Source organism: Flavobacterium sp. 316 (assembly GCF_000967805.1).
Taxonomy (GTDB): Bacteria; Bacteroidota; Bacteroidia; order Flavobacteriales; family Flavobacteriaceae; genus Flavobacterium; species Flavobacterium sediminilitoris.
In genome coordinates this window covers 423,982-481,652 of record NZ_JYGZ01000002.1, presented here as the reverse complement: position 1 = coordinate 481,652, position 57,671 = coordinate 423,982, and the positions used below count along the sequence as shown (strand labels likewise).

Below are 57,671 nucleotides of genomic sequence, written 5' to 3'. Positions count from 1 at the left end.
TTATGACAAAAAAGAGATTTATATTACTATGCGAGATGGTGTAAAACTGTTTACTTCTATTTATATACCTAAAGATATTTCAAAGGATAAAAAATATCCTTTTTTAATGCAACGTACATGTTATAGTGTAGCACCTTATGGAGAAGAAAATTTCAAAAAATCGATTGGTCCGAATACTTTTCTATCTGAAGATAAATATATTTTTGTATATCAGGATGTTAGAGGAAGATATATGAGTGAAGGAACTTTTACTAACATGACACCACAAGTGGAACACAAAAACAAGAAAAACGTTGATGAAAGCACCGATACTTATGACACAATAGAATGGCTTATAAAAAATATTAAAAACAACAATGGAAAAGTAGGTCAATATGGTACTTCTTATCCAGGTTTTTACACTGCTGTTGGAACATTAGCAAATCACCCTGCTTTAGTTGCTTCATCTCCACAGGCTCCTATTTCTGATTTCTTTTTTGACGATTTTCACCATAATGGTGCTTTCTTAATGGGATATTTTAAAACTTTTCCTGTTTTTGGAGTACAAAAAACAAAAGCAGAAGACAAAGCTTGGTACATGGATCAATATATTAGACCTACTTCAAAAGACGGTTCGGTTTTCTATAATGAATTAGGCACAGTAAAAGAAGCAACCGATAAATATTACAAAGACAACTTTTTTATGCAAGAAATTATTGAGCATCCTAATTATGATGATTTTTGGCAAAAAAGAAATTTATTACCTCATTTAAAAGGAATAAATCATGCCGTGATGACTGTTGGAGGTTGGTATGATGCAGAAGACTTAGCAGGTCCTTTAAATATTTACAAAACAATTGAAAAAACAAGTCCAAAAGCTAAAAACACTATTGTTATGGGACCTTTTTCACATGGTGGATGGAGTAGAGAAAAAGGAAAACATTTTCATAATGACATTTATTTTGGCGATAGTATTGCTACTTTTTATCAAAAAAATATTGAATACAAATTCTTTGATCACTATTTAAAAGGAGATTCAAAAACTACTGTTGCTCTACCAGAAGCTTATATGTTTGATACTGGTAAAAAAGAATGGAATGAATTTACAAATTGGCCTCCAAATAAAGCAAGTAAACTTAATTTTTATTTAAGTTCAAATGGTAAATTAGAAACTAACAAATCAAGTAAAATTGGATTTACAGAATACTATAGCGACCCGAATAATCCTGTTCCAAGTAGCATAAATTATGCTGATTTTAATGGTTTTACACCAAGAAACTACATGAGCGAAGATCAACGTTTTGTTCTTAGTCGTCCTGATGTAATAACTTTTACTACCGATTATTTAACTGAAGACACTACGCTTGCGGGAGAAATTATGGCAAAATTAAAAATTGCTTCTTCTTCAACTGATGCTGATTTTGTGATAAAACTAATTGACATTTATCCGCTTGATGAGCCAGAAAATAAAGACAAACCTAATGTGATTTATGCAAATTATCATCAAATGGTGAGAAGTGAAATTATGCCTGCGCGTTTCAGAAACAGTTTTGAAAAACCAGAAGCGCTAACTCCAAATACGACTACTGAAGTTAATTTTAGGCTACAAGATGTTTTACATACGTTTAAGAAAGGACACAAAATCCAAATCCAGATTCAAAGCACTTGGTATCCTTTAATTGCTGTAAATCCTCAAAAATTCTTAGAAAATCCATATTTAGCAAACAAAGAAGATTATACTAAAGCTTTTATTAAAGTATTTAATGATAGCTATATTGAAGTTGATGTTTTGAAATAGAAATCTACAGAAACAGCCCAATAATTTTTATATTCATGAAATAGATTATGAATACTAAACTGTTTTTGAATTAAAACCACTGTAAATGATTAAACAAAGCGTATCATTTACAGTGGTTTTGTAATTATAAGTTTAATTTCTTGTAAAACAAACGAATCAAATACGTTATTAAAATTTGAGAATCCTATTCTTAAAAAAATGAAAATTATTATAACGGAATTAAAAAAGGTTTAGAAAAATTAATTTCAGATTGGAAATAAAGTACCTTGACTGTTTTTAAAGATATAAAAAACTTTAAATGCTTTATCTTTGAACAATAAAACTATTATTGATTAAGCTATAAACAATATTATTGTTTATCAAATAAAAATTATATCTAAGTATTATGTTTGATTTTCGTTTACAAGTCTTTCATAAAGTGGCAAAACGACTCAATTTCACAAAAGCAGCGGATGAGTTATTTATTACTCAACCTGCTGTTTCTAAACATATTCAAGAAATTGAAAGTTATCTTAAAATAAAACTGTTTGAAAGAAATGGATCTAAAATTAAATTAACGCAAGCTGGAATTATTTTACTTTCTCATACTGAAAAACTTTTTGAAATTTACCGTGATTTAGAGTTTGAACTCAATACTGTGACTCAAAAGTTTAATGGAAAACTGAGAATTGGAGCAAGTACTACAATTGCACAATATGTTTTGCCGCAAATTTTAGCTCGTTTTCATGAAAAATTTGATCATCTTAAAGTTTCCCTAGTTGCTAATAATACAGAACAAATTGAAATTGCTTTACAGAACAATGAGATTGATTTAGGTGTAATCGAAGGGAAATCTAAAAAATCCTATCTCAAATATACTCAGTTTGTAAAAGACGAAATTGTTTTGGTTGCAAATAGTAATAATTCTATTTCAAAAAAACAGAATATTACTATTGATGAATTGAAAAACATTCCACTTTTGTTTAGAGAGCAAGGTTCTGGAACATTAGAAGTAATTGCGCATCATTTAAAACCATTAGGAATAAAAATTTCCGATTTAAATATTGAAATGCAACTAGGAAGTACTGAAAGCATAAAGAATTATATTCTTAACAGTAATTGCATGGCTTTTTTGTCTGTTCATTCTATATTTACAGAACTTAAAGAAAACAAATATAGTATTATTGATATTAAAGATTTTGTGATAGAACGCGATTTCTATTTTATTCAACAACAAGGGCAAACAGAAGCATTACCTGAATTATTTATGAAATTTGCTAGTCACTATAACTTTAAGTAATGGTGTATAATATTTAACCATTTCCTTTTATAATATTCTTGACTGAATTTTGTATCAAACAAAAATTAGTTTTAAGTAATGAAAAATCAAGATAAAAAGGGAATTGAATCTATATTGAACAAAAGTATTACAACTAGAGAATTGATTTTTTTATTAGCTGTTGTATTTTGTTTATCGCCATTAATTACTCCTCCTATTGCTTTATTAATGGGATTAATAATTGCGCAATTTATTGGTCATCCCTATTTACATCTTAATCATAAGGCTACTCATATTTTATTACAGTTTTCTGTTGTTGGATTAGGCTTTGGAATGAATATTACAAGTGCTTTACAAGTAGGCAAAGAAGGTTTATTTTTCACTATATTATCTATTATAGGAACTCTGATTGCTGGTTTTTTCATTGGAAAATTTTTAAATATAGAAAAGAAAACATCGTATTTAATCTCAACAGGAACAGCTATTTGTGGCGGAAGTGCAATTGCTGCTATTTCTCCTGTAATAAAGGCAAATGAAAAACAAATATCAGTAGCATTAGGTACTATATTTATTTTAAATTCTATTGCTTTAATTTTATTTCCCTTTATAGGACATCAATTGAATTTATCTCAAACACAATTTGGAATGTGGTGTGCCATTGCTATACATGATACAAGTTCGGTTGTAGGTGCTGCAAACAAATATGGATCGGAAGCATTAGAAATTGCAACTACAGTGAAACTTGCACGAGCATTATGGATTATTCCTCTTGCTTTTTTATCTACTCTCCTTTTTAAGAATAAAGGTATCAAAATAAGAATTCCTTATTTCATTGGATTATTTGTTTTGGCAATGATAGCAAATACTTATATTCCAATAGTACAGCAATATAATCATTATGTAACAGGACTTGCAAAAGCAGGATTAACATTAACTCTATTTCTTATAGGATGCGGATTAAACAGAAAAACCTTAACTTCTGTTGGCTTTAAACCTTTAATACAAGGCTTAATCGTTTGGTTAGTTATTATGCTAGGTTCACTTTTTATGATTATTTCATTTGTAGTTTAATTTTTAAGTGTGTCAAATAATGATTTTACTATTATATTTTCTGTTGGACTTGATAAATGAATAATTCGTTTTTCATGAGGTAAAAGATCAAAATAATTTTCTTCAAAATGAACTCCTTCTGAAAATAAAAAAACATCTTTAGCTAACGTATTGGTGGTTATTTCTATAGTTGTTTCGTTTTGTCTTTTTATAATAATAGTTGGTTTTTTTAATTTTAATTTCTTTGGTTTTACGAAGTAATAATTTGATGTTATTTTTTCTTTATCTGTTTCTAATTTCACAGATAGGACTACTTTTTCTTGATTAACTTTTTGTAACAAAGAATCATCTAAAACAGTTATTATTTTATTTTGATTTTCTTTAATAGTGATATATTCTTCTTTATGCCATAATATGTTTCCATCAAAATCTATCAATTGAATTTTTAAGTTCCCTTTTTTTATTTCTACCTCATCGTTTATTCCATAAATTACGTACTTTTCATTTTCTTTACACACTGATAAAAGTAACGATTCATAACTCCTTTTTACTTGATAATGAAAAGCTTTCCAATTACCATAATAATCCATAGAACTCCATGAAGTAACTGGCCAACAATCATTTAATTGCCAATATAATGTTCCCATACAATAAGGTTTAGCTCGTCTATGAGCTTCTATTGCTATTTGCATTCCTCTTGCTTGTAACAATTGTGAAACATATAAATAATTATCAAAATCTTTAGGCACATGATAATCTCTTTCCATATACTCTTTAATGGTTTCATACCCTACAGGATGCTTTTGATGGGTTTTTATTGCTTCATTTTTCCATGATAATTTATCTGTAAAACTGGTTATTGTTGACAATGCTGGCATACCTTGAAAGCCATATTCGCTCATAAAGCGTCCGACTTTTTTTTCATAGATTTCAAAAGGTTCTTTTCCCCACCAAACTCCCCAATAATGGGAATCTCCTTGATATAAACTTTCTTTTTTTCCCCATCCAATAGAAGGTGACGACGGCCAGTAAATGGTTTGTTTGTTAGCAACAGTTTCTTTTATTGCATTTGGAATAATTTCATGAAACAATTTTTCATAGTCGTTCCAGATAATATTTTCCTCTTCTTTTGTATAATTATACTGTTTTTGCCAACCCCAATTATGCCATCCTTCGTTTATTTCGTTATTTCCACACCATAAAGCAATACTGGGATGATGTTGTAATCTGTTTACTTGATCGATTACTTCTAATTTTACATTTTCTAAGAAAGAGTTATCTCCAGGATACATGGCGCACGCAAACATAAAATCTTGCCAAACTAATATTCCATTTTCATCACATGCTTTATAAAAGCTATCCGAAGCATAAACTCCTCCACCCCAAACTCGTAACATATTCATGTTCGCTTTTTTGGCATTGATTACAATACTTTGATAAATACTATCTGTTACTCTAGATATGAAACTATCTGGTGGAATATAATTAGCTCCTTTCATAAAAACAGGAATACCATTTATTTTAAAATAAAAACTACTACCAATAGCATCTTTCTCTCGAACTAATTCAATTGTTCTTAATCCAATTTTTAATTCTTTTTTATCGAGTATATCTCCATTTTGAGATAAGGTTAATCCGAAACCATATAAATTTGGCTCTCCTAAACCATTGCACCACCATTTTTTAGGTTGATGAATTGTATCGGTCCAGTTTATTTTGTTTTTTCCTTTGGTTAATTGTTTTATAAAAGTATTTTCATTCCACTGGAAATGATATGTTCCTTCTTCTTCACAAATAATATCTGCCATCCATTCTATTTCTGCAAAAGAATCTTCTAATTGTTTTTGATTATATTGAAGGTTTTCGATAATTGCTTTATTCCAAAATTTTAACTGAATAGTGTCAATTATTCCGCATGTTACTAATCTTGGTCCCCAATCCCATCCATATTGATATTGCGCTTTTCGTGTGAAAATTTTTTCTTCTCCTGGTAATGTATATTTTAACTTTTCGCTCTCTTTTCTCCCATTTTTAACAGCCGATTGGAAATAAATTGCGATTTTATTTTTTCCTTCTTTTAGATATTCTTGTACAGAAAAAGTCCATTTTCTAAATTGATTATTTGTTTTACTTATTTCTTTTCCGTTAACATACAGTATTACATAAGTATCTAGTCCAAAACATTCTAAATCAATATTTTTAAACTGCTTTTCTTTTTTAGATAGATAAAAATCCGTTTCATATATCCAATCTTCATTTTCAACCCATTGTACTTTTTTTTCATTTGTTTCTAAAAAAGGGCCAGGAATTAATGCATTCGCTAGCAAATCGGTATGAATTGTACCTGGAATTGAAGCTTTATATTTTATACTGTCTTTAGCATTTTTAAAATACCATTCTTCATTTGCTAAATTTTTAATATTTTGTTGAGACCAAGAAAAATGGACTATAAATAAAAGTGTATAAATTTTTATAGTTCCAAATTTTATCTTCATGATAAATTCTTTTTTAATTGAATTACCTCATCAAAATCGGTTATTTCTTCTTCTTTTTTTAAAGCTGCGCTATGATAATATGATGCATTTATATAACTATCTAAAAGTTGAATATTTGTAGCGCGAATACCTCCTCCTGGCATTATTGTTATTTTATTTTTAGATAATTGTAAAAGTGTTTTCAATATTTCTTTTCCTTCTAAAGCAGTTGTGATTATTCCCGAAGTAAGTACTGTTGTGAATCCTAATGTTATAAGTATTGATAAAGCTGTTTTCTTATCTTCTATAGTATCAAAAGCTCTATGAAAAGTACAAGGTAATGGTTTAGCAAGTTCTAATAGTTCTTTATTCCTCTCAATATCTATTGTATTTTGTGGTGTTAATATTCCAAAAACAAAGCCATCAACTCCTAATAACTTCATTTCTTGGATGGATTGTTTCATTTGTAAAAAAGCTTTTTCTGTGTAATTAAATTTACCTCCTACAGGTCTTATCATTACATATAAGTCTGTACGAATTTTATTTTTAACTTCTTTTACATCTTCTATTTTGGGAGTAATTCCTCCTATTTCATATCCTTCACAGAATTCAATTCTATCTGCTCCTGCTTTAGAAGCTATTATTGCTGATTTTACATTGAAACAGGCTATCTCTATTTTTTTCATATTATATTTAAGTTCGGAAAAGACTCTTTATCAATGCTTATTATTTTAAGTAAAAATCAGCATCTACTAATCTGTTACCTGATGTATCATGAATTGCATAATTAAATCCACCTTGTACACAATAAGAACCATGTTCTCCTTTTTTATTTAAAGCGATAAATCCTACTTGAATATCTTTTAGGCTTTTATTTCTATTTTTAGTCAGTTTTACAATACGCATAACTGCTTCTTCACAAGCCTTTTGAGGTGTATGACCTTGATGCATTAATTCTACTACTAAATGACAACCTGCAATTCGTATTACTTCTTCTCCATGTCCTGTAGCCGTGGCAGCTCCTATTTCGTTATCTACATATAAACCCGCACCAATAATAGGAGAATCTCCTACTCTTCCATGCATTTTATATGCCATTCCACTAGTTGTACAAGCTCCTGATAGATTTCCAAATTCATCTAAAGCAATCATTCCTATGGTATCATGGTTTTCAATATTCACTTCTGGTTTGTATTGACTTTTTTGAAGCCATTCTTTCCATTCTTTTTCAGATGCTTCAACTAATAAGTTCTCTTTTTGGAAACCTTGACTTAATGCAAACTGTAGAGCTCCATCACCTACTAGCATTACATGAGGTGTTTTTTCCATTACTGCTCTAGCTACTGCAATAGGATGTTTTATATGTTCTAAGCATGCAACTGATCCTATATTTGAAAATTCATCCATAATACAGGCATCGAGTGTTATTTTCCCATCTCTGTCTGGTCTTCCTCCATATCCTACACTTCTTTCATTTGGATCTCCTTCTGGTATTTTTACTCCTGCTTCAACTGCATCTAAAGCTTTTCCTTTTCGACTTAAAATTTGCCAAGCTGCAACATTTGCTTCTATACCAAATCGCCATGTAGAAAGTACAATTGGTTTCTTAACTTTTTTATATTTTGTATCAATTTGATTTTCTTCTTTGAATTGAAAAGAACTCATAGCCATTCCTACAGTAGCTATTGCTGACGTCTTTAAAAAGTTTCTTCTATTATTTTTCATTTGTTTGCATTACTATTTTTTATTTTCTTTAATGAATTTCTATTTCATCAACAAATAACCATGCATTAGTTCCTGAACCTGGTTCTCCTTCTGGAATTTTACCATAATTCTTAGCTATTGTTTTTACATATCTGGCTTTGGAAACAGGAAATTCTAATACTACCTTTCCTCTATTATTACGAATGTAATTTGCATCACATTGTGCTATTTTATTAAAAGTATTCCCATCATTAGAAATGAATATCTCAACAGATTGAGGATAATAAATCCAACTAGCTTTACTTTGAAAAATTGAATTTCATACTTTGAAATCGTTTCTTGCTTTTCAAAATCGATGATAGCTTCTAAATTTTTACCTGAAAAGCCAATCCAATCACTTCCGTGATTTGAAGTTTCTCCAACAATTCCATTTACTAGAGTTGTTGCTCCTTGTCCAAAGTAATTAGGATTTGGTTGTTCTGAAAGTTCTATTTTTTTTCCTGTTGCTTTTGATACATAAAAATCTTGTGAGTAAATTGTACTTTTTTGTTCATTATCTTCAAAATAAGCTGCTTTTAAGGTGCAACTCGTAGAAATTTCAATAGGTTTTGTATATAATTGACTAGAGTTAGTAAGTTCAGATTTATCTAATGTATATCTAATTCTATCTTGTTTCCCTGATTTTAATTGAACCCATAATCTCCCATTTTCAATTTTGGGTTGGGCAGAAACTTCATATATTGCCTTACTATACTTTACATCCATTTTTTCTAATCTTGAAAAAAAAGAAACTACTCGTTTTTCAAAATTTTTATAGTTTTCTTTATCTGATGTTCCCCATACTACTTCTGATAAAGCAAAGATTCTTGGGAAAATCATATATTCTACATGTTTATCATTTAAGATATATTCTGTCCATACATTTGCTTGCGCTCCTAAAATATATTTTTGTTCTTCTTTAGATAAATCTTCTGGAATAGGATTAAAACCATATACTTTTTCTAATGTTGTATGACCTCCTATAGCTAAAGGTTCATTTTTAGGATTTCCTTGATAGTGATCGAAATAACAATAACCACCAGGCGACATGACTACATTGTGATTTTGTTTTGCAGCCGCTATTCCTCCTTCTGTTCCTCTCCAACTCATAACCGCTGCATTAGGAGCTAATCCTCCTTCTAATATTTCATCCCAACCTATAATTTGACGTCCTTTTGTGTTTAGATATTTTTCTATTCGGGTTATGAAATAACTTTGTAATTCATGTTCGTCTTTTAAATTTTCTTTTTTTATTAAGTTTTGACAATGATTACAATTTTTCCAACGAGTTTTAGGAGATTCATCTCCTCCTATATGTATATATTCTGAAGGAAATAATGCTACTACTTCATCTAAAACATTTTGTAAAAAAGTAAATGTTTCTTCTTTTGGACAATATACATCATCGAATACTCCCCATTTTTGAGCCACTTCAAATGGACCATTCGTACAAGCTAATTCAGGATATGCCGCTAGAGCTGCTAAAGCATGACCAGGCATTTCAATTTCTGGAACTATTGTTATATGCCTTTCTTGTGCATAAGCAACAATGTCTTTAATTTCTTCTTGTGTGTAATATCCACCATATCGAATAGTATCCAATTTTTGATCGTTATAAGCTCCTATCATTGTTCCATTTCTCCAAGCTCCAACAGACGTTAATTTTGGATATTTTTTTATTTCTATTCTCCATCCTTGATCTTCTGTTAAATGCCAATGAAAAGTGTTTAGTTTTAATAATGCTAAATAGTCAATATACTTTTTTATAAAATCGGTAGAAAAGAAGTGTCTACAAACATCTAAATGCATTCCTCTCCAAGAGAATTTAGGTTGATCTATAATTTTTATTCCTTGTAGCTTTATGGCTTTGGTTTTTCCATAAGGAATTAATTGTAATAAGCTTTGAACTCCATAAAACAGTCCTTTATTTGTTAAGGCATTAATTAGAATTTCATTGTTTGCAATTTTTATACTATAAGCTTCTTCTGATTGTAATTCTGAATTAGAATCTATAATTTGAAGAGTTATTGTTTTTATATTTTTCTTATTGGATTCAATATCAATTTCTAATCCTGTTTGTTTTTTTATTTGCTCTTTCAAGTATATTGCTTCAAAAGAATCTTGATATTGCTCTATAATCTTTATTTTAGAATTAAAAGTAAATTGTTCGTTTGTGTTTTCACTAAATAAAGGTTTTGGAATTATAGGTAGTACTTCTTTTTGGCTGTAGCAAAAAGTAACGCTAAGCATAATAAATAAAAAGTGTTTTATTTTCATATTTCAATCTTTATATATTTCAAATATACATAAAAGAGTTATACTTAAAAAAGTGAATAAAATAAAATATATCTCACAAAAAACACATATTTCAATACATAATATGTGTTAATCGTTTTTAAATTATTAAACTTTTAAATCGAAATTTCTAGATTCAATAAAAAAGATTACTTTTGCACAAAATTTAAAAATAGATAAACGTTATGGCAACGAATAGAACTTTTACAATGATTAAACCAGATGCGGTTGAGAACGGACACATTGGTGGAATTTTAAACATGATTACTGAAGGTGGTTTTAAAATTGTTTCTTTAAAATTAACTCAATTAACTGTTGCAGATGCTCAAAAATTTTATGCTGTTCACAGTGAAAGACCTTTCTATGGTGAATTAGTAGAGTTTATGTCAAGAGGTCCTATTGTTGCTGCTATTTTAGAAAAAGACAATGCGGTTGAAGATTTCAGAACATTAATTGGTGCAACAAATCCTGCTGATGCTGCTGAAGGAACTATTCGTAAAAAATATGCTAAATCAATTGGTGAAAATGCTGTTCATGGTTCAGACTCTGATGAGAATGCTGCTATTGAAGGTGCTTTTCATTTTGCTGGAAGAGAGCAATTCTAATATTAAAGTCGGTTAACAGTAATGTTGACTACTTAGAAATAAAAAATCCCATTTTGATTTTCAAAATGGGATTTTTTTATAAACTATGTGGTAAAATTTTACCTGGATTCATAATATTATTTATATCGAATACCTTTTTAATTCCTTTCATTAATTCCAATTCCATTTCACTAAAAGCTATTGGCATAAAATCTTTTTGCACATAGCCTATTCCATGTTCTCCTGAAAGTGTTCCTTTTAATTTTACGGTTAATTCAAATATTTCAACAACCCCTTTTGGTACTTCTGTTTGCCAATTTTCATCAGTCATGTTTCCTTTTACAATATTGATGTGTAAATTACCATCACCTGCATGACCATAACAAACCGTTTGAAATCCGTATTTATTACCAATATCTTTTACTCCTTTTAGTAATGTTGGTAATTCATATCTTGGTACTACAGTATCTTCTTCTTTATAAACTGAATTTGATTTTACAGCTTCTCCTACTGCTCTACGTAATTTCCATAATGCATTTTTTTGTTCGTCCGAATCTGCAAATAATACTTCATCTATTTCAAATTGTTCTACTACTTGCATTATTTTTTCAGCTTCTTGAAACAAGATGTCAGGATAATTTCCATCTACTTCAATTAGCAAATGTGCTTGAATTTCGTCCTTTATTGAGACACTTACTCCTTCTACATACTTCATAGTCCAGTCAATCGCATCTCTTTCCATAAATTCTAAAGCACTTGGTACAATTCCTGCTCTAAAAATAGCAGAAACCGCTTCACAGGCTTGTTCGGCTTTATAAAAAGGAACCAACATTAATACATTATGACTTACTTTTGGGATCAATTTTAATACAATTTTAGTAATCACTCCAAGTGTTCCTTCACTTCCTACCATTAATTGAGTCAAATTATAACCTGTTGAATTTTTCAAGGTATTAGCTCCTGTCCAAATAATTTCACCATTAGGTAAAACCACTTCTAAGTTTAAAACATAATCTTTCGTTACACCATATTTTACAGCTCTTGCTCCACCAGAATTCTCGGCAATGTTTCCACCTATAAAGCAACTTCCCATACTACTAGGATCTACAGGATAAAACAATCCTTTTTCTCCTACAGCATCTTTAAGTATTTGAGTAATAACACCTGGTTCTGTAATAACTTGAAGGTTTTGTTCATCAATATTTATAATTTTGTTGAAACGCTCCATAGAAAGCCCAATTCCTCCATGAATACTCAATGCTCCACCACTTAATCCTGTTTTTGCTCCTATAGGCGTAACTGGAATTTTATTAATATTAGCCATCTTCATTATAGCAGAAACTTCTTCAACTGTCGTTGGTTTAACCACAACATGAGGTGGAAAATTATAATCTTCCGTTTCATCATGTCCGTAATCATATCTAGTTTCATCATCAATGAAAACGAACTTTTCTCCTACAATTTGTTGAAGTTCATTAAGAATTTTAGGAATAATTTGCATTTTATTAAAGGAATTATGGTGTAAAAGTAGAAAAAATAGTCGTTTTTGCCTAAAACTATCTCATTATGCTTATTTTTTAAAAAATATATACTTTTTGAATCACAATAGCCAAAGCGACTAAAAATCAACAACTTACAATAAAAACTCAATTATAATGATTACTTCATACTAAATTATTTACAAAAAAACACTTCTTTTTTCTATTTATTTTTTCAACATTTTTTGGTTAATATTTTTTTTTGTTTAAATTTGGTTAACCCAATAAATTAAAATTATGCCTAATACACTAATCAATCGTACTAAATTAGCTTTAGAAAAAGTTAGTTTTGATCCTGCTTTATTTAGCAGAGAATTATTAAAAGCAATAAAATTTTTATTAGCTACTGAACTAGAAGAACTAGCTATTTGGTTTGTAAATTTTACAAAAGGTAAACCTGAATTGCAAAACGTTAAAATTTCTGCTAATGAAGTATAAAATTACTCTTTAAACACTAAAACTAACCCCTCTTAATCCAAAATACACAATAAGAATTTGTTTTTTTATTGTGTATTTATTTTTAAAAACTAGTTAAAACCCAATACCAAAAAGCCAAAGTAATAAATGATAATGGAATTCCTATTCCTACCATCATACTACTTAACTTTGGTTTTAACCCATAACTAGAAGCTAAAATAGTAGCTGTAATCATTGGTGCCATTGCTGCTTCCATAATAGATACATCAATCAACAAACCTGTTCCATTAAATACTTTCCTATAAATTACATAGAAGAAAGCAGGTGTTATCATTAATTTAAAAAAGAGTCCTAATACTAAAAACCCCCAATGTTTACTTTTTTTCTCAATTTTTAATTGTAATCCTACTGCAACTAATGCAATTGGTGTAACTGTGTTTCCTACCCTTTGAAATACATTTTGAAACATTTCTGGAAAATCTTGTTGGAGAAAATTTAGTATTAAAGCTATAAAAAAGGCTATAAATGGTGGAAATAAAATTATTTTTAAAACAATTGATTTTGTGTTTAATGTTTCTCTTGAAAATAATGTTGCTGTAATAATTCCTAATGTTGCCATTACTACAAATGAACCTGGTTGATCTACAATGATTGCTATTTCTAATCCTTTGTTCCCATATAGTGCTTCAATTACTGGAAACCCCACAAATGATGTGTTTCCTAATCCTGCTGTTAGAATTAAACAACCTATTAATTTTTTTGACCAACCTAAATATTTTCCTAATGAATAGAAAAAAAGAAATGATAATCCAAATCCTATCCATGCAATTCCTAATGGGTATAATAAGGCAGAAGAGATTTCAATTTTAGGAATATAATATAGAGCTAATGCTGGAAGTGATACATAAATTACAAATTGATTTAGAGAAACATGCATGTTTTTTGGAAAGACTTTTACAAATTGAAAGGCAATTCCTGTGAACAAACAAAGAAATATTAAAATGATATTATCCATATTTTTAAACTGAATTGCAAAGTTAGAAAGCATTATTTGATAATTATAGTTTGGAGAACTATTTTTCAAAAAATTCGTACTTTTACACAAAGATTCAATGCATTTGGAAACACCAGAAAACAAATCGGCTTTATCTGAAATCAATGGTATTAACCAGCCTGATTCGATTAGTGATGCTGTTGCAAAACAAATTCAGCAATTTCGTAGAAAACAACCATCTGCGAATGAATTAATTACTAGGATTATTAAAGGTGATAAGATTGCTTTAAGTAGAGCCATTACCTTAATTGAAAGCACAAATATTAAACATTTAGAAAAAGCTAATGAGGTTATTCAAGGTTGTTTGCCTTATGCTAATAACTCTGTTAGAATAGGAATAACAGGTGTTCCAGGTGTTGGAAAAAGTACTTTTATTGAAGCATTTGGTAAACATTTAACCTCACTAGGCAAAAAAGTAGCCGTTTTAGCGGTTGACCCAAGTTCATCTATAAGCCATGGTAGTATTTTAGGAGACAAAACGAGAATGGAAGAATTGGTAAAAGATGAGAATGCTTTTATTCGTCCTAGTGCTTCTGGTGACAGTTTAGGTGGTGTGGCTCGAAAAACACGTGAAGCTATTATCTTGTGTGAAGCTTGTGGTTTTGATACTATTATTATAGAAACTGTAGGAGTTGGACAAAGTGAAACGGCTGTTCATAGTATGGTTGATTTCTTTTTATTACTTAAAATTGCTGGAGCTGGTGATGAATTACAAGGTATAAAAAGAGGAATCATGGAAATGGCTGATACTATTGTAATTAATAAAGCTGATGGTGATAATATTTCAAAAGCAAAGCTAGCCAAAACCGAATTTAACAGAGCTTTACATTTATTTCCTGCTAAAAAAAGTGGTTGGATTCCGAAAGTGACAACTTGTAGCGCTATTACCAAAGAAGGAATTAACGATGTTTGGAAAATTATTTCTGATTATTTTGATTTAGCAAAAGAAAATCAATACTTTCAAAATAAAAGACAAGAGCAAAATCAGTTTTGGATGATGGAAACGATTAATGAACAATTGAAAACACATTTCTATAATCATCCTGATATTATTTCCTTATTGGAGCAAAATAAAAAAGCAGTACAAAACAATGAAATTTCACCTTTTGCTGCTGCTAAAATTTTATTAGAAAACTATTACAAGTAATTACACTATTTGCTCTTTTACCTCATATTTCTTTCTAGCCAATTGTCCTTTGTAGTATCGTGATAATAGTTCATACACTACAAATTCATTAGTTCTATTTCTTCCCATGAATAATCGATCTAAATTCATGTGTAATAAACTTGCTATTAAGTTATTGATACTTACTTGCAACCTATTTTCTTTTTCAATTTGCAATAATTGTGCAACTAAAGGTTTATTTAACAAACTTCTTTTTTGTATTAATTCAATAATTGGATAATAATCTTCTTCTGTCTCATTGTTTTTATCTAAGATTTTTTCCATTTGTTCTCTAAGATTCCTATATTTCGTATTTAATGAAACTTTTAATGTTTGTTGTCCACCATGTTCTTTAAAGAAGGAATCACTAAGAATATCAATAATGTCAAATTTTTGATTTAAATCAAATTCGAAATCGTCTAAAAAAGCATCTACAGATCGTATTGCCATTTGCCATCGAATAGTTCCACCACTTTCAGTATCTAGTAAGTCTAACATTTGCACAACAAACTTACTATCATTATAGAAAAACTGTTCTGCAAGTTCCATAGTATTATCTCCATATCTATCTAATTCTCTTTTATATGTATCGTTTTGAATCTTAGAAATACTATTTTGATTGACAAGCGGTTCTAATTCTGTATTCATATAATTCAAAACATGGCTATATTTTTCTAAATCTGTAATATGCATTCTGAATCTTAAATGTGTATCTGGATCTGAGTATCGTATAAAAAACCAAGAATCAATTACTTTTTCTTCAATCAATTTTTCAGTGATTTTTTTTATTTTTTCAGTTAATATATAATCGGCTGTTTTAGCTCCGCTATATATTTTGTAGTACAACCATTCGCTTCCTATTAAAAATTGTTGCTTAGTAGTATATACGAATTTAAAATCATCTTGATGATCTTGATATTTTTCAGTTTGTTCGTTTAAAACAATTGCAATACACTCATTGGTAAACATTTCTCCATTGGTGTCCTTTACTAATGCGTCTTTACTTTTAAATAAATATTCTTCAAGCACAACTTCATTACTCTTTTTAATTGTGTCTATGAAAGTGTCAATTGCAATAGGGTTGTTCGCATTAATCAATAATTCATTATCACTTTGTACTATTAAAAATAAATCTGGTAATTCTATTTTATTTTTCAGTTCAAAAAAATAGTGATGTTTTTCAACATTAGTTTTTTTCTTGTCTTGTAAGGGTTCTAAATCTTTTTGTTTTAGTTGCCATTTTGCAGCACTTAATATTGTATTTTGATATTCGACTCTTGGCAAAAAATCAAATTGATTAGAAAGTATTCCCCAATGAAAACCTACATAAGATTTTGAAAAGTATTGGGTTTGTAAATCGCATAAAAAATGATAAACGGGTAGACTATTAAATCCGAAATTATGAGCATTTCCTAAGCGAGGAATAATTTCTTTTTGTAATCTTTTATCAAATAATATAACTTTATTGTTTCTTATTTTTATATAGAGATCTTCCATTTTTATTTGAAAATCATCTGCAACTGCACTTTTTGCTAAATAAGGGATTTCATATTTTCTAAAAGCAGGTCTGGCTAAAATATTCCCTGTTCTACTTTCTGGTAAATGTACTATTTCAGCAAGAATTTTATTAGAAAACTGCTCTTGCTCAAATTTTGAAATTGTATTTACTATTTTGTTTACTGCTTCATTACCTACTGCAAATCTTCCTAATAAATTTATAGCACTACTTCCTCCAGCTCCATTTATATATATTTTATTAGTTTCTGCATCTAACACTTTAAACATAGCTGAAAATGAAGATGGTAAATTATTTTCTGAAAAATCTATTGAAGGAAAATCTTTTTCTGATATTTCAACACTTTTTTTCTTTTCTTCTCTACTTTTTGTTAATAGCTGTAATAAACAAGATTGTAATTCATTCCATTTTAATTCGCTTCCGTAATTTGCATTTGGAGTATAAATATCTTCTATTAAATCATTAATTCCATGATTTCCTGTTTCTATATAACCAACACCTGTTTCTACATCAAGTGCTAGTAATAAAGGAATAGCATCATCTTCAAACCTATTTTGAAAGCGTTTTTTAAAACTTTCTAGTTTTTCATTAGTATTTACTGGTGTAATCTTATTTAAAAATTGTAATGTATCTTTTAATTGTTCTTGAACTTTACTATGTATTTCCGATTGTACGGTTTGCTTGTACAAGTCAGTTTGAAACAAATTGGTTTCACTTAAATTAGGTAAAATTGTTTTAAGTTGTTCGTGAACTTGCCTGTATGATTCAATTTTATTTAAAATATTGGCATCTATTTTTTTGATTGACTGATCTACAGAAATTAATGTATTTACTATTTGAACCAAATTAGCATCTCTATTTAAATCATGTATTTTTTGTAATTTATTTAATACTGAATTAAAATAATCTGTTCCTGTAACTGTTGGCTCAAGTTCGTTTATTAAAATTTGAGCATCTATTAATTCTTGTATAAATTCTGATGCTTCTTCAAATGTTACTTCATCATCAATAAGTAAGTTTATTAGTTCGTTAATGGTTAATCCTTTATTTGATTGATTCAAAATATATGCTAAATATTCTGAATAATCTACTTTGCAAATTTTATGAAATCGCTTTGCATTGTTGTAGTAATATTCAATATATCTATAATTTTCTCCTACTTGGTAAATACTTGTATTAGGAAAAAATTTCAAGTGTGTTTTTATACTTTCTAGTTTGGCTAATTCTTGTACTAGTGAATTTAATACATTCATATCTAGTCGTGTGTTGCGAATTAGTGTTTTATTTAAATCTGAATTTAGTATAATTTGATTTTTGTCTTGCCATTCACCTATACTTAATCCTGCAAATAAACCAAACGGTGTGCAACGTTGATTAGCTCTAGATTCGTATTTGTACAAAGAAACTTTAAGTTTTTTTAATTCTTTTTCGGTTTCAATTGGCTTTATAAGGTGTTTTTTATATTCATCATGTAAAACGGGTGTCGATAAATATAATGCTTCAGAAAAAACAGCATTGTCTGTTCTATTTCCAAAGGCTACTAATGGTGTTCTAACTATAAATTGTGGTAAAAACTTCATACTTTCTAACTTAATAATAAACATTTGTCCCAATTCAGATCTTCTACATCTTCTGTTAAAAATCCTAACATAGCTAATCCAATTCCTGTTATTCCATCTAACAAACTACTGTCTGGAGTCCATCCTTTTAAACCATGAAATGATTTAAAGTTTTCTAAATTATTTTCACCTTCAAGTTTTAAAAATGTTTGTGCTAACCAATACCAACGTGCTTCATCAAATTCTTTAATTCCTGTTTCTTTATAAAATCTATTAAAAATATGAGCTAATCCAGAAGTACCATGACAAAAAGCTGCATCAACAACCAAGTTTTCTTTTAAATCCCTTCGTTTTGAAGCGTGTAGCATGATTTGAATTGCTTCTTTCTTCCATTCTTCATTTTTAAATATTTTTCCAGCTTGCCAAAAAGCAAATGCTACACCAGTGTCTCCATAACACCAAGCTAACCTCGATTTATATTCAATTTCATAACCCACTTTTACTACGCTTGGATAAAGTGAAAGTGTATTGGTATTTGTTTTATATGATTTAATTAATTTTAAAATATCCCTAACTATTTCTTTATTTTTTGGAATATTTATCTGAGATAAAATAATAACCACTGAAGGTAATCCATGTGACAAGCTAAAATTGATATCAGTACTATCAGCAATATATTTATTTGCTTCAAAAAGGCTCATCCAGCTATTATAATATTTCCCTCTTTCGTTAGATTTTAGTCCTTTTAAAAGGTCAGTTGCTAAGTCTGTTATGAATTTTTCTCCTAACAGTTTCTTACAACTATTTGCAACAAACAAAAGACCTAGAGAACCATGCAAAAAATCGTAATTTGTTATTTTATTAAAATTTTCACTATTCAAAGACAATAAATCTTGTATTTCTTCTTTTATAGTTGGTAATAAATCATCTATTAAATCATTTTCTACTAAATAATTCAATAACCAAATATTTCCTGAAATTCCTTCACTAAAAGTAACTTCTTTAGAATTTTGAAAATGTTCTAAGAAGTCTATCAATTTAGTTTCAAAAACATCATGATTCTTTTCTATTAATCTTAATTTGGTAAACAAAAGTTGAAACAACAAAAAACCACCATGAGAATAGTATAAATTATATTCTAGATTATTTTGTAATTGTATATTTTTTTCAATTATAAAAACCGAATCTCTGACTTTATGCAACATAATATTTTATTTAAATAGGATTGAAAATAAAAGAGACTGATATAAATATCAACCTCTTATTATCTGATTTTTTTAACAAAATCAATTACTTATTTATCTCCCATAGTTCAATCTAGAAGGAATTCCTTCAACACAACTAAATCCTTCACAGTTACAAGTATTGCGAGTACCCACTGCCCATGCCATAGAACCACCTGCATTTTCATATTTTGAAGGTAATGCACCACCATTAACTTCTTTCATTTGATCTTGACTCAATTTTGCTACTGTTTCTTTGTTCAGGTTTAATTTTCCTGAAAATTTAAATTTTTTCATAATTAAAATTTTTAAAATTAATATTGTTTATCCTTTTACGTGGACTAAACGGATTCTAAGGTTTTCTCCTAAACATGTATGTGCACGTACATGTATGTTTTTATAACTTTTCTATTTTTATATCAACAAGGATAAATAATTGTTACCCATGAAATACTATAGTATGTGCCTTATTTTAAAAAACATTACCCATTTATTCAAAGTTATTTTTAATAGGGTCATTTAACCTTAAAAGAAAACGTTTATCAACTTCTAATAAAAAAACACAAGAGTTATTTCTTTGTAAAGAATAAAAAAAGTAATTTCATAATTTAAAACACAAACAATATGATAACTGGAATTTTAATCGCTGTACTACTTGTTTTTGGAGTTTATATTTATAAATTTCCACCAACCAAAAGAACGTCAACACCTTGTCCATGTTCAGACAAAATATGTATGGATTATAGCACTCCTATGAGTGATTTATCTGTAGATTTGATACATACTATGGTTAATAAGTATAGAGGAAAACAATTGAATTGTATAAATGCTCTTAATGATTTTAAAGAAGAAAGTGATGCTCACTCTATTTGGTTTGATTTAGAAACTTTAAAAAAATTCATATACAATATTGAAAAACAATCTAAAAATAAAGGTTTAGAAAACAATGAAGAGATTACCAGTAAAGAACTTGGAATCAGAGTTTATTATGCAGCTTATCCAGAAATTAAAGACTGGGGTAAATATGATGATTTAATTTCTTTTCAAGCTTTAAACCCAATAACAAATAAATATGGTCATTTACATACACTAGTAATGATTCCTACTAGGAGTAGAGGAGGTAAAACATTTGATTTTAATCCTTTAGATTATGAAACTTATGCAAATGGATTATATGACAGATCTGGATATCATTATAATTATGCAAATACAAGAACTGCTGCTTTATTAATAGCAAAAATGGATGATGGAACAGATCCAGATGTCTTTATGAGTGCTCAGAATCACGGACAATTATTTCCTCCAGATATAGATTATAATCAAATCTTTAATATTTAATATGACAACTTTTCAAGCAATTTTAAGTAGTTCATCTTTATATATAGAATTTTTAAGTGCAGTAATTGCAATTTTAAAATATAATAAAATAAAAAACACTTATTGGAAATGGTTTGCTTATTATTTGATTACTATATTTCTATTAGAATTAAATGGTAAATATGGTTTTGCGAATTTTTTACAATATAAAAAATTTTATTATGATTTTTTTGTAATACCCTTTCAGTTCATATTCCTATATTGGTTATACGCTTATCAATCATTGAAAAACAAAAAAATATTTTATATTTTTTCTATAATTTATTTATTATCTACTATTCCTCATTTTTATTATTTAGAGAAAATGAGGAATCTTAATTCATTGTCTTATACAATTGGTGTATTTTTACTGATGATTTTAATTTACTTTGAATTTATAAAACAAATAAAATCGGATAACATTATAAACTTCAAAGAGAATCGTATGTTTTACATAAATCTAGGAGTAATTATATTTTATGTAGGTACATTACCTTTTTTTGCATTTGGAATATACTCTTCAAAAAGCACTATATATATATGGAAAAATTATATTACTGTTTTCTATATCTTACTTAACCTTATGTATTTATTGTTTATAGCATCACTTTTATGGGGGAAACCGAAATCATAATAATATTAATAGTCTTCAACTTATTTTTTATTTTATTTATTGCTGGTATAATCACTTTTATCAAACAATACAAAATAAAAAAGAAAGAACATGAAGTTAAGTTACAAAATCAAAAAAGAGAGCACCAACAAGAACTACTTACTACACAGTTAGAAATTCAAACACAAACGATGCAATATATAGGTAGAGAAATTCATGATAATATTGGTCAGAAGTTAACTTTGGCTAGTTTATACACGCAACAGTTAGCTTATGAAAACAAAGCACCACATATCAATGAAAACATTGAAAATATTAGTTCTATAATTAATGATTCTCTAAGTGAACTAAGACAATTATCAAAATCATTAACAGACGATAGTATTGAAAACAATACTATATCAGAATTAATTGAAAATGAATGCAGCAAAGTAAATGACTTGAAAAAATGTGCTGTTCATTTTACTTATTCTTCAGAAATAGATATCTCATTTTATCAAACAAAAAGCATTTTATTAAGAATTACACAAGAATTTTTACAAAATAGCATTAAGCATTCTCAATGTAAAAATATCATAGTTACTCTCAAAAAAACAGAAAACCAAGTTATATTAATTCTAGAAGATGATGGTAAAGGATTTAATATAGAACAATTGAAATCAAGTGGTATAGGCTTACATAATATGAAAAAAAGAACCGAAATTTTAAATGGCAATTACCTTTTAGAAAGTAATCCAAAAACAGGAACAAAATTAATTATTGAAATCCCTTTATTAAAATGAAAAATTCAATTGTAATTGTAGATGACCATGTATTAATAGCTAATGCTTTGAGTAGTATAATTTCTAATTTTAATCAGTTTGAAGTATCTTATATATGTGAAAATGGATTAGAATTACAAGAAAAATTTAAAAATAGTAGAATTCCTGATATTGTACTTTTAGATATTAGTATGCCTATTATGGATGGTTTTGAAACAGCACTTTGGTTAAAGAATGATTATCCAAATGTATTAGTCATGGCTTTAAGTATGCAAGATGACGAACAAAGTTTAATTAAAATGATAAAAAATGGTGCCAAAGGATATATGTTAAAAAATGTTCATCCTAGAGAACTTGAAAGTGCACTTAACATCATTGTAGAAAAAGGACATTTTTTTCCAGCTTGGGCAACAAGTAAAGTACTCACTACATTAAGTGATGATGGTATCGAAGCTAGTAGCAAAATTAAAATTTCCGATAGAGAAAAAGAATTTTTAAAATATACTGTTACTGAAATGAGTTATAAAGAAATCGCAGAAAAAATGTTTTGTAGTCCTAGAACTGTGGAAAATTACAGAGACAGCTTGTTTGAAAAACTAGAGTTAAAAACTAGAGTTGGTCTTGCTGTTTATGCTATAAAAAATGGATATGAAGAGTAAAAATTACTCTTCATATCGTTCCATTTCTCTATCATAAAACTCTCCTGCAAGTGTAATTAAATGCTCCATTTCAGATTCTAATTCTTTTTCATCTTCATCTTCAATGTCTTCTAAAAACTCTACCTCATCATCTTTTAAATTAATAATAAATTGAGGAAAATCTAAATGAATGATAAAAATATCATCTGGAAAATCAGAATTATCTGCTAAAACAAATTTTGGTAAAGTCATATTATTGATGTGTTTATTTTTAAATGAATTAATTCTCAGAGTTCAAAATTAACTTTTTTGTTAGATAATTGAAGCGAATAAATAATAAAATTGCAGCAGCAGATAATCCTGCTAATAATCCTAGCCAAATTCCTATTGCACCTAATGAAGTATACAATCCTAAATAAATAGATATAGGAAAACCAATTATCCAATACGAAATAAAAGTCATATACATTGGAATTTTAACATCCTGCAATCCTCTTAAAGCTCCTAAAACTACTACTTGTAACCCATCTGAAATTTGAAAAACAGCAGCAACTAATAATAATTGTGCTGCAATTGTTACTACTTCTGTATTGGCTACTAAAGTAGATGCGTCTTTCATATTCACAAACATTTGTGGCAATTGTTCATGAAACAAAAGAAAGATTAGTGCAAAAATAATTTCTAAGAACGTTGCCAATAAAAATATAGAGAATGCAACGAGTCTTAATTTTTTATAATCTTCTAATCCTTTTTGATTCCCAACACGAATCATTGACGCAACGCTTAATCCCATAGCAAACATAAAGGTGAAAGAAGCTAAACTAAGTGCCACTTGATTAGCAGCCTGACTTGTTGTTCCTAATCGTCCCGAAAGCCAAATTGCTCCAGTAAACAAGGCTACTTCAAAAAACATTTGCATAGCCGATGGTGTTCCTAACTTTATAATTTTTAAGTTAACAGCTCTTTTTATTTCTTTTAATGAAAAACCCTTAAAATAAGGATGAAATTTCTTTTTTAAATTCATCATATAATGCATATATCCTAGCATTACAAATCTTGAAATAATAGTTCCTATTGCTGCTCCTACAATTCCTAACTCTGGAAAAATCCAAATTCCATATATCAATAAATAATTAAACAAAACATTTACACAATTTGCTAAAATAGTAGCCCACATAGAATAATGCGTTTCACTCATTCCATCTGCAAATTGCTTATAAGCTTGAAACATAATTAAAGGAATCAATGAGAAAGCAACAATATCTAAATATGGTTTTGCCAATTCAACTACATGATCTGGTTGACCCATAAAAGAAATAATAGGCTTTGATAAAAATATAATGGTAAAAAGAATAACTCCTAAAATAGTACATAAATATAATCCATGATGAAAAGCACTTCTTCCTTCTTCTACATTTCCTTTTCCATCTGCTTCTGCAACTAATGGTGTAATTGCTGTTGAAAAACCAATTCCTAACGACATAGCTATAAAAACAAAGCTATTTCCTAATGAAACTGCTGCTAGTTCTGTTGGTCCTAACTTACCTACCATTATATTGTCAACTATTCCTACAATAGTGTGACCTAGCATTCCCAAAATGATAGGATAAGCCAATCTTAAATTATAAGAAAATTCTTTCGTATAGGTTGATAAAGTCATCTTTATAAAATTTGTCTGCAAAGGTAACTAATAAAAACAAAACCTAACACGTTTTAAAGTCATGTTAGGCATTATGAAATAGTTAAAAAAAACAAAAAAATAGGCTTTTCCCTGTATAAAATTCTATAAAACTTGATTATCAAACAATTATATTTCTGAGGCTAATTTATCGTGATACATTTTAATATTATCCTTTACTTCTTGTTCTAATTCTGGTTCTTGAATATCCGTGTATTTTTTCAGTTCTTCTAATATCGTTTTCGCAACTAAATAGCGACACGTTTCTTTGTTATCGGCTGGAACAATGTACCATGGTGCATATTTTTTTGATGTTTTATTAATAGCTTCTTCATAGCAATTTTGATATGCATCCCAAAGTTCACGTTCTTTTAAATCACCTGGTGAAAATTTCCAATTGTGTTTTTCTGTTTCTAATCGCCTCAATAAACGCTGTCTTTGTTCTTCTTTACTTAAATGCAAATAAAATTTTAATACAATTACTCCGTTTGAAGCAATATGTTTTTCAAACGCATTAATACTCTCAAAACGATTTTCCCAAAACTCAGGTGTGATATCTTCTACTGAATTGATTCCTGGAATATTTTCATTCAAAATATAAGTAGGATGAACTTTCGTAACTAATACATTTTCATAATGCGTACGATTAAAAACTGAAAATTTACCCTTTTCTGGTAAAGCTAAATAATGTCTCCACAAATAATCATGTTCTAATTCCGTTGAATTTGGAGTTTTAAAACTATGTACCACCACTCCACGTGCATTAAACTCTTTAAAGACTTCTCGAATTAAACTGTCTTTCCCTGCTGTATCCATTCCTTGCAAGCAAATTAATACTCCATATTTATTATGAGCATACATTTTATCTTGAATTTTGCTCAATTTTTCTCTAATCTTCTGAAGTTCTTTTTCTTTCTTTTTTTCAGAAGCTTCAACATTTAAAAAAGTGGGAATTTTAGCTAATTGAATCTCATTAGTAACTTTTAAAGTATTAATATCTATATTTTTCATTTTTCAAAATTTATTCATAAAGATAAATGTATTTTTACAATCGAAAAAATTATTAAAATAAAATGGAAAAGTTTCATTTACAACTGTTTTTAAATATAATTGGTATTGGCTCTGCTTCTGGATTATTATTTAAAAATGATTCTCTTTTTATTATTTCAGATAATAGTACTTATTTGTATGAATATCATTTAACAAATGACACTTTACAAAGGCATGCTTTAGACGAAAATCCACAAGAAAATATTGCTAAAAAAGAAAAACTCGATTTTGAATCGATTGCTTTAAATAAAAATAAAATAATTATCTTAGGTTCTGGTTCCACAAAAAATAGAAATAAAGTTGCTAGTTATCATTTAGAATCTAAAGAAATACAAAATATTGATTTCACGTTACCTTTTGAAAACTTAAAAAAAACAGCTTCACTTTCTGAAGGAGAATTAAATATTGAAGGATTAATTATTACACCTAAAAAATCATATTTTTTTCAAAGAGGTAATACTAAAGATGGTTCTAATGGTATTTTTATTTTAAATGATGATACAAATGATTCTTTCGAATTTAAAAAAATAACACTCCCTAAAATTAATACTATTGAAGCGACTTTCACTGATGCTATTCTTGTAAACGAAAACATCTATTTTTTAGCAGCAGTTGAAAACACTATCTCTACTTATGAAGATGGTGAAATATTAGGTACCTTTTTTGGAAAAATAAATCTTGAAAATTTAATTATTGAAAAGACATTACTAATCTCTAAAAAAAATAAGTTTGAAGGTATAACTTTATATAAAGAAACGAAAAATCAATTGGAATTTTTACTTTGTGAAGATAATGACACTGAACAATTAACATCTAAAATTTATAAACTAACAATAAATAATTAATGAATTCTATTTTATCCAAGAATGTCTTTCTTGTAAAAGAACATGTAGGAATGTTCAAAGCTTCAAATAACTTTGATATTTTTAACCCTGAAACAGGATCAATTATAATGACTTGTAGAGAACCTAATTTAGGATTCTTTACAAAAATGTTTCGTTTCACCGATTATAAAAGAATGACACCTTTTCATATTGTCATCAACGATAATCAAGATAAAAAAATAGTAAGTATAAAAAGAGGCGTTACTTTTTTTAGATCAGATGTAGAAGTATTTGATGAAAACGAAAAATTAATTGGTGTTTTTAAGCAGAAATTTTTCTCTTTTGGTGGAAAATTTGAAATTCATGATGCAAACGACAGACATCTTTGTACACTTCAAGGAAAATGGACTGGTTGGGATTTTAAATTTATGAAACAAGATAAAGAAATAGCTCATGTTTCTAAAAAATGGGCAGGAATAGGTAAAGAACTTTTTACAAGTGCTGATAATTATGTACTTAACATCAACACTTCTATAGACCCAGAAGATAAAGTAAGACATCTTATTTTAGCTGCTGTAATGTGTATTGACATGGTTTTTAAAGAATAATTCTAAAAAACAGAAAATTTATATAAGGTATATGTGATAAAAAACATGTACCTTTTTTTATTTTTAAAAATATTTTAATGCTTTCCCAACCTTTTACTCATTTTTATACTCTATATAGAAAAGCAACCAATTGTGATGGATGAAAAAATAATACAAGCCTGCAAAAAACAAAACCGTGAAGCGCAACGGAAACTATATGAATATATGGCTCCAAAGCTATATCACTTATGTAAACGTTATCTTAAAAAAGAAGAAGAAATTGAAGAAATTTTAGCTGATGGATTCTTTATCATTTTTACTAAGATAAATCAATTAAAAGAGAATTATGCTTTTGAAGCTTGGGCTCGAAAAATTGTAGTAAACCAATGTCTATTAGAATTGAAAAAAAAGGTAAATTTTAATTTATATCTTGAAGACACAAACTATAAATTACACCCTCTAACTGAAGAAACAACTGATTTAGAAGAAGCTGATTTATTGAATTTACTCAATTATATTCCTGAAGGTTGCAGAACTATTTTTAATTTATTTGTAATTGAAGGCTTCTCTCACAAAGAAATTGCGAACCAATTAGGTATTTCAGAAGGTACATCAAAATCACAATTGAATGCTTCAAAAAGTAAATTAAGAGAATTAGTGCATCAATTTTATTATCAAAAAGCAAAATAATCCTGAAAGCAATCAGCATAGAATCATGGAAATAGAAGACAAATTATATAAAAGAATACAAAAAGCAGCCGAAAGCTCAGAACAAAACAGTTTTTCAGGAATGGAAAAAGTTTGGACGAATGTTGAAGATAAATTAGAAAAAAAATCATTACAAACTGAAAAAAATAACTGGAAAAAAATAAGTATTGCTGCATCTGTTATCATTATGTCAACCATAATTTATCATTTTTATAACAATAGTAATCAATCAAAAATTCAATTGGAAGAGCATAATATTGTAATAACTGATTCCATTAAAGAACAACAAATAATAAATGAACAAATAACAAATTTCATAAAAGATACTGTAAAAAAGAACCCATTAATAAATTTAAAAAAAGAAGAAATAGTTTTTACATCTTCACCCAAAATTATATCACAAAAAGACAGTATCCTATTCAACAAGAACATTGTTACAAAACAAAAACAACTTGGCTTTTTAAATTTTAATGATACAGTTATAGCAAATCAAAATACTAAGAGAACAAAAGAATCTTCTGACATCGTTTTACAAAAAGGAAATAAGAAACCTCAATATTTCGACTTCCCAACAACACAAAACTCTTTTATTCAAAGTCCTAAAACAACTTTAAAAAAACCAGATCCGTTAGTGATTATCAATGGAAAAGTTGAGAACTTAGACAAAATAAAACAAATGGAAGATGAGAACCTCGATTCTATATATATACTACATAAACCTCTATATATCATCAATAGTATTGAATATTCAGAAGAATCATTATTTGGAAAAAACCCAACAAGCCCTTATTATCCTTTAGACAAACAAAATATTACAGCAACAACTATCTACAAAAAAGAAGAAGCACAAAAAATCTATGGAGATAAAGGAAAAGATGGTGTTGTAATTATTAGTACAAAAACGATTAAAGTAGATTCTAAAAAGCTTGTTTTAATTAATGATATGGTTGTAAATCAAAAAATACTCAATAAAATTGATGTTAATCAAATTGAATCTATAAAAAATGTAACACCTGAAAATGCATTAAAAAATTATGGCGAAAAAGGAAAAAATGGTGCTATCTTTATAAGAATGAAAAAGCTAACAGACAAAGAACACCGAAAACTCATAAAATTAATCGCTAAATACAATTAGTCATGAAAAAAATTTCACAAACTCTTTTCCTTCTTTTTTCAATATCAATTGTATTGGCACAAGACACAATACCTAAAAAAACAGGTTGGAGAATAAACGATAAACCTTCACTAAGTTCTAAAAATAATATTTTACATATTGTAAACTCAAATTATGTAAGTGAAGAATTCTTAAAAACTCTTAATCCTAATAACATTAAAAGTATAAACATATACAAACGACAAGCATCAAGAGCTATTTACAACCAAAAAGAACTAGAAGGAGCTATCGTAATTACAACTCAAAACATTTCTAAAAAAGAGTTAAAAAAACTTTATAAATTATATGCTTATAAATATTCGGAAAACAAAGGAAAAGAATTTACAATAACAGGAAATGTTGTTGATTGTGAAAAAAATGTTCTTTCTGGTGTCATCATTAAAAACTTAAATAGTAAAAATGAATCTTCAACTGATTTTAATGGTAATTTCAAAATTGAAGTTCACGAAAACGATGTCTTACAATTTGTAAGCCTCAATTATGAATCGCAAAAAGTTTTAGTTGAGAAACAAAAAAATATTTCAGTTTCCCTTTCTCAAAAAGCAGTAATTATTCCAAATAGTAATGATAAAATAATTGTAAAAAAGCCAATTATTTATCTTTATCCAACTGAAGAAACCGAAGTCACATTACAGTTTAATTTCAAAGGTAAACTATTAACCACTTTTCCTAAATATGAAAATAAATGGCAAGTAATAGTATCTCCAAATGGTCAAATATATGACACTAAAACCAAACGAAATTATAGTTCATTATTTTGGGATGGAGAAATTAATTTACCAAACGAACATTATCAATATGAAGATGGTTTTGTTATTGAAAAAGAGAATCTAACTACTTTTTTCATAGAGAAATTAGAATATATGGGCTTAAATAATCAGGAAACAAATGAATTCATTCAGTTTTGGTTACCTATACTTGAACAAAATAAATACAATTTTATACATTTCTTAGTTAATGATGATTGTAATGAAATCTCAGTAAATACAATACATCCAAAACCAGAAACTTCTATTAGAGTGTATATGGAATTTTATAGCTTAGAACAACTTAAGATAATTAAAGAGCAAAAATTACCAAAAACTGAACGTAAAGGGTTCACCATTGTTGAATGGGGCGGAACTGATGTAACTAATAAAATTCAAAAAAATGAATTATAAAATTCTAATCTTATTTCTTTTCTTTTGTTTCAAAATACAAGCGCAAGAAAAAAAAGATATCATTTCTGAGAATAAAATTGAAATAAGCTCAAAAACACAAACCATTTATATCCTTGGAGGAATTGCTTCTACCATTACAAAGAAAGATTTGGCTTTTTCTAAAAAATATAATATTCAGTATCATGATTTTGGTTGTCTAGCTCCTATTAATTTTGAAGAATATGAAAATAAAAATGCTATCGTTTTTGAAAAACTTAATTCAGAGCATGGAAAACATTGGCAAAAAGAAATAAAATCTTCGGCTATAGGCTTTGAAAAATGGACGAAAAAATAAAAAATATTAGTTTTAAAAATTTAGGGTACAATTATTGTTGAAAATTTATAAAAAAACAATGAGAATAGTATTCATAATATTAATTACCTTTTTTTACTCTTGCAAAAAAGAAGTTAAAACGACAGACAATAACGCAATTAAAATAAAAAATGAAAAATCTATTTCTGAAATTTCATCTAAGTCAAGCACTACTGACAGTATATTATTTTTAAATTTAAAAAGCTCATTTGACGATGAAACCATAAAATTACCTTGTAAATTAAATAAAAATGATATTTGTGTTACTATTTCTATAAGTTATGGTTGGCTAGCTTATGATGATCAATTTCACTATATTTTTTCAGACAACAAAAACATAAAAGCTTTTAAAGAAAAAATTCCTAAAGCATATTTAAAAGGAGAAAAATACAAAAGTATTATTGAAGAAATTAAAGTAAATGATTTAGAAAAAGAAGAGTTATTAAAATCATTAATATCAAAACAAACTATCGATTTTCAAAACTACAATCAATCTGATTTTAAGAACAAAACAAATAAAGTTAGTGGTTGTTATATTACTGACAATAACGGATACAGTATTACTTTTATACAAAACAATAAATACAACTCATACTCTCATTATGCTCCTTTATTTTATTTAAAAAATTGCAATGATGGTACAGTTAACAAAGTAGTTTTAGAAAAATTTATTGACCTTTTAAAAATTTGGAATATAAAAATGTAAAAAGCATAGTTAAAAAACCATGCTTTTTTATATTTTTTTATTTCGACAATCTATAAATCAAACGAATAACAGCAAAAATTATAAGAATTACAGATAATGCGGTTTTCCAATTAAAACTTTCTTCATTCTCAACAGGAACATAAGATGGCTTAACTATATTATGCGTTTCATCAGGAATAAAAGAAGCACAACTTTCTTCAAAATCAGCTTGTTTATCCGTTAATCTACATAGTAAGCCTTGTTGGAAATCCATTTTTCTATTTTTACATAACATGCAAAACTTTACTTGCTCTTCTCTTGTCATTTTTTATAGTTTAAGAGCACAAAATAGAAATTATTTCTCAATTTCTTTTAATGAATCCATTTTTTTAATTTCTAAGAAACCTTTTAAATCTTCAAAATGTTCTTTAACACGTTTGTTTCCAAATTCGAAAACTTTTGTAGCTAATCCATCTAAGAAATCTCTATCGTGAGAAACTAAGATTAAAGTTCCATCAAAATCACGTAAAGCATCTTTTATAATATCTTTCGTTTTCATATCTAAATGATTCGAAGGTTCATCTAAAATCAACAAATTCACAGGCTCTAATAACAGTTTAATCATTGCCAAACGCGTTTTTTCTCCTCCAGAAAGCACTTTTACTTTCTTTTGAATATCATCACCTTGAAACATAAAAGCACCTAAAATATTTTTAATTTGAGTACGAATGTCTCCAACTGCAATTCTATCAATCGTTTCAAAAATAGTAGCATCACCATCTAGTAATGAAGCTTGATTTTGAGCAAAATAACCTATTTGAGCATTATGCCCTATTTCTACACTACCTCCATTAATTTCAATCTCTTTCATAATGGCTTTTATCATGGTCGATTTTCCTTCTCCATTTTTACCTACAAAAGCAACTTTTTCTCCTCTTTCTATAACAATGTTAGCGTCTTTAAAAATCACTTTATCACCGTAACTTTTATCTAAATCTTTTACCACAACTGGATATTGACCTGAACGAACAGAAGGTGGGAATTTTAATTTCAAAGCAGAGGTATCAACTTCATCAACTTCTATTGGTACAAGCTTTTCTAACATTCTCACACGCGATTGAACAGCGTCTGTTTTAGAAAAAGTACCACGAAAACGATCAATAAATGCTTGATTATCTGCAATGAATTTTTGCTGTTCATCATAAGCTTTCTGTTGGTGTACTCTTCTATCTTTTCTTAATTCTAAATAGTGAGAATATTTTGCTTTATAATCGTAAATTCTTCCCATTGTAACTTCAATCGTTCTATTTGTGATGTTATCCACAAAAGCTCTATCGTGAGAAATTACCATTACTGCTTTAGCCTGATTAATTAAAAAATCTTCTAACCATTGAATACTATCCATATCCAAGTGATTTGTTGGCTCATCTAATAAAATTAAATCTGGTTTTTTTAATAAAATCTTTGCAAGTTCTATTCGCATTCTCCAACCTCCAGAAAATTCAGTTGTAGATCTATTAAAATCTTTTCTTTCAAAACCTAATCCTTTTAAAACTTTCTCTACTTCGGCTTCATAATTAACTTCTTCAATAGCATAAAATTTCTCAGAAAGCTCAGAAACCCTTTCAATCAATTTCATGTAAGCATCACTTTCATAATCCGTACGAATTGTTAATTGCTCATTAATCTCATCAATTTCATCCTTCATTTTGAAAACTTCAGCAAATGCCTTTGATGTTTCCTCAAAAACAGTAGCATTATCTGCTGTTAATAAATGTTGTGGCAAATAAGCAATTACAGCTTCTTTTGGTGCCGAAATTACACCACGAGTAGGCTTGTTTTCACCTGCTACAATTTTTAATAATGTAGATTTTCCTGCTCCGTTTTTACCCATAAGAGCAATCTTATCGGTTTCATTAATTGCAAAAGTTACATCACTAAAAAGTGTTGTTCCACCAAATTCTACGGCAATATCATTTACTGTAATCATCTTTAAAAAGTTAAGAATTAGAAGTTAAATGTCTGAAAACATTAATAACAGCTAAAATTTTGAAGGTGCAAAGATAACGTAATAATTCAATTTGAAAATGCGCCAATTATAAAAATGTAGATACATTTACGATAGTCTAAATATTAAAATATTTACGAATCTTTAACAAGTGTATTTTGTTATAGCAGCACTTTCTTAGTATCTTTGGGAGAAATTAAATTAAACAGTATGAAAAAAATAGCATTAATTGCATTTACAGTAGCATTATTAGTTACAAGTTGTAAAAAAGAAGAAAAAAAAGAAACACCCGTTGAAGAAACTAAAACAGAAATAACAGGACTAAAAATCGTATCTGATTCTACAAAAGTGAATTGGACCGCATATAAAACTACAGACAAAGTTCCTGTTGGAGGAAGTTTTAAAGAAATAGCATTAAAAAATACTCAAAACGGAGAAACACCAGAAGCTATTTTAGAAGGAGCTTCATTTTCAATACCTGTTAGTAGTGTTTTTACAAATGATCCTATTAGAGATGGAAAATTAAAAGAATTTTTCTTTAGTGCTTTAAAAAATACTGAAGCTATTGGAGGAACTTTTAATTTTAGAGATGGAAAATGTTTTTTAACCCTTACTTTAAATGATGTTACTAAGCAAATGGAAGTTTCTCATGAATTTACAAATAATAAATTTTCAGTAAATTCAATTATTAATCTAGAAGATTTTGGAGCTCAAGACGCTATTGCGGCACTTAATAAAGTTTGCTTTGATTTACACAAAGGAGCTGATGGTATTAGTAAGACTTGGAGTGAAGTTGAAATAAAAGGATCTGTATTATTTGAATAATAAATAGAGTACAAAAAAACGTCTCTTTGTAGAGACGTTTTTTTCATATTTTTATTCCTGGAGGAAGCATCTCTTGATACTTTCTGTTTTTCCTGAAAAATTTAATTAATTTTAAATGAGTAGGAACCACTTTTAATTTTCTATCTTCTGCAATTGCTAGTACATTTTTAATAAAATCATTATGTAGTTCTTCATCTTCATTTTCATTTTCACAAAATTTGGTTAAAAAAATCTTTCGTTCTTGTAAGGAATATTCAATTGAAACAAGTCCAGAATCAGTAGTTATTTCAAATTGACGCAGTAATTCATTATCTTTAATCTCCATATTGGCTAATACTTAAATTTTAAATTAAAAGAAATGTGAAATTCTCAAAACACAATTAAAACCAAAGTTAACAATTAGAATGCAGAAATCAAAGTTTTTTAACTTTTAGTTAATTTATTCATATAAAAAATATAAGTAAAACAAAAAATAAAAGAATTGTGTTATTTTTATCCTAAAATCCTTTTAAAGCGTTAAAACAATGTCAAAAATCCCCGTTTACTTAATGCCTGGATTAGCTGCTAGTCCTACCATTTTTGAAAACATAAAATTACCAGAAGATCAATTTGAACTTTATTATTTAGAATGGTTTATCCCAAAAACTAAAGAAACACTTAGCGAATATGCTTTGCGAATGACAAAAGAAATCAAACATGACAATCCTGTTCTAATAGGTGTGTCATTTGGTGGTATTTTAGTTCAAGAAATGAGTCTACTTATTCCAACAAAAAAAACAATAATCATCTCCAGTGTAAAATCAAACAAAGAAATGCCTACTAGAATGAAAATTGCAAAAAAAACATTGGCATATAAATTGATCCCTACAAGTTTATTAGCAAATGTTGAAACACTAGTGAAATATGCGTTTGGCGAGAACATTATATCGAGTAGATTGAAATTATATGAAAAATACTTAAATGTAAGAGATAAAAAATATTTGGATTGGGCAATAGAAAGTGTAATTTTATGGTCTAGAGTTACTCCTGACAAAAATATAATTCATATTCATGGTGATGCAGATGAAGTTTTTCCTATACAAAATATAAAAAACACCATACAAGTAAAAGGAGGAACTCACATTATGATAATCAACAAATACAAATGGATAAATGAAAATTTACCCAAAATTATTTTAGAAAACGAAAAAAATTAAATTATGAAGAACGGTATTATGAAAAGAATTTTATTAATATGTTTTGTAATGATTATAAGCGCTTTATATATTCATGCTACAAAATCAAATATTAAACAGAAAGCTCATGTTGATTACCCAACTCAAATGACATTTTCAGGAGAAGAAGTACCAACATATATAGCAGATGTAAATGAACGACTAGATAGAGAAATGGTAACCAATATGAATTACCATACCAACACAACTCTTGTTATCAAAAGAGCCAATAAAGTATTCCCTGTTATTGAGCCTATTTTAGCTAAAAATGGTATTCCTGATGATTTCAAATATTTAGCAGTAATTGAAAGCAGTCTTGTGAATGCTGTCTCTCCTGCTGGAGCAAGAGGAATTTGGCAATTTATGCCTACAACTGCAAAAGAAAAAGGAATGGAAGTTAACGATTTTATAGATGAGCGCTATAACCTTGAAAAATCAACGGAAGCTGCTTGTACCTATTTAAAGGAAGCTTATGCAAAATTTGGAAATTGGACATTAGCAGCAGCAGCATATAATGGAGGAATGGCAGGAGTATCTCGCCAATTAGAATCCCAAAAAGTTGCAAGTTATTATGATGTTTTACTAACAGAGGAAACAGCACGCTATGTTTATAGAATTTTAGCATTAAAAGAGATAATGAAAAATCCACAGAAATATGGGTTTGAAATACCTGAACATACGTTATACAACGAAATACCTGTTAAAATAGTAGAAGTTGATTCTACAATAAATGATTTAGTTGACTTTGCAATCTCTCAAGGAATAAATTACAAAATCTTAAAAATTCATAATCCTTGGTTAAGAGATAAAAAACTTCCCAATAAATCTGGAAAAAAATATCAAATTGAAATTCCAACTTCAGGATATTCTAAACCTAAATAAAGTTTATACTACTTAATAAAAAATTAAGTAAAAGTAAAAGCCCCAATTTTTTCTAAGTAAATTGGGGCTTTTTTAAGTCTTTGCTATTAAGAATTTGCCTATTTAACTGCAAAGACTGTTTCAATAATATAATCTCTTAAACCGTAGTAAAATTAATTCACTAAAAGCGAATAAAAAAAAATACTCGACAAGAAGTAATCTTACTCGTTAAAATTAAGAAATGATACAGAAAAACTATATTTTTTTAACATTTTTAAGAAACTAAATCTTCTTCATTTGATCTTTCATCATCTTTATTTGTTCCTTAAGCATGCCATGTTTATCTAATTTTTTAGCTTCAGTGAGCAGATTATTAGCTTCCATTTTTCTTCTTTTTGTCATAGCGATTCCTGCCAACTGTAATTTAGCTAATGCTAAATCTTGATCCATAGACAATCCTAATTCTATTGCTTTTTTAAAGAATTTCTCCGCTTGCGTTAAATTAGTTTGAGAAAGCATTATCCCATTTAAGTAATTATAATATCCTTGTTGTTTTCTTACAAGAGCAGTTTCAGGATTAACAATTTTATCTAACCATTTCTTAGCTCCATCCATATCTTGTTTTCTCAATTTTAAAAAAGCTAATAAAATAAATTCATTTTTAAAATATAAAAAAACAAAAACAGTAGATAACAACAATAAGAAAATACCATTTCCTATATTACTCTCATAAAATTGGTATATTGCAAAAGCAATTATTAAGACGACTAAAACTAATTTGATATTTTTATTGAACATAACTATTTTTTTTGGTGTTGCAAAGGTAATAAAATCAATTAAAAATATTTTTAAAAAAGTACTTGCTATTGAAAAAAGACTTTGTATATTTGCACTCGGTTTTCTAAGGATGAAAACCACGAGTTAAAAAATTGATTTTATTTATATATTTTAAAAAATACAAGCAATGAGTAAGAGAACATTTCAACCATCAAAGAGAAAAAGAAGAAACAAGCACGGTTTCATGGATAGAATGGCTTCTGCAAACGGAAGAAAAGTGCTTGCTCGCAGAAGAGCTAAAGGAAGACATAAATTGACTGTTTCTAGCGAACCTAGACACAAAAAATAATGCTATTTTTTAAGCAACAATATCAGGTGTTACTATTTTTTTAGTAACACCTTTTTTTTAGAATTTAAATTCTACAACTACTTACAACATAATACAACTACTTACAATGCCTAAAGACAACTCCATCAAATCGGTTTTAATTATTGGTTCAGGTCCAATTGTTATTGGCCAAGCCTGTGAATTTGACTATGCAGGTTCTCAATCTGCACGTTCTCTTAGAGAAGAAGGAATTGAAGTTATCTTAATTAACTCTAATCCTGCAACAATCATGACAGATCCTTCTATGGCTGATCATGTATACCTAAAACCTCTTACCACTAAATCTCTTATTGAAATTTTAAAAGCACATCCACAAATTGATGCTGTTCTTCCTACTATGGGCGGACAAACCGCATTAAACCTTTGCTTGGAAGCTGATGAAAAAGGGATTTGGAATGATTTTAATGTAAAAATGATAGGTGTTGATGTAAACGCCATCAATATCACTGAGGACAGAGAGCAATTTAAACAACTTTTAGAAAAATTAGGCGTTGGAGCAGCACCCGCAAAAACAGCTAATTCTTTCTTAAAAGGAAAAGAAATCGCTCAAGAATTTGGTTTCCCATTAGTAATTCGCCCTTCATTTACCCTTGGAGGAACTGGAGCTGCTTTTGTTCATACCAAAGAAGAGTTTGATGAAAAATTAACGTACGGATTAGAAATGTCTCCAATTCATGAAGTTCTTATTGACAAAGCACTTTTGGGTTGGAAAGAATATGAACTAGAATTACTTCGTGATAAAAATGATAATGTTGTTATTATCTGTACTATTGAAAATATGGATCCAATGGGAATCCATACAGGAGACAGTATTACCGTAGCACCAGCAATGACGTTATCAGATACTACATTCCAAAAAATGCGTGATATGGCAATTCTAATGATGCGCTCTATTGGAAATTTTGCTGGAGGTTGTAACGTTCAATTTGCAGTTTCTCCAGACGACAAAGAAGATATTGTCGCTATTGAAATTAACCCACGTGTATCTCGTTCTTCTGCATTAGCATCAAAAGCAACAGGTTATCCAATTGCTAAAATTGCTACAAAATTAGCTCTTGGTTATACTTTAGATGAATTACAAAATCAAATTACAAAATCTACTTCTGCTTTGTTTGAGCCTACATTAGATTATGTAATCGTAAAAATACCTCGTTGGAATTTTGATAAGTTTGAAGGCTCAGATAGAACTTTAGGCCTTCAAATGAAATCTGTAGGTGAAGTAATGGGAATTGGACGTTCATTCCAAGAAGCATTACACAAAGCTACACAATCATTAGAAATTAAAAGAAATGGTTTAGGAGCTGATGGAAAAGGATATAAAAATTACGAACAAATTATTGAAAAACTAACTTTCGCAAGTTGGGATAGAGTTTTTGTTATTTACGATGCTATTGCAATGGGAATTCCATTAAGTAGAATTCATGAAATTACAAAAATCGATATGTGGTTCTTAAAACAATATGAGGAATTATACACTTTAGAGAAAGAAATTTCTAACTATAAAGTAGACACACTTCCTAGAGAATTATTGCTTGAAGCAAAACAGAAAGGTTATGGTGACAGACAAATTGCTCACATGATGGGTTGTTTAGAAAGTCAAATATATAAATTAAGAGCAGATCAAAAAATAAATAGAGTTTACAAACTAGTTGACACTTGTGCTGCCGAATTTAAAGCGCAAACCCCTTACTACTACTCTACTTTTGAAGCTGAAATTGAAAGAGCAGATGGTACTCGATATGTTCATAATGAAAGTATTGTAACCGATAAAAAGAAAATAATTGTATTAGGTTCTGGCCCAAACAGAATTGGTCAAGGAATTGAATTCGATTATTCTTGTGTACACGGTGTTTTAGCTGCCAAAGAATGTGGTTATGAAACTATTATGATTAACTGTAATCCTGAAACGGTTTCTACTGATTTTGATACAGCAGATAAATTATACTTTGAACCTGTTTTTTGGGAACATATTTATGATATTATCCAACACGAAAAACCAGAAGGTGTTATCGTGCAATTAGGAGGACAAACCGCTTTAAAATTAGCAGAAAAACTATCAAAACATGGAGTAAAAATCATTGGAACTTCATTCGATGCTTTAGATTTAGCAGAAGACAGAGGACGTTTTTCTGATTTACTAACCGAATTAAATATTCCTTTCCCTAAGTTTGGAATTGCAGAAAGTGCAGAAGAAGCTTCTATTTTAGCTGACACTTTAGATTTTCCATTATTAGTTCGCCCTTCTTATGTATTAGGAGGACAAGGAATGAAAATTGTAATCAATAAGCAAGAACTTGAAGAACATGTAATTGATTTACTAAAATCAATTCCTGGGAATAAATTACTACTAGATCATTATTTAGATGGTGCAATTGAAGCTGAAGCCGATGCTATTTGTGATGCAGATGGAAATGTTTACATAATAGGGATTATGGAACATATAGAACCTTGCGGTGTTCATTCGGGTGATAGTAATGCTACTTTACCTCCATTTAATCTTGGTGAATTTGTAATGCAACAAATAAAAGAGCATACTTATAAAATTGCCAAAGCATTAAAAACAGTTGGACTAATTAACATTCAGTTTGCAATTAAAGATGACACTGTATTTATTATTGAAGCAAATCCAAGAGCTTCTCGTACTGTTCCTTTTATTGCAAAAGCATATGGTGAACCTTATGTAAACTATGCCACCAAAGTAATGCTAGGTCATAGTAAAGTAACTGATTTTACTTTTAATCCGCAATTAAAAGGGTACGCAATCAAACAACCAGTATTCTCTTTTAGTAAGTTTAAAAATGTAAACAAAGCTTTAGGTCCTGAGATGAAATCAACAGGTGAAAGTATTTTATTCATCGACGATTTAAAAGACGATCAATTCTACGAATTATATTCTCGAAGAAAAATGTATTTAAGTAAATAAATTTTAAAAATCCCAATCAAATGATTGGGATTTTTTTATTTTACACAAGATTCTTCTTTTTATAATTAACAAAGAAAACTTATTATTTTTTTAACATATATTTAGAAAATATAGATCACTCTTATAATTAAAGACATTTAGTATTTTTGTAAATTAGCTATCTAATAAAAAAACATCAATGAGTCTCTTATTATTCTACGCGTTTATTTCTATTTTCTTTTCATTTTTATGTTCTGTTCTTGAAGCAGTACTTTTAAGTGTCACACCAACCTTTATTAATGTTAAAAAAAATGAAGGAAAATCTTTTGCTAGTGAGTTAGAAACTTTAAAAAAAGATGTTGATCGTCCTTTAATTGCTATACTTACATTAAACACTATAGCACATACCGTTGGTGCTATATTAGTAGGTGTACAAGCAAAAGTTGCTTATGCTGAAAGTTTTGGTAATTCAAGCGCTAATTTTTTAGGATTAACACTAACTGAAGATATGATGGTTGGAATTGTATCAACAATCATGACTATTTTAATCTTAGTAGCATCTGAAATTATTCCTAAAACTATAGGAGCTACTTATTGGAAACAACTAGCACATTTCTCTACAAAGGCACTTAGAGTTTTAATTTTTCCATTAAAATATACTGGTTTATTATGGCTCCTACAACTTACTACAAAGCTTATTGGAGGCAAAGGTCATCATGGTAGCATTTTAAGTCGTGAAGATTTTCATGCTATGGCAGATATGGCTCAAGAAGAAGGTGTTTTTCAAGAATCTGAAAGTAAAGTAATTAAAAACTTACTAACATTTAAAGATGTTCGTGCTAAAGATATTATGACACCTAGAACTATTATGAAAATAGAAGATGAAAATACAACCATTGAAGCATTTTTCTTAGAAAATTCTAATCTTCGTTATTCTAGGATTCCTGTTTATAACAAATCTTCTGACAATATCACAGGGCTCGTTTTGAAAGATGATATATTTAAAGAAATGGCTTTTGGTAATGGCTCTAAGACATTGGCAGATATTAGACGAGATATTATGGTTGTAGGACGTAATTTAGCAATTCCTTACATTTTTGAACGATTGATAGAAAGTAAAAATCACGTAGCCTTAGTTGTAGATGAATATGGTTCCGTTAGTGGTTTAGTTACTCAAGAAGATGTTATTGAAACCCTTTTAGGGTTAGAAATAATGGACGAGAGTGATAGTGTTGCTGATTTACAACAATTAGCTAGGAAAAGTTGGGAAAATCGCGCTAAACATATGGGAATTATTGACGATAATAAAATCGAAGATTAACTCAAAAACTTCATTTCATCATCTCTTAAAAATATATTTTTTTTAAGAGATGACTATTATACTAACATTTACTACAAATAAATTTTAATAATAAACTTGAACTTCTTCCTTTATAAAATTAATAATTTCATAATCTAGCTCTTTAGATTTTAAATTATGCCCTAATCCTTCTGTTAACAATAATCTGCTATTTTTAATAACTTCAGACAAGGTTTCAGTATATTTTGAATCAGTATCCTTATCATCTTTATCATGTATTAATAAAATTGGAATTTTAATATCTTTTGAAAATTCTTTTGCAGAAAAATAAGAAGGATAATATCCTAATTCATGTTTAAATTGCTCAATAATCAATTTCATTGATTTAGCATTTAATGATAATAAATTTTTATAAAAAACAAAAAAATCACTTGCTTCTCCTGGTGCTCCCATTATAACTGCTTTTTTAATATCAATTTCTTTATTATCATGTAAAGCGTATTGAAGAGCAAAACCTCCTACTGAATGTGCAATTGCATAATCAACTGTTATTATTTCTTTCAAAAAAGCATCCAAACAATTTTTATAAATTAAAAGATTTAATATTTTCCCTTCAGATAGTCCATGTGCTGGAGCATCAAAAGCATAAATAGTGAAATCGTCTTCTTTCATTTTTTCAATTATCTTTTTCCATCTAAAAGTATTACTTGCCCAACCATGTATTAATAGAACTTTTTTTGATCCATTTCCCCATTTATAAGCCTGCACATTTTTTCTTTCAAACTGAAACTGAAACATTTCTGCTGTTTCAAGAAACTTCAAATGATGAGGCAATACTTTTCTACTAAATGGATTACAAAATAATTCATATCCTTTTTCTTTTAATAATGATGGTTTTACGTATGCCAATATATTAAAATACACCCCTGTTAATTTTATTATTATTTTTTTCATATTTTTATTTTGATACCAATCGGTATTTTTTTATTTAAAAAAATTATATTTTATATATCTCTAAATGTCTTTTTAAATGTTTTGTAACTAATTTTATATCCATGTTATTATTATTTAATTTACTCATCATAATAGCTCCTTCCAAACTTGCAATAATAACTACAACTGTTTCTTCAATATTTATTTCAGGTTTTAATTGATTATGTTTTACTCCATTAATTAAAATTTTCTCAATTGCTCTTTTGATTGTGTCTAAAAAATATTTTGCCTTTAATCTTAAAACAGAATCTGTCTCATCAACTTCAATAGCTGTATTTAATAAAGGACAACCTCCTTTTATTATAGGATTATTAGTATAGGAACAATAAAAATCAAGAATAGCATATAACTTCTCAAAAACATTTGTTCTGTTTTTTATTTTCTCATTCAGAGTTAACATCACCAGTTTTGACATATAATCTAAAGATTCTATTTCTAAAGCTTCTTTGTTTTCAAAATGTCTATAAATTGCGCCTTTTGTATAACCACAGGCTTCTGTTATTTCACTTAAGGACGTACTTTTATATCCTTGTGTATTAAACAAGATACTAGACTCTTTAATTATTCTATCTTTTGTAAAATCTGATTTTTTCACTTGACAAAGATACCGATTGGTATCAATAAAACAAAATAAAAATATTTTTTTTCGCTTTTATTAAATAAAAAACTCCGAGTATGACTCGGAGTTTTTAGTTATTTATAATTATATTTTTACTTTATAATTTCAACTTTTTGCGTTTCTTCACTGTTAACGCTATCAAAAAAGCCTTGTTCACTCATCCAATCATCACTAAATACTTTACTCATATATCGAGAACCATGATCTGGAAAAATAACTACCACTACACTATCTTTTGCAAATTCTCCTTCTTCTCCAAATTGTTTTATTGCTTGCAAAGCTGCTCCAGATGTATATCCTACAAACAATCCTTCTTTTCTTGCTATTTCTCTTGCTGTATGAGCACTATCTTCATCTGATACTTTCATAAATTTATCAATCATATCAAAATCTGTAGCTGTAGGAATTAAATTTTTCCCTAAACCTTCAATTCTATATGGATAAATCTCTTTGTCATCAAATTCTTTGGTTTCGTGATATTTCTTTAAAACCGATCCAAAAGCATCAACTCCTAATATTTTAATATTTGGGTTTTTCTCTTTTAAAAATCTTGCTGTTCCTGAAATTGTTCCTCCAGTTCCACTACAAGCAACCAAGTGAGTAATTCTTCCTTTAGTTTGCTCCCAAATTTCTGGCCCTGTTGTTTTATAATGTGCATCAATATTTAAATCATTGAAATATTGATTTATATATATTGATCCTTTTGTTTCTTCATGCAAACGCTTTGCTACATTGTAATAAGATCGCTCATCATCAGCAGAAACATGAGCAGGACAAACATATACTTTTGCACCCATTGTGCGTAACATATCTATTTTATCCTTTGATGATTTTGAACTAACAGCTAAAATACAGTCATATCCTTTGATAATACTCACCATAGCTAGACTAAAGCCAGTATTTCCAGATGTTGTTTCAATAATTGTATCTCCAGGCTTCAGAATACCTCTACGTTCAGCCTCATTAATAATGTATAATGCGATTCTATCTTTCGTAGAATGTCCCGGATTAAAAGCTTCTACTTTAGCATAAAAATTACCTTCTATATTTTCAGTTACTCTATTTAATTTAATTAGAGGTGTATTACCAATTAATTCTAAAATATTGTTGTAGGCATTTATTTCTTCTTTCATAAAAACTAAATTAGTTGGGGAATATCATATCACTTTTTTTGAAGCCCCAAAACCCTGCAAATTTAACAAAAAAATTTAACTACTCCTTAATTTTCTCTAAATCTAATAAAAAACTAAATTCTTTAGCCACATCTTTAAGAGCTTCAAAGCGTCCTGAAGCACCGCCATGACCAGCATCCATATTAGTATTTAAAAATAATAAATTATTATTTGTTTTCACTGCTCTTAACTTTGCAACCCATTTTGCTGGTTCCCAATACTGAACTTGAGAATCATGTAGCCCTGTAGAGACGTACATATTTGGATAATCTTGAGCTTTTACATTGTCGTAAGGTGAATAAGACAACATATAATCATAGTATTCTTTTTCATTTGGATTTCCCCATTCGTCATATTCCCCTGTTGTTAATGGAATTGAATCGTCTAACATGGTTGTTACAACATCTACAAATGGTACCTGAGCTACAACTCCGTTATATAATTCTGGTGCCATATTTATTATTGCTCCCATTAACAATCCTCCTGCTGATCCTCCTTCTGCATATAAATGTTTTGATGATGTGTATTTTTCATCAATAACATATTTTGAACAGTCTATAAAATCTGTAAATGTATTTTTCTTTTTCAATAGTTTCCCATCTTCATACCATTGTCTTCCTAAATCTTCTCCTCCTCTAATATGTGCTATTCCAAAGATAAAACCTCTATCTAACAAACTTAATCTTGTAGTTGAAAAATAAGGATCCATTGATGCTCCATAAGATCCATAAGCGTATAATAAAAATGGATTTGATCCGTCTTTCTTGATTCCTTTTTTATAAACCATAGAAATTGGCACTTTTGTTCCGTCTGTAGCTGTTGCCCAAATTCTTTCTTCTACATAATTATTTTTATCAAATTTTCCTCCTAAAACCTCTTGTTCTTTTAATATTGTTTTATCTTTTGTTTCCATATTAAAATCTATAACTGATGATGGTGTTGTTAAAGATTGATATGCATAACGTAGAATATCTGTATCAAAATCAGGGTTTGTTGTAGTGTATGCTGTATATGTTTCGCTTTCAAAAGGTAAATAGTAAGCTCCTTCTCCACTCCAAGGACGTATTTGAATTTTATTTAATCCGTTTGAACGTTCTTCAACTACTAAATATTTTTTAAAAATATCAACTCCTTCTAATAAAACATCATTTCTATGAGGAATAACTTCTGACCAATTTTCCATGGTAGTTTTTTGCTCATTTGTTTTCATCAGTTTAAAGTTAGTTGCTCCATCTTTATTTGTAACTATATAAAAACTGTCTCCATAGTGTGAAATACTATATTCTAATCCTCTTGTTCTTTTTTGAAAAACTCTAAATTTTCCATTTGGATTATTAGCTTCTAATATTTGATATTCAGAAGTTAATGTACTACTAGAGCCTATAACTATATATTTTTTAGATTTTTCTTTATAAACAAATGTTGCAAAAGTATCGTCTTTTTCATGGTACACTTGTTCATCTTTATCAACGCTTGTATTTATAATATGCTTGTAAATCATGTCTGAGCGTAGTGTTTTTGAATCTTTTTTTGTGTAAAAGATGGTTTTATTATCACTTGCCCATGTACTTCCTCCTGTTGTGTTTTCAATTTTATCTGAAAGAATTTCTCCTGTTTCTAAATTCTTAATTTGTATTGTATATTGTCTTCTAGAAACTAAATCTACTCCAAATGTTGCCCATTTATTATCTTCACTTACACTTAATCCGCTTAAATTAAAATAAGAATGTCCTTTTGCCATTTCGTTACAATCAAACATAATTTCTTCTTTTGCATCTAGGCTTCCTTTTTTACGTGCATAGATTGGATAATCATTTCCTTTTTCAAATCGTGTTATATAATAATAACCGTTATAAAAATAAGGTACAGATGTATCATCTTCCTTAATTCTAGCTTTCATTTCTTTGAATAAATCATCTTGTAATTTCTTAGTATGAGCTGTCATTTTCTCATAATATTCATTTTCTTTATTCAAATAATCAATTACTTCTTTATCTTCTCTATCATTTAACCAAAAATAATTATCTGTACGAACATCACCGTGTTTTTCTAAAGTATGCGGAACAATTTTAGCTATAGGTGGCTGAATATCTGTTTTCATTTCTTCCTTTTTTTCTTTACATGAAGCAACAAAAATAAATGAAATTGAAGCCAAGTATGAAATTTTTTTCATGAAGTTATACATTAAAAGTTAACAGCTAATTTAGTATTTTTGTAGAAATAAAAAAATTAAAATATCATGTTTGGAGATATTATGGGAATGATGGGCAAAATAAAAGAAACCCAAGAAAAAATCGAAGTCACAAAAAAACGCTTAGATACTGTTTTAGTTGACGAACAAAGTAGTGATGGACTACTTAAAGTTACTTTAACAGCTAATAGAGAAATAAAATCTATAACTTTAAGTGATGATTTACTTCAAGACAAAGAAATGCTAGAAGATTATTTAGTGACTGTTTTAAACAATGCTATTAATAAGGCAACTAATGTAAACGAAACAGAATTAGCTGCAATAGCTAAAGACGGTATGCCAAATATTCCTGGAATGGATTTTTTTAAATAAAAAAGAGGATTTAAAAAGTCCTCTTTTTTATTATTATACTATTTCTTTAACAAATACTTTATTACTGTTTCTGCCGCATGAAGTCCGAATAATGCTGGCATCCAACTATTTGTTCCGTAAAACGATTTTTTAAAGTTCGTTCCATCTGTTAATTTAACACTAGAAGCATCTGGTCTTTCAATAGAGTAAACTGCTTTTACACCTTTATTTATACCTTCCGCTTTTAAACGTTTACGCATATTTTTTGCTAACGGGCAATATTCGGTTTTACTAATATCTCTAACAGTAACTTTACTAGCTTCATATTTTCCACCAGCACCCATATTACTTATTACTCTTACTTTTTTACGTTTAGCAGCAACAATAAGGTTTAATTTCGGTGTAACACTATCAATACAATCTAATACATAATCAAATTCAGGTGTTACTAGCTCAAATGCTCTTTCTGGAGAAAGAAATTCTTCTATTCTAGTAAGTTTTAATTCTGGGTTAATGTCTAGCAATCGATCTCCTACAATTTTTACTTTTGGCTCTCCAACTGTTGAATGCAAAGCTGGTAATTGCCTGTTAATATTTGTAATATCTACTGTATCACCATCCACAATTGTCATTTTTCCTACTCCTGCTCTTGCTAAAAATTCGGCAGCAAAACTACCTACTCCACCTAATCCAACAACTAAAACATTTGCATTGGTTAATTTATTTATTCCTTCTTCTTTAAATAATAATACTGCTCTTTCTTGCCACTTTGCCATGTTCTCTTTAATATTTAAATTTTAAATGTTTATAGTTGACGACCAAAAACATTCACATAATTATTTTCTATATTACTTTTCAATTCATTCAAATTCATTTCCTTTATTAATCTCGCTTTTTCATAAACTTCAACAATTGTTTCTTCTATTGTATCTGTTTCTAAGAAGAACTTATCATCAGGAACACTTTTAAAAACATTAATTAATTCAGGGTTTCTTAATAAATATTTACCAAACGACAAATAAAATCCGTTATCCAAAAGAGACTTTGCTACTTGTTCATTTTTTGAGAAACCGTGGATAATCATTGGGTTTTGAATATTCATTTCTTTTTTAAGCCTGATTATTTCTTGATAAGCCGCAACACAATGTAGAATAATTGGCTTATTTGTTTTTTTTACTAATTCTATTTGCTTCTTAAAGACCTCTATTTGCATTTCTAAAGAGATTTCTATTCTTTTATCTAATCCACATTCTCCAAGAGCTAAACATTCTGATAATTGTAATTTTTCTTCAATACATTTCAAATCTAACTCAAGCCTTTCTTTTTTAATATACCAAGGATGGATTCCAATAGAATAATGTAAAATATCTGCTTTAAATTCCCAAGGGTACTGATTTACAACTTCTAAAATAGAACTATCATTTAAGGAAGAATGTGTATGTAAATTAACATATTTCATTAATCATGATATTTTTTAACACCAGCTTCAATAGCTATGTCTAAATCATTTTCCAATGGCACTATAGGACACGAATATTTATAATTATAGGCACAATAAGGATTGTAAGCCTTATTAAAATTAATAATAACTTTATCTGAAGTTGGAATTCTCATATCAATATAACGTCCTCCAATGTAGCTTTCTTTCCCACACGTTAAATCTGAAAAAGGCAAAAACAAATAATCTTTAAAACCTGGTTTTCTAGACAACTCTATATTCTGATACACATTTAACATATAATCATTTCCATCTATTTTAAAATGTAATTCACCATATTTTTTATACATAGGTGTTCTATCTGTAGAGGTTTTCATTTTAAAAGGTTTTTCTTTTTTTACTTTTACAAAAACTGCCTCTACAATTAATTTTTCATTTACAGGATAAAAATCTAATGTTTTAAAATATAATCTATCTTCGTCTGTTAAGGGACTTTTTAATGAATCTGCAAATTCCTGATTCATTTGCTCCTGAAACTCATAAGCCTCTTTTACTTCTGCCTTTTGAGCTATAGTGAAATTAAAAATCAACAGAATAATGAGATACTTATACATAATTTATTTTTTGCAAAAATATATATTTTATCTAATATTATTTTCATTATTTGATTTTGTACCTTTGATTTTTAAGCAAAACCATGTTAAAAAGAAGCCTTCAAAAATACATTAACAACTTTAGAGGATTTTCAAGAGAAATTTGGATTCTAACTTTAGTCACTTTCATCAATAGAGCAGGAACAATGGTTTTACCATTTCTATCTAAATATTTAAATGAAGATTTAGGTCTTAGTTTAAATCAAGTAGGTTGGATTATGGTAAGTTTTGGTTGTGGGTCTATGTTAGGATCATGGTTAGGCGGTAAATTATCAGATAAAATCGGTTTTTACAAAGTAATGATATTCAGTCTTCTAACAAGCGGTCTCATGTTTTTTGGATTACGTCATATTACTACCTATGAAGGCTTATTAGTTGCCATTTTTTTGATTATGACAGTTGCTGATATGTTTAGACCTGCAATGTTTGTTTCTCTAGCCGCTTATGCCAAACCAGAAAACAGAACAAGAGCTTTATCTTTAGTTAGATCTGCAATTAACTTAGGTTTTATGGGTGGACCAGCAATTGGTGGATTAATAATTCTTAATATAGGTTACAAAGGTTTGTTTTGGGTTGATGGCACTACTTGTATTATTGCAATTCTAATTTTTTGGCTAAAAGTCAAAGAAAAAAAGAAATCAGAATATTTAAAAGAGAATCAAAATAATGATATAATAGTTCCTTCTGTTTTCAAAGACACTCCTTTTATTATATCATTATTTATTTGTTTAATAACAGGTATATTATTTTTTCAGCTTTTTACAACATTACCTATATATTATACGAAGCAATTTAATTATAATGAATTTGAAGCAGGCTTACTCCTCTCTTTTAATGGCTTAATGATTTTTATATTCGAAATACCTTTAATTAATTATTTACAGCGAAAAAAGATAAATGAAGTTAAGCTAATTACTATTGGAACATTAATTATGTCTATTTGTTTTTTCCTTCTATTAATAAATTTTTGGTCAGGTATTTTAATTATTATGATTTTCTTTATGACTTTTGGAGAAATGTTAGCCTTTCCATTTTCTAATTCTTTTGCAATGAGTCGAGCACCTAAAGGACACGAAGGACGCTATATGGCTGTTTTTTCAATGAGCTATAGTTTAGCCCATATTCTCTCAGCCAAAACCGGTTTTGCAATTATCGATGCTTATAAAAGTTATCAATATAACTGGTTTTTTATGGGAAGTTTAGGTTTAATTGGAGCTATTCTTGGCTATTTAACTCTAAAACTAATAAAAAGGGAAAGTAATAAAGTATAAAATTATTTTCCCTTTTTATTAATAACTATTTATTCTTTAATTATTTTAAAACTTTCATGAACATTATCAGAATTAATTGAAACAATGTAAGTTCCTTTAGATAAATTAGAAACATCAACAATCTCTATTGATGAACTAATTTTTGTTTTCATTACTTATTTACCTAATAAGTTATGTATACTAACATTTAACATATTTTCATCTTTATAAGAAATCACAAATGAATCTTTTACTGGATTAGGATATAATTTAAAATTAGAAAAATTAACACTTGGACTACTTAAAGTATTCACATTCATCCCATAAAGAAAGTTAGATGGTGTTGCTTGCGATACTCCTACTAAGATGGTTTCTCCTAGAATTACATCTGTTGAAATAAAAAGACCTCCAACTAGTGAGCTTGTTGCTCCAGCAGGACTTGAATCATTAGCACAAAATCTTGCAGTTGCATTTGATGTTGTTGTTATTGAAATTGTAGATGTAAGTGTTTTTGTTATTGGATCTACAACATAAATAGATGTACTTGCTGTTCCACAATAAACATTTATCCCATCCGTAGTCATAGATCTTGTACCTGACAGACCAGCTACTTGAAATGTTTCAATAAAAGCTCCTGTATTACTTAAAACATGAATATTATTTGATTGCCAAGCTGAAACCCAAAATTGATCATTAATAAACACAACTCCTGCATTCCCAGCCGCTCCAATAGATGCTCCAATATCATACAAAAATTCTGTTGTTAAAGTCGAAAAAATAACATTGTTCGAATGGGAACCACACTGATTTTCAACATTTGGAGCTATGCCTTCCATTTGACTATAACCAAATAAGGAAAATAACATTACACTCAATAAAAAGGAGTTTTCTCTCATAATAATTAAATTTTAACATATATAAAACTAATACAACACACGTTTTAACATTCTAAATCATTATTCGATAAACAACTACATTAACCGCCATAAGACAATTAATTCAAAAACTTAAAAAATAGTTAAATAACTATATAAATAGTTGTATAACTAAAAAAATAGTTATACGTTTGATATATCAAAATATTTTTTATGCAAAAACTGACAAATAAAGAAGAAGAAATCATGCAAATTTTATGGAAGTTAAAGAGAGCTTTCGTGAAAGATATTCTTGAGGAAATTATTGAAGACAAACCTCATTACAATACTTTATCTACTATAGTAAGAAACCTTGAGGAAAAAGGTTATGTCAGTTATACTGCTTATGGCAAAACACATCAATATTTTCCAATAATTTCTATAGAAGATTATAGAGCGAAATTCATGAATACTGCTATTGAAAATTATTTTAATAGTTCGTACAAAAATTTAGTTTCTTTTTTTGCTGAAGAAGAAAAAATTTCGGCAGATGAACTTAGAGAAATATTAGATATTATTGAAAAAAGGAAGTAATTATGGAAAATACTTTTCTATATCTTTTAAAAGTAAACGGTTTACTAATTGTATTTTTTTTGGCATATTATTTTTTACTCCGAAAAGAAACATTTTTTCACAGCAATCGTTGGTTCCTTCTAATTGGAATTATCAGTTCTTTTGTATTACCATCGCTTTTATTTACAAATATTGTTTGGATTGAAGCGAAACCAATAGCAAATGAAACCATAAATAATCTATTACCAATAGCACATGATTCATCTACTTCAAATATTGAAAAAACAAATCATTTTAATTGGTATCAGATATTAGCATATATTTATTTTATTATTAGTTCTGTTCTATTATTCAAACTGTTTATCGAGATAATCTCTTTCTTTAAAATTGTAAAAAAAGGACAAAAAAGCAAATTAGAAACTATAAAAATTATAGAAACTAATGAAAATCACAATCCTTTTTCATTTTTCAACTATTTAATATATAGTAAATCCAATTTTACTGACGAAGAACTAAAATATATTTTCATCCATGAGAGAGTTCATATTGAAGAAAAACATAGTATTGACGTATTACTTTCAAAAGTACTTTGTCTACTATTTTGGATTAATCCAGTAGCTTGGTTATACAGAAAAGCAATACTCGAAAACCTAGAATTTATTGCTGATTATAGAACTACAAAAATTACTAACAATCCTTATAATTATCAAAAAACATTATTAAAAACAATCAATAATAAAAATCAATTATCAATCACAAATCAATTTTATCAATCATTAATCAAAAAACGAATCGTTATGTTAAACACCAATCAATCAAACAAAAAAAATCTTTGGAAATATTCCATTGTAGTTCCTTTCCTAGTTGCTTTTGTATTCTTTTTTCAAATTGAAACTATAGCGCAAGAAAAAAAACAAAATCCTGAATCAAAAAACATCGAGAAAAAATCAAAAACTGAATTTGAAATTAACAAAAACACTACCGATAAAAGCCTTAACGAGATAATCTCTATTTTCAAGAACAAACACAATCTTAATTTAGAGTTTAATACCGTAAAAAGAAACAAAAACAATGAGATTGTAAAAATAAAAGCTTCTTCAAATATCGGTAAAACTTATAATTCAGTAATCGAATTAGAAAACAAAAATGGTATTTCTCCTTTTATTATAAATATAAAAGAAGATAACTATAACAATAAGAACGTAGTTTTTACAAACACGGAAAGTTCATCTATAAATATTCAAAAAAACAAAATTTCTAGCAATGAAGATAGTAACATTACGAACTATGGAAAATGGAAAGTAGAAAAATATTTAAAAGATGACAAACCTGTATTATTTGTTGTTAATGGAGAAAAATTAACTCCTGGATCAAACATCAAATTAGATAAAGGTTTTGCTGTTATTCATTCAAAGGAATTAAACGCAGAAGAAGCTAATAAAAAATATGGCAGTCAAGGAAAAAATGGAGCTTATGAATTAATAATAGAAGAGATGAGTAATTTCTCTAATTTCCCAAGTCCTCCAAGCTTTCCAATGCCTCCATCTCATCCTTATAAAAACTTAAAAACACCTCCAAGTCCTCCTGAATTCCCTAATGCCCCTGAACTTCCTTCAAATCTTGATGATGAAAAAGAAATGAAGAAATTTGACAAAAAAATGAAAGATTTTGAAAAGAAAATGGAAAAATTAGAACCTCAAATAAAGAAATTTGAAAAAGAAATGGAAGCTTTTGAAAAAGAAATGGAGGCACATGAACCAAATATAGAAGCCTATGAAAAGGAAATAAAAATTTATGAAGAGCAAATGAAGATATATGAAAAAGAAATAGAAAAACATCTAAAAAAACTCGAAAATAAAAATTAATAATCTAAAAAAACAACCTATAATAAGGTTGTTTTTTTATCTATATTTGTGAAAAAAAATAAACGATGTATAAATTATTGGCTAAACTAAACAAAGCTTTATTACCAAGTTTTACTAAACAAGGTTTAGACCCTATTAAAGCTAAAAAATGGCAAAAAGCAATTATAGCTTATCGTTATTATATTACTATAAAATCTCTAGATTAATAAGTTAACGCTGCAAAAATATCTTTCCCTTTCAATTTCTCTCTTCCATTTAAAAATGAAAGTTCCATTAAGAAATTGCATTGCACAATTTCGCCACCCAATTTTTCCACTAATTCGCAAACTGCTTTTGCAGTTCCACCTGTTGCCAAAACATCATCATGAATAAGAATTCTTTCTCCTTTTTGGATAGCATCTATATGTATTTCAAGATTATCAGTTCCATATTCTAACTCATAAGAAGCCGAAATAGTTTCAAAAGGTAATTTTCTTGGCTTGCGAACAGGAATAAAGCCTGCATTTAATTTTTGAGCTAATAACATCCCAAAGAAGAATCCCCTACTCTCAACACCTACTACTTTATCAATCTTTTTTTCTTTCAAATCATTGATTAACAACTGCAAACAAGCCTCAATTGCCTCATGATTAGCTAAAAGAGGGGTTATATCTTTAAAAACAATTCCTGGCTTTGGAAAATCCTGAATATCACGGATATAATTTTCAATATTCATTTTCTATATTTTTTTATCATTTGAGTTTGCAATTTACACAATTATATCTATATTTGCACCCTCAATAACAAAGCACATAATTTATACTTTGTTAAGTAAATTGGCCTCGTGGCGCAACTGAATAGCGCATCTGATTACGGCTCAGAAGGTTACAGGTTTGAATCCTGTCGAGGTCACAAACAAAAACCCTTATCCTTTTAAATAAAGGCCTAAGGGTTTTTAATTTATATCTTTTTTATATCAAAACCTTTTTCCTTTTTTAAACTCTAGTACTTTAATTACCATTACTACAAAAAAAGCAAAAGAGAAAAAAACAGATATGTCAATTTACTGCAAAATGTACTAGAACAATTGTGCGAATATTACAGAATATACAACCCAAAAAAATATTTATTTGAAGGCCAATACGGTGGTCAATATACAAACAAGATTAACAAATTTCCAGACAAGCATTACAAAAAGCAAAAATTAATAAGAAAATCGGAATCCATCCGTTGTGCCATAGTCATACCATACATTTATTAGAAAACAGGACTGATATACGATTTATTCAAAGAATTATTAGGCCCTTAATATGATATAAATATTTATTAGATTTGATACTACTTATAAAATGATATTTTTTAACGCATTATCATTTTTAAATATCAAATAAATTAAACAAAAAACGCTTAAAAATATTCGTATATACTAAGAGTTGTACACAATTTGAAAAAACTAACAGTCATATTTGTTTTATTATTACTTTTTAGCTGTAAAGATAATAAGCGGAAAAACATTTCTAAATTTTCTGAAGAAGATGCGTACGAATTAATAAATACATACTTTCTTGAACAATTAAATCAATACGATTCACATTCTATAATTTATTTGAATAATAGAATTCTTAAAAAACCCGAATATCAACACACATATTTCGGAACTGACTCTATTGTAAATATACCATTTAGAAAAATTTCGATTCCTGTATTCTCAAAAGAATATTGGAAAATTAATAATATAAAAAACATAAGAGTAATAGATTGTAAAGAATTTGATTCATTTTTCAGAGAAAACGATTCAATTAATTTGGAGAAGTTGTGGAGTACTAAATTTAATAATGAATATATACATAATGTCTCCTATCCTATTTACAACCCGAAAACAAAAATTGCTGTAATAGAAGATTATCATTACAAACCTTTTCTGTATTGCGGAACTGGATTAGATAATTTTTATTACTATAGAAAAACATTAAACGGTTGGGAAAGGATTAAATAAACTGTGTACAACAGCTAGTTAACCTCAGTGGCCTGTGCTTGATTTTATCAATTTTTTGGAAAATTTATTACAACAAGAATCATTTAAAATTATTTACAACAGAAATAAAAAAATCTTCAAAACTCACAGTCGAATTTTATAAGTTATATAACAAGAGTACTTATAACTCTCTAGATATCGGAGTAATCAATTATCTAACTAATTCAATTGTTCATGCACAAAATAACAATCCTATAAGCACTTGAGTGGCTAATTTATTATTTATCAAATACTCAAAAAACAAAATATTTTAGAAGATTTTAAAACCAGATTATTCTTTAGCCTTCAAATTAGAAAGTAAAACTACTTCAATTGAGCAGTTGAATTGAATATTGAAAAATTATGGTTTTCTTTACAATTAAATTGGTATAAAAGCAGCCGCTAAATTTTATTTTAAAAAAAGATCTGAATGATTTAAATAAAACAGAATTAGCTACTTTAATTGTAATGACAAGAAATCCCTCCCTTTTTAATCCAATTTAGAAGACCTAAAAGAGTTGAACGTAAAGTTGATTTATTTTTTAATATAACTGTTATTAACAATCGTAACTGTTACACAACACCTCTCTACTACTAATTTTTTAAATAATTAGTAAAAACAACCTCTTTTACGGGATTTAAAGGGGATTTATTTTTTTGTAAAGACGAAAACATTACATCCAAAAAAGTTTTCTTGTGTAGCTTAAATCAGCTATTTTTACTTTAAATTTAAATATATATAATACATACGAAGGTTTTTAGACTAACTGACGTTGGCAAACATTTGAAAACAATCATAACCTTACCTAAACATGAAAAAACTAGCAAGACCACTAATGATACTTTCTTTTATTGGAATACTATCAATTTTCGCTTATGGATTCTCACAAAATGATCAAATTGAGAATAAACTCACTACCGTTCGCATAACAGAAGGAATAAATGGACCGTGGGACAGTAGAATAACAACCATTTACCCAGATGGTAAAATAGAGAAAGTTAATTTAGAAAAACTATCACCAAAAGATTTAACCATCAATCTGCTGACGATTAATAAACACATAAATTCATTAATTTCAACTGGGTTAAAACTCCATTCTGTTTCAAGTGGTAGTGGTGATGGTTTAGTCATTACTACTTATACTTTGACCAAATAGAAAAAGCGTACTACAACAATGTATAATCGTAATTATGGCAGATTCGACTATGTCCAACCTAATCGGAATTACTAACGCTAAGATTAAGTAATTTAAAGCCGATAACTGTCAGTTATACCAACCATTACACACAAGTTTAAAAAAATAATTATGAATGAAATTCACAAAACAGACGACAAAAACAGCACCAGAAGAATCTAAGGAATTATTAAAAAAGTTTTAGACAAAATACTTGCTATTTCTCCATCCATATACAAAGCTTATAATCAATTATTTGATTTGTTTCTTGGAAAATCTAGTTTAGTTTTTTTAGAAGGTCAAATTGTAAAATGACAAAAGTACCAAAAGATATTATAGAATCTTTACGAAACGGAAAGCCTATTGCTGATTCTAGATTGGAGACTTTACACGAAAGTTGATGACCAATAAAGGTCATATTGATGAAATAATGGAACAATATAAATGGACGAAATAAAAACCGTACATAATTAATGGCTAGTTTTAACTTTCTTACGAAGGCCTTCTTGAACTTTTTATCTGTATTTTATTTACTAACTTTAATACTTAAAAACATGCCACTAATCATACACAACCACATTAGCAACAAGATAGATAATATATGAATGAACTTATTGAATTTTGTAATAAAATATCTATACTAGATGAGATTTCATCAGCCGACTTAAATTCAATATTAAAAACAAAAAGTGTAAAAAAAAACGAATATTTAGCCGATAGTAATTCCCACTCGAAAGAACTTTTTTTTATAAAGAAGGGAATTGTTAAACTTTGCTTTAATGGAAATGGCAAAGAATTTATAATGCGTTTTTTTGAAGAAAATATCTTATTCGCAGATATTGAAAGCTACGTCCATAAAAAACATTCCAAATATGAAATAGTTGCTATTGAAGATACGGAGTACTACTCTTTTTCTTTTCTTGAATTTGAACAACTCTGTCTTAAACATCATAGATTAGAAACATTTTTTCGAAAATTTATGACAATAGCAAACCTAAACATGATGAAGCGGATTAGTGAGATTTTAGAA

57 protein-coding genes and 1 tRNA gene (2 of these 58 only partly in view) are annotated in these 57,671 nt (G+C 28.2%); 32 read left to right on the top strand and 26 right to left on the bottom strand.

The genetic code is table 11. From position 1 onward, the window contains the following. The 3 genes from SY27_RS05790 to SY27_RS05780 all read left to right on the top strand — a co-directional run. Positions 1-1,777: the 3' portion of a CocE/NonD family hydrolase gene (locus SY27_RS05790; protein ID WP_045968069.1), read on the top strand. It extends 74 nt beyond the left edge of the window; 1,777 of the gene's 1,851 nt are visible here — the last part of the coding sequence; its start codon lies beyond the left edge, outside the window; it ends in the stop codon at positions 1,775-1,777. A 385-nt stretch (positions 1,778-2,162) separates the two neighbouring features. After that, on the top strand, positions 2,163-3,056 hold the full coding sequence (locus SY27_RS05785; protein WP_045968067.1) for a LysR family transcriptional regulator: 894 nt from the start codon (positions 2,163-2,165) through the stop codon (positions 3,054-3,056). Positions 3,057-3,134: 78 nt separating this feature from the next. Continuing rightward, entirely contained in the window at positions 3,135-4,106 is a 972-nt protein-coding gene (locus SY27_RS05780; protein ID WP_045968065.1) for a YeiH family protein, read from the top strand. Here the strand turns inward: SY27_RS05780 and SY27_RS05775 are convergent. From SY27_RS05775 to SY27_RS05760, 4 genes are all read right to left on the bottom strand, one after another. Continuing rightward, positions 4,103-6,580, bottom strand: coding sequence for a glycoside hydrolase family 2 protein (locus SY27_RS05775; protein WP_045968064.1), 2,478 nt, complete (start codon positions 6,578-6,580; stop codon positions 4,103-4,105). The genes SY27_RS05780 and SY27_RS05775 overlap by 4 nt on opposite strands. Then, entirely contained in the window at positions 6,577-7,245 is a 669-nt protein-coding gene (locus SY27_RS05770) for a copper homeostasis protein CutC (protein ID WP_045968062.1), read from the bottom strand. The genes SY27_RS05775 and SY27_RS05770 overlap by 4 nt, the downstream gene beginning before the upstream one ends. Before the next feature lie 40 nt (positions 7,246-7,285). After that, positions 7,286-8,284 carry an isoaspartyl peptidase/L-asparaginase family protein gene (locus SY27_RS05765; protein WP_045968060.1) on the bottom strand — a complete coding sequence of 333 codons (999 nt, stop codon included), beginning with the start codon at positions 8,282-8,284 and terminating at the stop codon, positions 7,286-7,288. Positions 8,285-8,488: 204 nt separating this feature from the next. Beyond that, entirely contained in the window at positions 8,489-10,579 is a 2,091-nt protein-coding gene (locus tag SY27_RS05760; protein ID WP_235270912.1) for a beta-N-acetylhexosaminidase, read from the bottom strand. Between the two features lie 203 nt (positions 10,580-10,782). Between SY27_RS05760 and SY27_RS05755 the strand changes: the two genes are divergently transcribed. Then, positions 10,783-11,202 carry a nucleoside-diphosphate kinase gene (locus SY27_RS05755; protein WP_045968058.1) on the top strand — a complete coding sequence of 140 codons (420 nt, stop codon included), beginning with the start codon at positions 10,783-10,785 and terminating at the stop codon, positions 11,200-11,202. A 76-nt stretch (positions 11,203-11,278) separates the two neighbouring features. On the opposite strand, the gene SY27_RS05750 is transcribed toward SY27_RS05755, so the two are convergent. Beyond that, a complete protein-coding gene (locus SY27_RS05750) occupies positions 11,279-12,682 on the bottom strand; it encodes an FAD-binding oxidoreductase (RefSeq protein ID WP_045968056.1) in 1,404 nt (467 codons plus the stop codon). A 274-nt stretch (positions 12,683-12,956) separates the two neighbouring features. On the opposite strand from SY27_RS05750, the gene SY27_RS05745 reads away from it, so the two are divergent. Next, positions 12,957-13,157, top strand: coding sequence for a hypothetical protein (locus SY27_RS05745; protein WP_045968055.1), 201 nt, complete (start codon positions 12,957-12,959; stop codon positions 13,155-13,157). 82 nt (positions 13,158-13,239) lie between these two features. On the opposite strand, the gene SY27_RS05740 is transcribed toward SY27_RS05745, so the two are convergent. Next, positions 13,240-14,220 carry an AEC family transporter gene (locus tag SY27_RS05740; RefSeq protein WP_317236289.1) on the bottom strand — a complete coding sequence of 327 codons (981 nt, stop codon included), beginning with the start codon at positions 14,218-14,220 and terminating at the stop codon, positions 13,240-13,242. A 28-nt stretch (positions 14,221-14,248) separates the two neighbouring features. Here SY27_RS05740 and meaB point away from each other — a divergent pair, with 28 nt between their 5' ends. Further along, a complete protein-coding gene (meaB, locus tag SY27_RS05735) occupies positions 14,249-15,337 on the top strand; it encodes a methylmalonyl Co-A mutase-associated GTPase MeaB (RefSeq protein ID WP_045968053.1) in 1,089 nt (362 codons plus the stop codon). On the opposite strand, the gene SY27_RS05730 is transcribed toward meaB, so the two are convergent. The 3 genes from SY27_RS05730 to SY27_RS05720 form a co-directional block, all read right to left on the bottom strand. Next, entirely contained in the window at positions 15,338-18,451 is a 3,114-nt protein-coding gene (locus tag SY27_RS05730) for a lantibiotic dehydratase (protein WP_161794126.1), read from the bottom strand. 5 nt (positions 18,452-18,456) lie between these two features. After that, positions 18,457-19,635 carry a lanthionine synthetase C family protein gene (locus SY27_RS05725; RefSeq protein WP_045968049.1) on the bottom strand — a complete coding sequence of 393 codons (1,179 nt, stop codon included), beginning with the start codon at positions 19,633-19,635 and terminating at the stop codon, positions 18,457-18,459. Between the two features lie 93 nt (positions 19,636-19,728). Further along, positions 19,729-19,950 carry a class I lanthipeptide gene (locus tag SY27_RS05720; RefSeq protein ID WP_045968048.1) on the bottom strand — a complete coding sequence of 74 codons (222 nt, stop codon included), beginning with the start codon at positions 19,948-19,950 and terminating at the stop codon, positions 19,729-19,731. Positions 19,951-20,277: 327 nt separating this feature from the next. Between SY27_RS05720 and SY27_RS05715 the strand changes: the two genes are divergently transcribed. From SY27_RS05715 to SY27_RS05700, 4 genes are read left to right on the top strand one after another with little or no spacing between them, the layout of a single operon-like run. Beyond that, positions 20,278-20,991: a hypothetical protein gene (locus SY27_RS05715; protein ID WP_045968046.1), complete on the top strand. Its 714-nt coding sequence runs from the start codon at positions 20,278-20,280 to the stop codon at positions 20,989-20,991. A gap of 1 nt (position 20,992) precedes the next feature. Beyond that, positions 20,993-21,643: a hypothetical protein gene (locus SY27_RS18800; protein ID WP_045968044.1), complete on the top strand. Its 651-nt coding sequence runs from the start codon at positions 20,993-20,995 to the stop codon at positions 21,641-21,643. Beyond that, positions 21,622-22,404, top strand: coding sequence for a sensor histidine kinase (locus tag SY27_RS05705; protein WP_045968042.1), 783 nt, complete (start codon positions 21,622-21,624; stop codon positions 22,402-22,404). Before SY27_RS18800 ends, SY27_RS05705 begins: the two co-directional genes overlap by 22 nt. Continuing rightward, positions 22,401-23,042, top strand: a complete 642-nt coding sequence (locus SY27_RS05700) for a response regulator transcription factor (RefSeq protein ID WP_045968040.1) — start codon at positions 22,401-22,403, stop codon at positions 23,040-23,042. The genes SY27_RS05705 and SY27_RS05700 overlap by 4 nt, the downstream gene beginning before the upstream one ends. 3 nt (positions 23,043-23,045) lie before the next feature. Here the strand turns inward: SY27_RS05700 and SY27_RS05695 are convergent, their stop codons facing one another. The 3 genes from SY27_RS05695 to SY27_RS05685 form a co-directional block, all read right to left on the bottom strand. Beyond that, a complete protein-coding gene (locus tag SY27_RS05695) occupies positions 23,046-23,273 on the bottom strand; it encodes a hypothetical protein (protein WP_045968038.1) in 228 nt (75 codons plus the stop codon). A 28-nt stretch (positions 23,274-23,301) separates the two neighbouring features. Then, complete coding sequence (locus SY27_RS05690; RefSeq protein WP_045968035.1) at positions 23,302-24,681, bottom strand: MATE family efflux transporter; 1,380 nt, start codon at positions 24,679-24,681, stop codon at positions 23,302-23,304. 147 nt (positions 24,682-24,828) lie between these two features. Then, the gene (locus SY27_RS05685; protein WP_045968033.1) at positions 24,829-25,710 is read right to left on the bottom strand and encodes a phosphate--nucleotide phosphotransferase; all 882 of its coding nucleotides are present in this window, start codon (positions 25,708-25,710) and stop codon (positions 24,829-24,831) included. A gap of 62 nt (positions 25,711-25,772) precedes the next feature. Between SY27_RS05685 and SY27_RS05680 the strand changes: the two genes are divergently transcribed. The 7 genes from SY27_RS05680 to SY27_RS05650 all read left to right on the top strand — a co-directional run bounded on the left by SY27_RS05680 (position 25,773) and on the right by SY27_RS05650 (position 31,260). After that, on the top strand, positions 25,773-26,594 hold the full coding sequence (locus SY27_RS05680) for a hypothetical protein (protein WP_045968031.1): 822 nt from the start codon (positions 25,773-25,775) through the stop codon (positions 26,592-26,594). Continuing rightward, the gene (locus SY27_RS05675; protein ID WP_045968029.1) at positions 26,594-27,181 is read left to right on the top strand and encodes a phospholipid scramblase-related protein; all 588 of its coding nucleotides are present in this window, start codon (positions 26,594-26,596) and stop codon (positions 27,179-27,181) included. The genes SY27_RS05680 and SY27_RS05675 overlap by 1 nt, the downstream gene beginning before the upstream one ends. Before the next feature lie 135 nt (positions 27,182-27,316). Continuing rightward, positions 27,317-27,850 carry an RNA polymerase sigma factor gene (locus tag SY27_RS05670; protein ID WP_045968028.1) on the top strand — a complete coding sequence of 178 codons (534 nt, stop codon included), beginning with the start codon at positions 27,317-27,319 and terminating at the stop codon, positions 27,848-27,850. Between the two features lie 25 nt (positions 27,851-27,875). Beyond that, the gene (locus SY27_RS05665; RefSeq protein ID WP_045968026.1) at positions 27,876-29,003 is read left to right on the top strand and encodes a hypothetical protein; all 1,128 of its coding nucleotides are present in this window, start codon (positions 27,876-27,878) and stop codon (positions 29,001-29,003) included. A gap of 2 nt (positions 29,004-29,005) precedes the next feature. Then, the gene (locus SY27_RS18145; RefSeq protein WP_052705164.1) at positions 29,006-30,202 is read left to right on the top strand and encodes a carboxypeptidase-like regulatory domain-containing protein; all 1,197 of its coding nucleotides are present in this window, start codon (positions 29,006-29,008) and stop codon (positions 30,200-30,202) included. Next, on the top strand, positions 30,192-30,536 hold the full coding sequence (locus tag SY27_RS05655; RefSeq protein ID WP_045968024.1) for a hypothetical protein: 345 nt from the start codon (positions 30,192-30,194) through the stop codon (positions 30,534-30,536). Before SY27_RS18145 ends, SY27_RS05655 begins: the two co-directional genes overlap by 11 nt. Before the next feature lie 58 nt (positions 30,537-30,594). After that, positions 30,595-31,260 (top strand): hypothetical protein, encoded by a 666-nt coding sequence (locus SY27_RS05650; RefSeq protein WP_152640711.1) that lies wholly within the window; start codon positions 30,595-30,597, stop codon positions 31,258-31,260. A gap of 37 nt (positions 31,261-31,297) precedes the next feature. Here the strand turns inward: SY27_RS05650 and SY27_RS05645 are convergent, their stop codons facing one another. Next, positions 31,298-31,564, bottom strand: a complete 267-nt coding sequence (locus tag SY27_RS05645; protein ID WP_045968020.1) for a hypothetical protein — start codon at positions 31,562-31,564, stop codon at positions 31,298-31,300. Positions 31,565-31,594: 30 nt separating this feature from the next. Further along, positions 31,595-33,229: an ABC-F family ATP-binding cassette domain-containing protein gene (locus SY27_RS05640; protein ID WP_045968018.1), complete on the bottom strand. Its 1,635-nt coding sequence runs from the start codon at positions 33,227-33,229 to the stop codon at positions 31,595-31,597. Positions 33,230-33,457: 228 nt separating this feature from the next. On the opposite strand from SY27_RS05640, the gene SY27_RS05635 reads away from it, so the two are divergent. Then, positions 33,458-34,072, top strand: a complete 615-nt coding sequence (locus SY27_RS05635) for a YceI family protein (RefSeq protein WP_045968310.1) — start codon at positions 33,458-33,460, stop codon at positions 34,070-34,072. Between the two features lie 43 nt (positions 34,073-34,115). Here SY27_RS05635 and SY27_RS05630 read toward each other — a convergent pair whose 3' ends face one another. After that, the gene (locus SY27_RS05630) at positions 34,116-34,397 is read right to left on the bottom strand and encodes a hypothetical protein (RefSeq protein WP_045968016.1); all 282 of its coding nucleotides are present in this window, start codon (positions 34,395-34,397) and stop codon (positions 34,116-34,118) included. Positions 34,398-34,596: 199 nt separating this feature from the next. Here SY27_RS05630 and SY27_RS05625 point away from each other — a divergent pair, with 199 nt between their 5' ends. Then, positions 34,597-35,268 (top strand): alpha/beta hydrolase, encoded by a 672-nt coding sequence (locus SY27_RS05625; RefSeq protein WP_045968013.1) that lies wholly within the window; start codon positions 34,597-34,599, stop codon positions 35,266-35,268. 3 nt (positions 35,269-35,271) lie between these two features. Continuing rightward, positions 35,272-36,168: a lytic transglycosylase domain-containing protein gene (locus SY27_RS05620; RefSeq protein ID WP_235270910.1), complete on the top strand. Its 897-nt coding sequence runs from the start codon at positions 35,272-35,274 to the stop codon at positions 36,166-36,168. Between the two features lie 261 nt (positions 36,169-36,429). Here SY27_RS05620 and SY27_RS05615 read toward each other — a convergent pair whose 3' ends face one another. After that, positions 36,430-36,945 (bottom strand): membrane protein, encoded by a 516-nt coding sequence (locus SY27_RS05615; protein WP_045968306.1) that lies wholly within the window; start codon positions 36,943-36,945, stop codon positions 36,430-36,432. A gap of 166 nt (positions 36,946-37,111) precedes the next feature. Here SY27_RS05615 and rpmH point away from each other — a divergent pair, with 166 nt between their 5' ends. From rpmH to SY27_RS05600, 3 genes are all read left to right on the top strand, one after another. Further along, positions 37,112-37,273, top strand: a complete 162-nt coding sequence (gene rpmH, locus SY27_RS05610; RefSeq protein ID WP_008464848.1) for a 50S ribosomal protein L34 — start codon at positions 37,112-37,114, stop codon at positions 37,271-37,273. A 106-nt stretch (positions 37,274-37,379) separates the two neighbouring features. Further along, positions 37,380-40,235, top strand: coding sequence for a carbamoyl-phosphate synthase large subunit (gene carB / locus SY27_RS05605; RefSeq protein WP_045968009.1), 2,856 nt, complete (start codon positions 37,380-37,382; stop codon positions 40,233-40,235). Between the two features lie 178 nt (positions 40,236-40,413). Continuing rightward, positions 40,414-41,535 (top strand): CNNM domain-containing protein, encoded by a 1,122-nt coding sequence (locus tag SY27_RS05600; protein ID WP_045968007.1) that lies wholly within the window; start codon positions 40,414-40,416, stop codon positions 41,533-41,535. 84 nt (positions 41,536-41,619) lie between these two features. Here SY27_RS05600 and SY27_RS05595 read toward each other — a convergent pair whose 3' ends face one another. From SY27_RS05595 to SY27_RS05580, 4 genes are all read right to left on the bottom strand, one after another. Then, on the bottom strand, positions 41,620-42,468 hold the full coding sequence (locus tag SY27_RS05595) for an alpha/beta hydrolase (protein WP_045968005.1): 849 nt from the start codon (positions 42,466-42,468) through the stop codon (positions 41,620-41,622). A gap of 43 nt (positions 42,469-42,511) precedes the next feature. Further along, positions 42,512-43,102, bottom strand: a complete 591-nt coding sequence (locus SY27_RS19185) for a TetR/AcrR family transcriptional regulator (RefSeq protein WP_045968004.1) — start codon at positions 43,100-43,102, stop codon at positions 42,512-42,514. A gap of 116 nt (positions 43,103-43,218) precedes the next feature. Then, positions 43,219-44,259 (bottom strand): PLP-dependent cysteine synthase family protein, encoded by a 1,041-nt coding sequence (locus tag SY27_RS05585; RefSeq protein ID WP_045968002.1) that lies wholly within the window; start codon positions 44,257-44,259, stop codon positions 43,219-43,221. Positions 44,260-44,338: 79 nt separating this feature from the next. Continuing rightward, a complete protein-coding gene (locus tag SY27_RS05580; RefSeq protein ID WP_045968000.1) occupies positions 44,339-46,471 on the bottom strand; it encodes an oligopeptidase B in 2,133 nt (710 codons plus the stop codon). A 66-nt stretch (positions 46,472-46,537) separates the two neighbouring features. On the opposite strand from SY27_RS05580, the gene SY27_RS05575 reads away from it, so the two are divergent. After that, on the top strand, positions 46,538-46,861 hold the full coding sequence (locus tag SY27_RS05575; RefSeq protein ID WP_045967998.1) for a YbaB/EbfC family nucleoid-associated protein: 324 nt from the start codon (positions 46,538-46,540) through the stop codon (positions 46,859-46,861). A 38-nt stretch (positions 46,862-46,899) separates the two neighbouring features. Here the strand turns inward: SY27_RS05575 and SY27_RS05570 are convergent, their stop codons facing one another. The 3 genes from SY27_RS05570 to SY27_RS05560 are packed head-to-tail and all read right to left on the bottom strand — an operon-like array spanning position 46,900 to position 48,892. After that, positions 46,900-47,616: a ThiF family adenylyltransferase gene (locus tag SY27_RS05570; RefSeq protein ID WP_045967996.1), complete on the bottom strand. Its 717-nt coding sequence runs from the start codon at positions 47,614-47,616 to the stop codon at positions 46,900-46,902. Positions 47,617-47,645: 29 nt separating this feature from the next. Continuing rightward, positions 47,646-48,299, bottom strand: a complete 654-nt coding sequence (locus SY27_RS05565) for a TatD family hydrolase (protein ID WP_045967994.1) — start codon at positions 48,297-48,299, stop codon at positions 47,646-47,648. After that, complete coding sequence (locus SY27_RS05560; protein WP_045967992.1) at positions 48,299-48,892, bottom strand: DUF1684 domain-containing protein; 594 nt, start codon at positions 48,890-48,892, stop codon at positions 48,299-48,301. The genes SY27_RS05565 and SY27_RS05560 overlap by 1 nt, the downstream gene beginning before the upstream one ends. A gap of 83 nt (positions 48,893-48,975) precedes the next feature. Here SY27_RS05560 and SY27_RS05555 point away from each other — a divergent pair, with 83 nt between their 5' ends. Further along, positions 48,976-50,202 carry an MFS transporter gene (locus SY27_RS05555; protein ID WP_045967990.1) on the top strand — a complete coding sequence of 409 codons (1,227 nt, stop codon included), beginning with the start codon at positions 48,976-48,978 and terminating at the stop codon, positions 50,200-50,202. Between the two features lie 29 nt (positions 50,203-50,231). Here the strand turns inward: SY27_RS05555 and SY27_RS18485 are convergent, their stop codons facing one another. Both SY27_RS18485 and SY27_RS05550 read right to left on the bottom strand, forming a co-directional pair. Beyond that, positions 50,232-50,354 carry a T9SS type A sorting domain-containing protein gene (locus SY27_RS18485; protein WP_082084308.1) on the bottom strand — a complete coding sequence of 41 codons (123 nt, stop codon included), beginning with the start codon at positions 50,352-50,354 and terminating at the stop codon, positions 50,232-50,234. A gap of 3 nt (positions 50,355-50,357) precedes the next feature. Continuing rightward, complete coding sequence (locus SY27_RS05550) at positions 50,358-51,077, bottom strand: hypothetical protein (protein WP_045967988.1); 720 nt, start codon at positions 51,075-51,077, stop codon at positions 50,358-50,360. A 192-nt stretch (positions 51,078-51,269) separates the two neighbouring features. Here SY27_RS05550 and SY27_RS05545 point away from each other — a divergent pair, with 192 nt between their 5' ends. The 3 genes from SY27_RS05545 to SY27_RS05535 all read left to right on the top strand — a co-directional run bounded on the left by SY27_RS05545 (position 51,270) and on the right by SY27_RS05535 (position 53,679). After that, the gene (locus SY27_RS05545) at positions 51,270-51,629 is read left to right on the top strand and encodes a BlaI/MecI/CopY family transcriptional regulator (protein WP_045967987.1); all 360 of its coding nucleotides are present in this window, start codon (positions 51,270-51,272) and stop codon (positions 51,627-51,629) included. 2 nt (positions 51,630-51,631) lie between these two features. Continuing rightward, complete coding sequence (locus SY27_RS18140; RefSeq protein WP_052705160.1) at positions 51,632-53,473, top strand: M56 family metallopeptidase; 1,842 nt, start codon at positions 51,632-51,634, stop codon at positions 53,471-53,473. A gap of 65 nt (positions 53,474-53,538) precedes the next feature. Then, a complete protein-coding gene (locus SY27_RS05535; RefSeq protein WP_045967985.1) occupies positions 53,539-53,679 on the top strand; it encodes a hypothetical protein in 141 nt (46 codons plus the stop codon). Here the strand turns inward: SY27_RS05535 and SY27_RS05530 are convergent. After that, a complete protein-coding gene (locus tag SY27_RS05530; RefSeq protein ID WP_045967983.1) occupies positions 53,676-54,188 on the bottom strand; it encodes an adenine phosphoribosyltransferase in 513 nt (170 codons plus the stop codon). The genes SY27_RS05535 and SY27_RS05530 overlap by 4 nt on opposite strands. A 102-nt stretch (positions 54,189-54,290) precedes the next feature. Between SY27_RS05530 and SY27_RS05525 the strand changes: the two genes are divergently transcribed. The 4 genes from SY27_RS05525 to SY27_RS18135 form a co-directional block, all read left to right on the top strand. Continuing rightward, positions 54,291-54,364 (top strand) — tRNA-Arg (locus SY27_RS05525). A gap of 532 nt (positions 54,365-54,896) precedes the next feature. Then, on the top strand, positions 54,897-55,448 hold the full coding sequence (locus SY27_RS05520; protein WP_045967981.1) for a hypothetical protein: 552 nt from the start codon (positions 54,897-54,899) through the stop codon (positions 55,446-55,448). Between the two features lie 830 nt (positions 55,449-56,278). Then, positions 56,279-56,623, top strand: coding sequence for a hypothetical protein (locus SY27_RS05515; protein WP_045967979.1), 345 nt, complete (start codon positions 56,279-56,281; stop codon positions 56,621-56,623). Between the two features lie 619 nt (positions 56,624-57,242). After that, a protein-coding gene (locus SY27_RS18135; RefSeq protein ID WP_052705158.1) for a Crp/Fnr family transcriptional regulator crosses the window boundary here: on the top strand, positions 57,243-57,671 show its 5' portion. It continues 135 nt past the right edge of the window; 429 of the gene's 564 nt are visible here — the first part of the coding sequence; the start codon lies at positions 57,243-57,245; the stop codon falls past the right edge of the window.

Coding starts and splice junctions, on each gene's coding strand:
- SY27_RS05680 (WP_045968031.1), top strand. CDS start 25,773: ATGGAAAAGTTTCATTTACAACTGTTTTTAAATATAATTGGTATTGGC.
- rpmH (WP_008464848.1), top strand. CDS start 37,112: ATGAGTAAGAGAACATTTCAACCATCAAAGAGAAAAAGAAGAAACAAG.
- SY27_RS05720 (WP_045968048.1), bottom strand. CDS start 19,950: ATGAAAAAATTTAAATTTTCAGGAAAATTAAACCTGAACAAAGAAACA.
- SY27_RS05725 (WP_045968049.1), bottom strand. CDS start 19,635: ATGTTGCATAAAGTCAGAGATTCGGTTTTTATAATTGAAAAAAATATA.
- SY27_RS05570 (WP_045967996.1), bottom strand. CDS start 47,616: ATGGCAAAGTGGCAAGAAAGAGCAGTATTATTATTTAAAGAAGAAGGA.
- SY27_RS18140 (WP_052705160.1), top strand. CDS start 51,632: ATGGAAAATACTTTTCTATATCTTTTAAAAGTAAACGGTTTACTAATT.
- SY27_RS05535 (WP_045967985.1), top strand. CDS start 53,539: ATGTATAAATTATTGGCTAAACTAAACAAAGCTTTATTACCAAGTTTT.
- SY27_RS05630 (WP_045968016.1), bottom strand. CDS start 34,397: ATGGAGATTAAAGATAATGAATTACTGCGTCAATTTGAAATAACTACT.
- SY27_RS05750 (WP_045968056.1), bottom strand. CDS start 12,682: ATGCAAATTATTCCTAAAATTCTTAATGAACTTCAACAAATTGTAGGA.
- SY27_RS05625 (WP_045968013.1), top strand. CDS start 34,597: ATGTCAAAAATCCCCGTTTACTTAATGCCTGGATTAGCTGCTAGTCCT.
- meaB (WP_045968053.1), top strand. CDS start 14,249: ATGCATTTGGAAACACCAGAAAACAAATCGGCTTTATCTGAAATCAAT.
- SY27_RS05695 (WP_045968038.1), bottom strand. CDS start 23,273: ATGACTTTACCAAAATTTGTTTTAGCAGATAATTCTGATTTTCCAGAT.
- SY27_RS05705 (WP_045968042.1), top strand. CDS start 21,622: ATGGGGGAAACCGAAATCATAATAATATTAATAGTCTTCAACTTATTT.
- SY27_RS05770 (WP_045968062.1), bottom strand. CDS start 7,245: ATGAAAAAAATAGAGATAGCCTGTTTCAATGTAAAATCAGCAATAATA.
- SY27_RS05515 (WP_045967979.1), top strand. CDS start 56,279: ATGAAAAAACTAGCAAGACCACTAATGATACTTTCTTTTATTGGAATA.
- SY27_RS05655 (WP_045968024.1), top strand. CDS start 30,192: ATGAATTATAAAATTCTAATCTTATTTCTTTTCTTTTGTTTCAAAATA.
- SY27_RS05755 (WP_045968058.1), top strand. CDS start 10,783: ATGGCAACGAATAGAACTTTTACAATGATTAAACCAGATGCGGTTGAG.
- SY27_RS05775 (WP_045968064.1), bottom strand. CDS start 6,580: ATGAAGATAAAATTTGGAACTATAAAAATTTATACACTTTTATTTATA.
- SY27_RS05675 (WP_045968029.1), top strand. CDS start 26,594: ATGAATTCTATTTTATCCAAGAATGTCTTTCTTGTAAAAGAACATGTA.
- SY27_RS05560 (WP_045967992.1), bottom strand. CDS start 48,892: ATGTATAAGTATCTCATTATTCTGTTGATTTTTAATTTCACTATAGCT.
- SY27_RS05685 (WP_045968033.1), bottom strand. CDS start 25,710: ATGAAAAATATAGATATTAATACTTTAAAAGTTACTAATGAGATTCAA.
- SY27_RS05615 (WP_045968306.1), bottom strand. CDS start 36,945: ATGTTCAATAAAAATATCAAATTAGTTTTAGTCGTCTTAATAATTGCT.
- SY27_RS05760 (WP_235270912.1), bottom strand. CDS start 10,579: ATGAAAATAAAACACTTTTTATTTATTATGCTTAGCGTTACTTTTTGC.
- SY27_RS05530 (WP_045967983.1), bottom strand. CDS start 54,188: ATGAATATTGAAAATTATATCCGTGATATTCAGGATTTTCCAAAGCCA.
- SY27_RS05690 (WP_045968035.1), bottom strand. CDS start 24,681: ATGACTTTATCAACCTATACGAAAGAATTTTCTTATAATTTAAGATTG.
- SY27_RS05765 (WP_045968060.1), bottom strand. CDS start 8,284: ATGAAAAATAATAGAAGAAACTTTTTAAAGACGTCAGCAATAGCTACT.
- SY27_RS05645 (WP_045968020.1), bottom strand. CDS start 31,564: ATGACAAGAGAAGAGCAAGTAAAGTTTTGCATGTTATGTAAAAATAGA.
- SY27_RS05650 (WP_152640711.1), top strand. CDS start 30,595: ATGAGAATAGTATTCATAATATTAATTACCTTTTTTTACTCTTGCAAA.
- SY27_RS18145 (WP_052705164.1), top strand. CDS start 29,006: ATGAAAAAAATTTCACAAACTCTTTTCCTTCTTTTTTCAATATCAATT.
- SY27_RS05550 (WP_045967988.1), bottom strand. CDS start 51,077: ATGAGAGAAAACTCCTTTTTATTGAGTGTAATGTTATTTTCCTTATTT.
- SY27_RS05640 (WP_045968018.1), bottom strand. CDS start 33,229: ATGATTACAGTAAATGATATTGCCGTAGAATTTGGTGGAACAACACTT.
- SY27_RS05575 (WP_045967998.1), top strand. CDS start 46,538: ATGTTTGGAGATATTATGGGAATGATGGGCAAAATAAAAGAAACCCAA.
- SY27_RS18800 (WP_045968044.1), top strand. CDS start 20,993: ATGACAACTTTTCAAGCAATTTTAAGTAGTTCATCTTTATATATAGAA.
- SY27_RS05670 (WP_045968028.1), top strand. CDS start 27,317: ATGGATGAAAAAATAATACAAGCCTGCAAAAAACAAAACCGTGAAGCG.
- SY27_RS05730 (WP_161794126.1), bottom strand. CDS start 18,451: ATGAAGTTTTTACCACAATTTATAGTTAGAACACCATTAGTAGCCTTT.
- SY27_RS05580 (WP_045968000.1), bottom strand. CDS start 46,471: ATGAAAAAAATTTCATACTTGGCTTCAATTTCATTTATTTTTGTTGCT.
- SY27_RS05565 (WP_045967994.1), bottom strand. CDS start 48,299: ATGAAATATGTTAATTTACATACACATTCTTCCTTAAATGATAGTTCT.
- SY27_RS05700 (WP_045968040.1), top strand. CDS start 22,401: ATGAAAAATTCAATTGTAATTGTAGATGACCATGTATTAATAGCTAAT.
- SY27_RS05600 (WP_045968007.1), top strand. CDS start 40,414: ATGAGTCTCTTATTATTCTACGCGTTTATTTCTATTTTCTTTTCATTT.
- SY27_RS05585 (WP_045968002.1), bottom strand. CDS start 44,259: ATGAAAGAAGAAATAAATGCCTACAACAATATTTTAGAATTAATTGGT.
- SY27_RS05620 (WP_235270910.1), top strand. CDS start 35,272: ATGAAGAACGGTATTATGAAAAGAATTTTATTAATATGTTTTGTAATG.
- SY27_RS18485 (WP_082084308.1), bottom strand. CDS start 50,354: ATGAAAACAAAAATTAGTTCATCAATAGAGATTGTTGATGTTTCTAAT.
- carB (WP_045968009.1), top strand. CDS start 37,380: ATGCCTAAAGACAACTCCATCAAATCGGTTTTAATTATTGGTTCAGGT.
- SY27_RS05665 (WP_045968026.1), top strand. CDS start 27,876: ATGGAAATAGAAGACAAATTATATAAAAGAATACAAAAAGCAGCCGAA.
- SY27_RS05555 (WP_045967990.1), top strand. CDS start 48,976: ATGTTAAAAAGAAGCCTTCAAAAATACATTAACAACTTTAGAGGATTT.
- SY27_RS05595 (WP_045968005.1), bottom strand. CDS start 42,468: ATGAAAAAAATAATAATAAAATTAACAGGGGTGTATTTTAATATATTG.
- SY27_RS05780 (WP_045968065.1), top strand. CDS start 3,135: ATGAAAAATCAAGATAAAAAGGGAATTGAATCTATATTGAACAAAAGT.
- SY27_RS05745 (WP_045968055.1), top strand. CDS start 12,957: ATGCCTAATACACTAATCAATCGTACTAAATTAGCTTTAGAAAAAGTT.
- SY27_RS05635 (WP_045968310.1), top strand. CDS start 33,458: ATGAAAAAAATAGCATTAATTGCATTTACAGTAGCATTATTAGTTACA.
- SY27_RS05545 (WP_045967987.1), top strand. CDS start 51,270: ATGCAAAAACTGACAAATAAAGAAGAAGAAATCATGCAAATTTTATGG.
- SY27_RS05715 (WP_045968046.1), top strand. CDS start 20,278: ATGATAACTGGAATTTTAATCGCTGTACTACTTGTTTTTGGAGTTTAT.
- SY27_RS05785 (WP_045968067.1), top strand. CDS start 2,163: ATGTTTGATTTTCGTTTACAAGTCTTTCATAAAGTGGCAAAACGACTC.